Source organism: Streptomyces sp. NPDC090741, from assembly GCF_044769045.1.
Taxonomy (GTDB): Bacteria; Actinomycetota; Actinomycetes; order Streptomycetales; family Streptomycetaceae; genus Streptomyces.
In genome coordinates, this window is the sequence record NZ_JBIVXF010000009.1 from 225,178 (window position 1) to 282,195 (window position 57,018).

General features: G+C 71.7%; 49 protein-coding genes and 1 tRNA gene (2 of these 50 cut by a window edge). 26 read left to right on the forward strand and 24 right to left on the reverse strand.

Going from position 1 to position 57,018, the window contains the following annotated elements; genetic code table 11:
- On the forward strand, positions 1–610 hold the 3' end of the coding sequence (locus ACIQU4_RS24715) for a pyridoxal phosphate-dependent decarboxylase family protein (protein ID WP_403734540.1). It extends 803 nt beyond the left edge of the window; the window shows 610 of its 1,413 coding nt (coding positions 804–1,413); its start codon lies beyond the left edge, outside the window; its stop codon occupies positions 608–610.
- Entirely contained in the window at positions 607–2,016 is a 1,410-nt protein-coding gene (locus ACIQU4_RS24720; protein ID WP_403734543.1) for a lysine N(6)-hydroxylase/L-ornithine N(5)-oxygenase family protein, read from the forward strand. Before ACIQU4_RS24715 ends, ACIQU4_RS24720 begins: the two co-directional genes overlap by 4 nt.
- Before the next feature lie 24 nt (positions 2,017–2,040).
- Here the strand turns inward: ACIQU4_RS24720 and ACIQU4_RS24725 are convergent, their stop codons facing one another.
- The gene (locus ACIQU4_RS24725) at positions 2,041–3,849 is read right to left on the reverse strand and encodes a bifunctional metallophosphatase/5'-nucleotidase (RefSeq protein ID WP_403734545.1); all 1,809 of its coding nucleotides are present in this window, start codon (positions 3,847–3,849) and stop codon (positions 2,041–2,043) included.
- Positions 3,850–4,028: 179 nt separating this feature from the next.
- On the opposite strand from ACIQU4_RS24725, the gene ACIQU4_RS24730 reads away from it, so the two are divergent.
- A complete protein-coding gene (locus ACIQU4_RS24730; protein ID WP_403734958.1) occupies positions 4,029–5,288 on the forward strand; it encodes a ricin-type beta-trefoil lectin domain protein in 1,260 nt (419 codons plus the stop codon).
- 62 nt (positions 5,289–5,350) lie between these two features.
- On the opposite strand, the gene ACIQU4_RS24735 is transcribed toward ACIQU4_RS24730, so the two are convergent.
- Positions 5,351–6,043, reverse strand: a complete 693-nt coding sequence (locus ACIQU4_RS24735) for an alpha/beta fold hydrolase (protein ID WP_403734547.1) — start codon at positions 6,041–6,043, stop codon at positions 5,351–5,353.
- A gap of 146 nt (positions 6,044–6,189) precedes the next feature.
- On the opposite strand from ACIQU4_RS24735, the gene ACIQU4_RS24740 reads away from it, so the two are divergent.
- The 4 genes from ACIQU4_RS24740 (at position 6,190) to pyk (ending at position 11,858) form a co-directional block, all read left to right on the forward strand.
- A complete protein-coding gene (locus ACIQU4_RS24740) occupies positions 6,190–9,066 on the forward strand; it encodes an AAA family ATPase (protein ID WP_403734550.1) in 2,877 nt (958 codons plus the stop codon).
- Positions 9,063–9,767 (forward strand): SIMPL domain-containing protein, encoded by a 705-nt coding sequence (locus ACIQU4_RS24745; RefSeq protein ID WP_403734553.1) that lies wholly within the window; start codon positions 9,063–9,065, stop codon positions 9,765–9,767. The genes ACIQU4_RS24740 and ACIQU4_RS24745 overlap by 4 nt, the downstream gene beginning before the upstream one ends.
- Complete coding sequence (locus ACIQU4_RS24750; RefSeq protein ID WP_403734555.1) at positions 9,764–10,279, forward strand: GNAT family N-acetyltransferase; 516 nt, start codon at positions 9,764–9,766, stop codon at positions 10,277–10,279. The genes ACIQU4_RS24745 and ACIQU4_RS24750 overlap by 4 nt, the downstream gene beginning before the upstream one ends.
- Positions 10,280–10,430: 151 nt before the next feature.
- Complete coding sequence (pyk, locus tag ACIQU4_RS24755; RefSeq protein ID WP_403734558.1) at positions 10,431–11,858, forward strand: pyruvate kinase; 1,428 nt, start codon at positions 10,431–10,433, stop codon at positions 11,856–11,858.
- A gap of 65 nt (positions 11,859–11,923) precedes the next feature.
- Here the strand turns inward: pyk and ACIQU4_RS24760 are convergent, their stop codons facing one another.
- Positions 11,924–12,673 carry a transcriptional regulator gene (locus tag ACIQU4_RS24760; RefSeq protein WP_403734561.1) on the reverse strand — a complete coding sequence of 250 codons (750 nt, stop codon included), beginning with the start codon at positions 12,671–12,673 and terminating at the stop codon, positions 11,924–11,926.
- 109 nt (positions 12,674–12,782) lie between these two features.
- A tRNA-Leu gene (locus ACIQU4_RS24765) sits at positions 12,783–12,857 on the reverse strand.
- A gap of 98 nt (positions 12,858–12,955) precedes the next feature.
- Between ACIQU4_RS24765 and ACIQU4_RS24770 the strand changes: the two genes are divergently transcribed.
- Positions 12,956–13,606 (forward strand): ANTAR domain-containing response regulator, encoded by a 651-nt coding sequence (locus ACIQU4_RS24770; protein WP_030155829.1) that lies wholly within the window; start codon positions 12,956–12,958, stop codon positions 13,604–13,606.
- 65 nt (positions 13,607–13,671) lie between these two features.
- Here the strand turns inward: ACIQU4_RS24770 and ACIQU4_RS24775 are convergent, their stop codons facing one another.
- The 8 genes from ACIQU4_RS24775 to ACIQU4_RS24810 form a co-directional block, all read right to left on the reverse strand.
- Positions 13,672–14,388 carry an ABC transporter ATP-binding protein gene (locus ACIQU4_RS24775; protein WP_403734564.1) on the reverse strand — a complete coding sequence of 239 codons (717 nt, stop codon included), beginning with the start codon at positions 14,386–14,388 and terminating at the stop codon, positions 13,672–13,674.
- Entirely contained in the window at positions 14,385–15,389 is a 1,005-nt protein-coding gene (locus ACIQU4_RS24780; protein WP_403734568.1) for an ABC transporter ATP-binding protein, read from the reverse strand. Before ACIQU4_RS24780 ends, ACIQU4_RS24775 begins: the two co-directional genes overlap by 4 nt.
- Before the next feature lie 5 nt (positions 15,390–15,394).
- Positions 15,395–17,125 (reverse strand): branched-chain amino acid ABC transporter permease, encoded by a 1,731-nt coding sequence (locus tag ACIQU4_RS24785; protein ID WP_403734571.1) that lies wholly within the window; start codon positions 17,123–17,125, stop codon positions 15,395–15,397.
- Between the two features lie 5 nt (positions 17,126–17,130).
- Entirely contained in the window at positions 17,131–18,063 is a 933-nt protein-coding gene (locus ACIQU4_RS24790; protein WP_030155821.1) for a branched-chain amino acid ABC transporter permease, read from the reverse strand.
- A gap of 110 nt (positions 18,064–18,173) precedes the next feature.
- Positions 18,174–19,412, reverse strand: coding sequence for a branched-chain amino acid ABC transporter substrate-binding protein (locus tag ACIQU4_RS24795; protein WP_403734575.1), 1,239 nt, complete (start codon positions 19,410–19,412; stop codon positions 18,174–18,176).
- Between the two features lie 532 nt (positions 19,413–19,944).
- Positions 19,945–20,355, reverse strand: coding sequence for a hypothetical protein (locus tag ACIQU4_RS24800; RefSeq protein WP_403734578.1), 411 nt, complete (start codon positions 20,353–20,355; stop codon positions 19,945–19,947).
- 208 nt (positions 20,356–20,563) lie between these two features.
- Entirely contained in the window at positions 20,564–21,034 is a 471-nt protein-coding gene (locus ACIQU4_RS24805; protein ID WP_403734582.1) for a hotdog fold thioesterase, read from the reverse strand.
- Positions 21,035–21,092: 58 nt separating this feature from the next.
- The gene (locus ACIQU4_RS24810; RefSeq protein WP_403734584.1) at positions 21,093–23,363 is read right to left on the reverse strand and encodes an FdhF/YdeP family oxidoreductase; all 2,271 of its coding nucleotides are present in this window, start codon (positions 23,361–23,363) and stop codon (positions 21,093–21,095) included.
- A gap of 133 nt (positions 23,364–23,496) precedes the next feature.
- Here ACIQU4_RS24810 and polA point away from each other — a divergent pair, with 133 nt between their 5' ends.
- Entirely contained in the window at positions 23,497–26,217 is a 2,721-nt protein-coding gene (polA, locus tag ACIQU4_RS24815; protein WP_403734587.1) for a DNA polymerase I, read from the forward strand.
- 97 nt (positions 26,218–26,314) lie between these two features.
- On the opposite strand, the gene ACIQU4_RS24820 is transcribed toward polA, so the two are convergent.
- Positions 26,315–27,175 (reverse strand): DUF4184 family protein, encoded by an 861-nt coding sequence (locus ACIQU4_RS24820; protein ID WP_403734590.1) that lies wholly within the window; start codon positions 27,173–27,175, stop codon positions 26,315–26,317.
- Between the two features lie 165 nt (positions 27,176–27,340).
- Between ACIQU4_RS24820 and ACIQU4_RS24825 the strand changes: the two genes are divergently transcribed.
- The 3 genes from ACIQU4_RS24825 to ACIQU4_RS24835 all read left to right on the forward strand — a co-directional run bounded on the left by ACIQU4_RS24825 (position 27,341) and on the right by ACIQU4_RS24835 (position 29,881).
- Positions 27,341–28,564 carry a lytic transglycosylase domain-containing protein gene (locus ACIQU4_RS24825; protein WP_403734593.1) on the forward strand — a complete coding sequence of 408 codons (1,224 nt, stop codon included), beginning with the start codon at positions 27,341–27,343 and terminating at the stop codon, positions 28,562–28,564.
- Between the two features lie 161 nt (positions 28,565–28,725).
- Positions 28,726–28,866: an SPW_0924 family protein gene (locus ACIQU4_RS24830; protein WP_403734595.1), complete on the forward strand. Its 141-nt coding sequence runs from the start codon at positions 28,726–28,728 to the stop codon at positions 28,864–28,866.
- A gap of 13 nt (positions 28,867–28,879) precedes the next feature.
- Positions 28,880–29,881, forward strand: a complete 1,002-nt coding sequence (locus ACIQU4_RS24835; RefSeq protein ID WP_403734598.1) for a DUF3068 domain-containing protein — start codon at positions 28,880–28,882, stop codon at positions 29,879–29,881.
- Here the strand turns inward: ACIQU4_RS24835 and hrpB are convergent.
- Both hrpB and ACIQU4_RS24845 read right to left on the reverse strand, forming a co-directional pair.
- Complete coding sequence (gene hrpB / locus ACIQU4_RS24840; RefSeq protein WP_403734601.1) at positions 29,865–32,513, reverse strand: ATP-dependent helicase HrpB; 2,649 nt, start codon at positions 32,511–32,513, stop codon at positions 29,865–29,867. The two genes, ACIQU4_RS24835 and hrpB, sit on opposite strands and share 17 nt — an antisense overlap.
- Before the next feature lie 4 nt (positions 32,514–32,517).
- Positions 32,518–33,399: a class I SAM-dependent methyltransferase gene (locus ACIQU4_RS24845; RefSeq protein ID WP_403734604.1), complete on the reverse strand. Its 882-nt coding sequence runs from the start codon at positions 33,397–33,399 to the stop codon at positions 32,518–32,520.
- 367 nt (positions 33,400–33,766) lie between these two features.
- Here ACIQU4_RS24845 and rpsA point away from each other — a divergent pair, with 367 nt between their 5' ends.
- The 4 genes from rpsA (at position 33,767) to ACIQU4_RS24865 (ending at position 37,589) form a co-directional block, all read left to right on the forward strand.
- Entirely contained in the window at positions 33,767–35,275 is a 1,509-nt protein-coding gene (gene rpsA / locus ACIQU4_RS24850; RefSeq protein ID WP_385590844.1) for a 30S ribosomal protein S1, read from the forward strand.
- Between the two features lie 167 nt (positions 35,276–35,442).
- Entirely contained in the window at positions 35,443–36,381 is a 939-nt protein-coding gene (locus ACIQU4_RS24855) for a PAC2 family protein (protein ID WP_385590842.1), read from the forward strand.
- A gap of 116 nt (positions 36,382–36,497) precedes the next feature.
- The gene (gene coaE / locus ACIQU4_RS24860) at positions 36,498–37,115 is read left to right on the forward strand and encodes a dephospho-CoA kinase (protein ID WP_403734607.1); all 618 of its coding nucleotides are present in this window, start codon (positions 36,498–36,500) and stop codon (positions 37,113–37,115) included.
- A gap of 66 nt (positions 37,116–37,181) precedes the next feature.
- Entirely contained in the window at positions 37,182–37,589 is a 408-nt protein-coding gene (locus tag ACIQU4_RS24865; protein WP_403734611.1) for a tetratricopeptide repeat protein, read from the forward strand.
- Positions 37,590–37,598: 9 nt separating this feature from the next.
- Here the strand turns inward: ACIQU4_RS24865 and ACIQU4_RS24870 are convergent, their stop codons facing one another.
- The gene (locus ACIQU4_RS24870) at positions 37,599–37,859 is read right to left on the reverse strand and encodes a DUF6343 family protein (protein WP_385590836.1); all 261 of its coding nucleotides are present in this window, start codon (positions 37,857–37,859) and stop codon (positions 37,599–37,601) included.
- Between the two features lie 309 nt (positions 37,860–38,168).
- Between ACIQU4_RS24870 and ACIQU4_RS24875 the strand changes: the two genes are divergently transcribed.
- On the forward strand, positions 38,169–41,042 hold the full coding sequence (locus tag ACIQU4_RS24875; RefSeq protein ID WP_403734614.1) for a DEAD/DEAH box helicase: 2,874 nt from the start codon (positions 38,169–38,171) through the stop codon (positions 41,040–41,042).
- Positions 41,043–41,061: 19 nt separating this feature from the next.
- Positions 41,062–42,267: an SWIM zinc finger family protein gene (locus tag ACIQU4_RS24880; RefSeq protein WP_403734617.1), complete on the forward strand. Its 1,206-nt coding sequence runs from the start codon at positions 41,062–41,064 to the stop codon at positions 42,265–42,267.
- Here ACIQU4_RS24880 and ACIQU4_RS24885 read toward each other — a convergent pair.
- Positions 42,248–42,796, reverse strand: coding sequence for a hypothetical protein (locus ACIQU4_RS24885; protein ID WP_403734620.1), 549 nt, complete (start codon positions 42,794–42,796; stop codon positions 42,248–42,250). The genes ACIQU4_RS24880 and ACIQU4_RS24885 overlap by 20 nt on opposite strands.
- Before the next feature lie 163 nt (positions 42,797–42,959).
- Here ACIQU4_RS24885 and ACIQU4_RS24890 point away from each other — a divergent pair, with 163 nt between their 5' ends.
- A complete protein-coding gene (locus ACIQU4_RS24890; protein ID WP_403734622.1) occupies positions 42,960–43,604 on the forward strand; it encodes a chaplin in 645 nt (214 codons plus the stop codon).
- 25 nt (positions 43,605–43,629) lie between these two features.
- Here the strand turns inward: ACIQU4_RS24890 and ACIQU4_RS24895 are convergent, their stop codons facing one another.
- On the reverse strand, positions 43,630–44,322 hold the full coding sequence (locus tag ACIQU4_RS24895) for a DUF2293 domain-containing protein (protein WP_403734625.1): 693 nt from the start codon (positions 44,320–44,322) through the stop codon (positions 43,630–43,632).
- Between the two features lie 152 nt (positions 44,323–44,474).
- Between ACIQU4_RS24895 and ACIQU4_RS24900 the strand changes: the two genes are divergently transcribed.
- Complete coding sequence (locus ACIQU4_RS24900) at positions 44,475–44,849, forward strand: cupin domain-containing protein (RefSeq protein WP_403734628.1); 375 nt, start codon at positions 44,475–44,477, stop codon at positions 44,847–44,849.
- Between the two features lie 44 nt (positions 44,850–44,893).
- Here ACIQU4_RS24900 and ACIQU4_RS24905 read toward each other — a convergent pair whose 3' ends face one another.
- The gene (locus ACIQU4_RS24905) at positions 44,894–46,339 is read right to left on the reverse strand and encodes a WGR domain-containing protein (protein WP_403734631.1); all 1,446 of its coding nucleotides are present in this window, start codon (positions 46,337–46,339) and stop codon (positions 44,894–44,896) included.
- 91 nt (positions 46,340–46,430) lie between these two features.
- Here ACIQU4_RS24905 and ACIQU4_RS24910 point away from each other — a divergent pair, with 91 nt between their 5' ends.
- Both ACIQU4_RS24910 and ACIQU4_RS24915 read left to right on the forward strand, forming a co-directional pair.
- Positions 46,431–47,084: a uridine kinase gene (locus ACIQU4_RS24910; RefSeq protein ID WP_403734634.1), complete on the forward strand. Its 654-nt coding sequence runs from the start codon at positions 46,431–46,433 to the stop codon at positions 47,082–47,084.
- A 166-nt stretch (positions 47,085–47,250) separates the two neighbouring features.
- Complete coding sequence (locus ACIQU4_RS24915; protein WP_403734636.1) at positions 47,251–47,907, forward strand: hypothetical protein; 657 nt, start codon at positions 47,251–47,253, stop codon at positions 47,905–47,907.
- A gap of 24 nt (positions 47,908–47,931) precedes the next feature.
- On the opposite strand, the gene ACIQU4_RS24920 is transcribed toward ACIQU4_RS24915, so the two are convergent.
- Together ACIQU4_RS24920 and ACIQU4_RS24925 are read right to left on the reverse strand one after the other, a co-directional pair.
- Positions 47,932–48,873, reverse strand: coding sequence for a carbohydrate kinase family protein (locus tag ACIQU4_RS24920; protein WP_403734639.1), 942 nt, complete (start codon positions 48,871–48,873; stop codon positions 47,932–47,934).
- Positions 48,870–49,796: a pseudouridine-5'-phosphate glycosidase gene (locus ACIQU4_RS24925; protein ID WP_403734642.1), complete on the reverse strand. Its 927-nt coding sequence runs from the start codon at positions 49,794–49,796 to the stop codon at positions 48,870–48,872. The genes ACIQU4_RS24920 and ACIQU4_RS24925 overlap by 4 nt, the downstream gene beginning before the upstream one ends.
- 235 nt (positions 49,797–50,031) lie before the next feature.
- Between ACIQU4_RS24925 and ACIQU4_RS24930 the strand changes: the two genes are divergently transcribed.
- The gene (locus ACIQU4_RS24930) at positions 50,032–50,394 is read left to right on the forward strand and encodes a cupin domain-containing protein (protein WP_403734645.1); all 363 of its coding nucleotides are present in this window, start codon (positions 50,032–50,034) and stop codon (positions 50,392–50,394) included.
- On the opposite strand, the gene ACIQU4_RS24935 is transcribed toward ACIQU4_RS24930, so the two are convergent.
- The 3 genes from ACIQU4_RS24935 to ACIQU4_RS24945 all read right to left on the reverse strand — a co-directional run bounded on the left by ACIQU4_RS24935 (position 50,384) and on the right by ACIQU4_RS24945 (position 53,380).
- Positions 50,384–51,688, reverse strand: a complete 1,305-nt coding sequence (locus tag ACIQU4_RS24935; RefSeq protein ID WP_403734648.1) for an MFS transporter — start codon at positions 51,686–51,688, stop codon at positions 50,384–50,386. The two genes, ACIQU4_RS24930 and ACIQU4_RS24935, sit on opposite strands and share 11 nt — an antisense overlap.
- A 140-nt stretch (positions 51,689–51,828) precedes the next feature.
- Positions 51,829–52,392 (reverse strand): methylated-DNA--[protein]-cysteine S-methyltransferase, encoded by a 564-nt coding sequence (locus tag ACIQU4_RS24940; RefSeq protein ID WP_403734651.1) that lies wholly within the window; start codon positions 52,390–52,392, stop codon positions 51,829–51,831.
- A gap of 31 nt (positions 52,393–52,423) precedes the next feature.
- Positions 52,424–53,380 (reverse strand): glycerophosphodiester phosphodiesterase, encoded by a 957-nt coding sequence (locus tag ACIQU4_RS24945; RefSeq protein WP_403734653.1) that lies wholly within the window; start codon positions 53,378–53,380, stop codon positions 52,424–52,426.
- Positions 53,381–53,638: 258 nt separating this feature from the next.
- On the opposite strand from ACIQU4_RS24945, the gene uvrB reads away from it, so the two are divergent.
- From uvrB to ACIQU4_RS24960, 3 genes are all read left to right on the forward strand, one after another.
- Positions 53,639–55,807: an excinuclease ABC subunit UvrB gene (gene uvrB, locus ACIQU4_RS24950; RefSeq protein ID WP_403734656.1), complete on the forward strand. Its 2,169-nt coding sequence runs from the start codon at positions 53,639–53,641 to the stop codon at positions 55,805–55,807.
- An 86-nt stretch (positions 55,808–55,893) separates the two neighbouring features.
- Positions 55,894–56,472, forward strand: coding sequence for a TerD family protein (locus tag ACIQU4_RS24955; RefSeq protein WP_403734659.1), 579 nt, complete (start codon positions 55,894–55,896; stop codon positions 56,470–56,472).
- A 65-nt stretch (positions 56,473–56,537) separates the two neighbouring features.
- On the forward strand, positions 56,538–57,018 hold the 5' portion of the coding sequence (locus ACIQU4_RS24960; RefSeq protein WP_403734662.1) for a TerD family protein. Its footprint extends 1,475 nt past the window's final position; 481 of the gene's 1,956 nt are visible here — the first part of the coding sequence; it begins with the start codon at positions 56,538–56,540; its stop codon lies off the right edge, out of view.

The window sequence follows — 57,018 nt, forward strand, 5'->3', positions numbered from 1 at the left end:
CGCCGCATACGGCGGCCTCCTCGCCCTCAGCCCCCGCCACCGCCCCCGCGTCACAGGCCTGGCCCGCGCCCACTCCCTCACCATCGACCTGCACAAACTCGGCTGGCAGCCCGTCGCCGCAGGCCTCCTCGCCGTCCCCGACACCGCCCTGCTGGCCCCCCTCGCCCACCAGGCCGACTACCTCAACGCCACCGACGACACAGAAGCCGGCCTCCCCGACCTCCTCGGCCGCTCCCTGCGCACCACCCGCCGCCCCGACGCCCTCAAGATCGCCGCCACCCTGCGCTCACTCGGCCGCGACGGCCTCGCCCGCCTCATCGACCGCACCTGTGAACTCGCCCACCACCTCGCCCGCCTCCTCGACGCGCACCCCCGCTTCGAACTCCACGCACCCCCCACCATCAGCACCGTCCTCTTCCGCCCCACCCACACCGACGACACAGACCTCGCCGCCTTACGCCGCACCCTCCTCCTCGGCGGCCGCGCCGTACTCGGCCGCGCCACCGCCGACGGCCGCCTCTGGCTCAAGGCCACCCTGCTCAACCCCCACACCACCGAACGGGACCTGGACACCCTCGTCACCCTCCTGGAAGGCAGTACCCACCGATGACCGCCCAGCTCGACGCACCCCACGACCTCGTCGGAATCGGCGTCGGCCCCGCCAACCTGTCCCTCGCCGCCCTCGCCCACGGCCTCCCCCACCAAGGAGCCGGCGAACTCGCCACCGCCTTCTACGACCAGCGCCACGACTTCCGCTGGCACCCCGGGCTGCTCATCGACGGCACCACCCTCCAAGTCCCCTTCCTCGCCGACCTCGTCACCCTCGCCGACCCCTCCAGCCCCTGGACCTTCCTCAACTACCTCAAGCACAAGGAACGGCTCTTCCCCTTCTACTTCGCCGAGCAGTTCCACATCCAGCGCGCCGAGTACGACGCCTACTGCCGCTGGGTCGCCGGACGCCTGCCCGGACTCCACTTCGGCCACCAGGTCGACGCCGTCCGCTGGAACCCCGAACGCGACCTCTTCGAAGTCGACTACACCCAGCTCGACACCGACGGCGAAGCCGAAGCCCTCGGCCGGACCTACACCCGCAACCTCGCCCTCGGCATCGGCACCGCCCCCTACGTCCCCGAACCGCTGCGCCCGCTCGCCGAGGCACCGACCGTCCCCGTCATCCACTCCGCCGAGTACCTCGACAACCGGCAGCGCATCCTCGGCGCCGAGCACGTGACGGTGATCGGATCCGGGCAGTCCGGAGCCGAGGTCTTCCTCGACCTGCTCCGCTCCCGCCCCGCCGGCCGCGAACGCCTCACCTGGCTCGCCCGTACGCCGTCCTTCGCCCCCATGGAGTACTCGAAGCTCGGCCTCGAACACTTCACGCCCGACTACACCCGCTACTTCCACGCCCTGCCCGAGCCCGTACGCGACCAGCTCGTCCCCACGCAATGGCAGCTCCACAAGGGCATCGACGCCGGCACCATCGCCGCCATCCACGAGGAGCTCTACCGGCGCACCCTCCACGGAGGCTGGCCCGACGTGGTCCTGACCCCGGGAGTCAGCGTCCGTACCGCCGGCCGCGTCGCCACCACCAAGGTCGAACTCCACCTCGACCACGCCCAGCAGGGCACCCGCTCCCGCATCACCACCAACGCGGTCGTCCTCGCCACCGGCTACCGCGAGCGCCCGCTCACCGGCCTCCTCGCCGGCCTCGACCCGTACCTGCGCAAGGACTCCTCCGGACGGCCCCGGATCGACGAACACCACCGCATGATCCTCGACCCCAGCGTCACCGGCAGCATCTTCGTCCAGAACGGCGAACGCCACAGCCACGGCGTCGGAGCCCCGGACCTCGGACTCGCCGCCTGGCGCAGCGCCGCCATCCTGAACACCCTCACCGGCAAGGAGCCCTACCCGCAGCCCGCCCGCACGGCCTTCACCACCTTCGGCCTCGAACAGCGGGAGCACACCCGGCCCGCTCCCACGGTCGAGCTGCTCCCGCTGGTCGAACACCCGTAGGCGTACGGAAACCGGTCGGACCGGCTAGAACACCGGAACCCCGGCACGGGTCAGCCGCCAGTCCACGGACGCGAACCGGGCCGGGTCGATCGTGCCCTTCGCCTTCACCCACTGGATGATCGTGTTGCGGATCTCCTCCGAATTCGCCCACAGCTGCTTGGACTGCGGCACGTGCGGGAAGTTCCCGCCGCCCGACGCCCGGTAGTTGTTCACCGCCAGCACGAACCGCGCCGCCGGATCCACCGCCTTGCCCTGGAAGGACAGCCCCGAGATCCGCGAACCGGCCGGCTGCGCGACGTCGATGTCGTACGTCAGCCCGTACACGGCGTCGTAGTTGTAGTCCGGGATGTTCTCGGCGTTCGTCAGCTTCGCCGGGTCCACCGGAGCGCCCGCGGCCGTCTGCACGTAGTACCGCGCCGAGAACTCCAGGTAGTCCTTCAGCTGCGCACCCGTCAGCAGCCGCGCCTCAAGGGTGTTCTCGAACGGGTACAGGCCCGCCGCGTCCTTGATCGTCACCTGCCCGGCCGGGATCGCCGCGGTCCGGGAGAAGCACGACGCCTGCGACAGCACCGGCAGCGCCGCCCACTCCGTACCGGCCAGCGCACCCTTCACCGTCTCCGCCTGCACGTGGCTGATCAGGTCGATGATCGCGACGTCCTTGACCGGCCCGTCCGCCGAGGACATCGCCTGCGTCGACGTACCGATCACCTGGTTCACGTACGCCACCACCTTGCGGTGCTCGTCCGACAGCAGCCGGGTGATCTTCGGGTCCTCGGCGGCCGTGTTGGAATTCAGCACCTGCGCCGACACCTTCGCCACCGACCAGCAGCCCTTCGACCAGGTCAGCTCGAAGTCGAACAGCGTCAGGCGCTGCCCCCACTTCAGCGGCTCCGACAGGACCACGTCCTTGCCGGTCGCCTTGTTCTTCACCCGGTACTCCGGGATCTCCGTGTGCGCGTGCCCCACCAGGATCGCGTCGATCCCCGGCACCTGCTCGGCCACCAGGCCCGCCGCGTTCTCGACGTACGGCAGCTGGTCACCGTACGAGGACGTGCCGCTCGAACCGGAGTGCGCGGACACGATCACCACGTCCGCGCCCATCGAGCGGAGCTTGGGCACGTACTTCGCCGCCTGCTCCTCCAGACCGGGGAACGTCATCTTCCCCTGCACGTTGGCCTTGTCCCAGATCGCGATGCCCGGGTTCGTCAGCCCCAGCACCGCCACCTTCACGTCCCGCCCGTGCGGGGTCCGCAGCCGGTGGATGCTGTACGGCGCGAACGCCGGGCGCAGCGTCTTCGCGTCCAGCGCGTTCGCCCCCAGCAGCGGGAAGTCGCACTGCTCTTCGAACTTGCGGAGCACCGGAATGCCGTAGTTGAACTCGTGGTTCCCGAGCGCCGCCGCGTCGTAGCCGATCGCGTTCATCGCCTGCGCCATCGGGTGGACCGGCCCGCGCCGCGCGGTGATCGGGTCCACCTTCGCGTAGTAGTACGACAACTGCGTGCCCTGGATCGTGTCGCCGGCGTCTATCAGCAGGGTGTTGCGGCGCCCCTTCTGCGCCCGCACCTGATTCACGAGCGTCGAGATCTTCGCGAGGCCGACGTCGTTGTGCGCCTTGTCGTCGAACTCCTTGTCCGTGAAGTAGTCCCAGTTGAAAACGTTTCCGTGCAGGTCGGTCGTACCCATCACCGTGAACGAGTACGTCCGCTGCCGTGCGGTTGCCCCGGCTACGGCTGCCTCGGCTGCGGCGGCCGGAGAGCCCGCGGCCCCCGTCAGCGCGACGGCCGCACCCGTGGCGGCCGAAGTACCCAGAAACGTCCTACGGTCGAACGCCATGCCATCTCCCCTGATAAGCGTGAACAACGCGCGTAGATTCTGACCGATGGGCAACGAGGAGCAACACCCCTGCCGGGTGCGGATATCTTGACGTGGCACCGTCATGAGCCTTGAATCAAGTGTTGAACTAAGGCAGTTGAGGTGAGTCCCCCCACCTGAAGTGATGTGATGTCATGGTCATGCGCACCACCTGGCGCCACCGCACCGCGCTCGGCGCCCTCGCCCTGCTCTGCTGGAGCGGCCTCGCCGCCCCGCCCACCGGCGCCGCGGAACCCCCCACGGCCGCAGCCACCACGGCCGCCGCAGCCACCTTCGCCGACGAATTCGACGGGCCGGCCGGAGCCGCCGCCGACCCCGGCAAATGGCAGACCGAAACCGGCGACAACGTCAACAACCACGAACGGCAGTACTACACGGCGGGCAATCAGAACGCCGCCCTCGACGGCCAGGGCCACCTCGTCATCACCGCCCGCCGCGAAAACCCCGCCAACTACTCCTGCTGGTACGGGCGGTGCGAGTACACCTCCGCCCGGCTCAACACCGCCGGCCGCTTCACCCAGGCGTACGGACACGTCGAAGCCAGACTCAAAATCCCGCGCGGCCAGGGGATGTGGCCCGCGTTCTGGATGCTCGGCAACGACATCGGCCAAGTCGGATGGCCGAACTCCGGCGAGATCGACGTCATGGAAAACGTCGGATTCGAACCCTCCACCATCCACGGAACGATCCACGGACCCGGATACTCCGGCTCCGGCGGCATCGGCGCCGCCTACACCCTCCCCGGCGGCCAGGCCTTCGCCGACGCCTTCCACACCTTCGCCGTCGACTGGGCCCCCGACTCCATCAGCTGGTCCGTCGACGGCGCCGTCTACCAGCGCCGCACCCCCGCCGACCTCGGCGGCCGTACCTGGGCCTTCAACAAGCCGTTCTTCCTGATCCTCAACCTCGCCGTCGGCGGCTACTGGCCGGGCGACCCCGACGCCGGCACCGCCTTCCCCCAACAGCTCGTCGTCGACCACGTACGGGTCACCACCTCCGGCACCGGCACCGGCCGCACCGGCCCGATCACCGGCCTCGCGGGCAAATGCGTCGACGTCGCCGGCGCCAACCCCGCCAACGGCACCCCCGTCCAGCTCTACGACTGCAACGGCACCCCCGCCCAGCAGTGGACCCTCGCCGCCGACGGCACCCTGCGCGCCCTCGGCAAATGCCTCGACGTGACCGGCGGAGCCACCGCCGACGGCACCCCCGTCCAGCTCTACGACTGCAACGGCAGCCCCGCACAACGCTGGGCCCTGCCGGCCGCCCGCGACATCGTCAACCCGCAAGCCGACAAATGCCTCGACGTCACCGGCAACAACGCCGCCAACGGAACCCGCCTCCAGATCTGGACCTGCGGCGGCGCCCCCAACCAGAAATGGAACCTCCCGCCGGGCTAGCCGGCACTCCCGAGCCGTCGCCGCCGGGCCCACGCAGGTCGGCGTGGGCCCGGCGGCCGAGGCTACGCGCCGGCCGCCTGCCCGATCAGGCCGGCGACCGCATCAGGCCGGGACACGTACACGGAATGGCTCGCCGGAACCTCCACCACCGTCGCCCCGATCCGCTCGGCCATCGCCCGCTGCGCCGGCGGCGGGATCATCCGGTCCTCCGTGGACACCAGGTACCAGCTCGGCTTCGACCGCCACGCCGGCTCCGTGACCGCCCCCGTGAGCGCCTCCATACCCCACGGAAGCTGCGCATCGGCCATGAACCGGGCCTGCTCGGGCGGCAGATCACCCGCGAACGACTCCGCGAACCGCTCCCGGTCCAACAACAGGAAACCGTCCCGGGGAGGCAGGATCGGCGGCACCGGAGCACCCGGCGGCGGATCGGCGATCAGACTGTTCACCGACTCACCCTTGTCCGGAGCGAACGCGGCGACATAGACCAGGCGGGCGACCGCGTCGTGCCGGCCCGCCTCACTGATGATCACACCGCCGTAGGAGTGGCCGACGAGAACCACCGGACCGTCCTGCGCGTCGATGACCTGCCGGGTGGCCGCCACATCCCCCGCCAGCCCCAGCGTGGCGTGCTGAACCACGCTCACCCGGTAACCCTCGCCCACCAGACGGTCGTACACCCCCTGCCAGCCCGAACCGTCCACGAACCCGCCGTGGACGAGCACGACGTTTCGGATCGGCGCATCTGCGCTCATTTCCCTCACCTTCGCCTTTGCATGTCGTGGCCGTTGTCCCAAGCGGGTCGAGGCTAGGGGCGCCCGCATTCCAGCCGCTTCTGTCAAATGACGTAGAGGAACGCCGGAGCGACCTACAGTGACAGGGCCTTGGGGGAGGAGCACACATGCTCATCGGACGCGACGACGACCTCGAACTGATCCGCCGCTTCATCGACGATGCCAGAGCCTCCGGCGGCGCCCTCCTGCTGTCGGGAGAGGCCGGGGTCGGAAAGACCGAACTCCTCGACGCCGCCGCCGCGCACGCCCACGCCGCGGACACACGGCTCGTACGAGCGGCCGGCGTCGAGTTCGAAAGCACGGTCAGCTACGCCGGACTCCACCAGATCCTGCACCCGCTGCTCGGCACACTCGAAGAACTGAACACCCCCTACCGCAGCGCGCTCAGCGTGGCCCTCGGCCTCGAACACGGCGCGCCACCCCGGCAGCTGATCGTGTCGAACGCCGTATCGGCCCTGCTCGCCCACGCCGGGGCCACACGCCCGCTGCTCGTCATCGTCGACGACCTGCCCTGGCTGGACCGGGCCAGCGCCGTGGTGATGGGCCTCGTCGCCCGCCGCCTCGGCGCCGGCGCCGGCGCCAGCGGCGGCAGCAGCAGCAGCAGCAGCAGCGGCAGCAGCAGCAGCAGCAGCAGCGGCAGCAGCAGCAGCAGCGGCAGCGGCAGCAGCAGCGGCAGCCACGTCGGCTTCCTCGGCGCATACCGGTCCGACGACGGCAGCTTCTTCGACCGCGGAGGCGTCACCACCCACCACCTCAGCCCCCTCGCCCCCGCCGCGGCAGAAAAGCTCGTCAAAGACCGCTTCCCCGCCCTCACACCCCGCGTACGCACACGCCTCCTGTCAGAAGCCCAAGGCAACCCCCTCGCCCTGCTGGAACTGCCCATCGCCCTCGCCGGAACCCCACGCGCCAACGCCGCCATCCCCGACGTACTGCCCCTCGGCCGCCGCCTCCAGACACTCTTCGCAGCCCGCATCGAGGCACTCCCACCCACGACCCGGCTCCTGCTCCTGTGCGCCGTCCTCGACGGCACCGGCGACCTCCACACCCTCCAAGCCGCCACCGCAACCACCGACATCGACGACCTGGCCCCCGCCGAGCGCGCAGGACTCGTCCACGTCGACGACACCACCGGACGGCTCACCTTCCGCCACCCCCTCACCCGCTCCGCCGTCGTGGAACTCTCCACCAGCGACCAGCGCCGCCGCATCCACCGCGCCCTCGCCGAACACACCGCGGACCGGCCGGAACGCCGCGCCTGGCAACTCGCCCAAGCCACCGTCGACCCCGACGAACACGTCGCAGCCCTCCTCGAACAGACCGCACACGCCGTCCTGCGACGCGGCGACGCAAACGGCGCCATCGCCGCACTCCTGCGCGCCGCCGACCTGAGCCCCCACGGCCACGAACGCAGCCGCCGCACCGCCGAAGCCGCCTACCTCGGCGCCGACCTCACCGGCGACCTGCGCGACGTACCCAAACTCCTCGAAGACGCCCGCCGCGCCGACACCGGCCGCACCGGCCCCCTCGTCGCAGCCGTCGCCGCCGCACACCACCTCCTCCTCAGCGGCGAAGGCGACCTCGACACGGCCCACCGCCTCCTCACCGGCGCGATCGACATGCAACACCAGCCCTACGACGCCACCGACACCACCATGATCGACGCGCTCTACACCCTCGCCTGGGTCTGCCACGGCGCCGGGCGCCCCGAACTGTGGAAACCACTCCACCGGGCAGTCGCCCTCCTCACACCCCACGTCCCCGACCGGCTGGCCCTGACCCTCGCCACCATCGCCGACCCCGCCCGCACCGCACCCACCGCACTGCGCCTCCTGGACGACACCATCGCCACCCTCGACCAGGAAACCGACCCCGTCCGCATCATCCGGACCGCAATGGCCGCCGTATACGTCGACCGGCTCGCCGACTGCAGAACGGCACTACGGCGCATCCTGCGCGACGGCCGCGACACCAGCGCCGTCACCCTCGAACTCCAAGGCCTCGTCTTCCTGAGCCGCGACTGCTTCGCCGCCGGCGCATGGGACCAGCTCGACGAGCAGACCGAGCAAGGACGACGCCTCAGCGCCGCCCACAGCTACCAACTGCTCACCACCGACTACCTCTACCAGCGCGCACTCGTCGCCGCCGCACGCGGAGACACCGCCACCACCCAAACCCTCACCGACGAGATCACCCTCTGGGCCGCGCCCCGCCGCGTCGGCTCCGCCCTCTCCGGCGCCCACCACGCGCAAGCCCTCGCCGCACTCGGCCAAGGCCGCTACGAAGAGGCCTACCGCCACGCGACCGCGGTCAGCCCCGCCGGAGAACTGGCCTCCCACGTCCCCACGGCCCTCTTCCTCGTCATGGACCTCGTCGAAGCCGCCATCAGGACCGGCCGGCAGACCGAAGCCGCAGCCCACGTCGCCGCCGCACGGGAAGCAGGCATCGCCGCCGTCTCGGCCCGGCTCACGATGACCGTCGAAGCGTCGGCTGCACTCACCGCCCGCGCCCCCCAGGCAGGCGAACTGTTCCGCAGAGCGCTCTCCACCCCCGCCGCCGACCGCTGGCCCTTCGACCGCGCCCGCATCCAGCTCGCCTACGGAGAACACCTCCGACGGACACGAGCCACCACCGAAGCCCGCACCCACCTCGCCGACGCACACGACACCTTCCAACGCCTCGGCGCCCGCCCCTGGGCCGCCCGCGCCGCGGCCGAACTCCGGGCAACAGGACAGACCGCAGGCCACGCCGACACCACCGGCCCCGCCACACTCACCCCGCAACAACGCGAAATCGCCCACCTCGCCGCCGCCGGCCTCACCAACAAACAGATCGGCGAACGGCTCCACCTCTCCCCGCGCACCGTCTCCAGCCACCTCCACCAACTCTTCCCCAAACTCGGCATCACCTCCCGGGCCGCCCTCCGCGACGCGCTGGCAGAACCCACACGCCACACCCCCGACGACAATGCGACAGTGAAACCATGACCCAGGACTCCGCACCCCAGCCCTACGGAACCCCCGAAGTCCCCCGCGTCGCCGTCCGCGGCGAAGCCCGCCTCGAAGTCGACCCCGAAATCGCCCGCATCGGCATCACCGTCACCGCCCGCGGCACCGACCGACGCACCGCACTCGAAGACCTCACCCGCCGCAACAACACCGTCCTCGAACTCGTCAAGAGCTACGGCGACGCCGTCGAGAAGCTCGAAACCGGCGCCTTCTCCATCAACCCCGAACTCACCCGCCACGGCCGCGCCGAACGCATCCGCGCCTACCACGGCCGCGTCCACGTCACCGCCGAACTCAGCGACTTCACCGCCCTCGGCGAACTCACCACCCGCCTCGCCGACCTCGAACTCACCAGCGTCGACGGCCCCTGGTGGGCCCTGCGCCCCACCTCGCCCGCCCACGGCGAAGCCCGCCGCCAAGCCGTACTCGAAGCCGTCCAGCGCGCCCGCGAATACGCCGCCGCCCTCGGCGCCGACCTCGCCGCCCTCGTCGAACTCGCCGACCTCGGCGCCGAGAACGCCCTCCCGGCCTACCCGCCGACCGCCCCCGGCGGCGGCATGCGCACCATGGCCTTCAGCGCCTCCGAAGAAACCGCCCCGCCACTCGACCTCGAACCCCAGCGCCAAACCGTCCACGCCCAGGTGAACGCCCGCTTCACCATGACCCCGCCCCAGCTGTGAGCGTCCCCGCCCCGGCAGCCGCGTGGACCCTGGAGAGCCTGCGCGCCGACCACGCCCCCGCCATCCTCGACTTCGAACGGCAAAACCGGGCCTACTTCGCCCGCACCGTCCCCGACCGGGGCGACGCCTACTTCACCGGGTTCGCCGACCGCCACCGCGCCCTCCTCGCCGAGCAGGACACCGGGCTGTCCCGGTTCCACGTCCTCATCACCCGGCAGGGCGCCCTGGTCGGCCGCGTCAACCTCGTCGACATCGAGGACGGCAGCGCCGAACTCGGCTACCGCATCGGAGAACACGCCGCCGGCCGGGGCCTGGCCACCGCCGCCGTCGCGGAAATCTGCCGCATGGCGCAGGGCGCGTACGGGCTCTCCCGGCTCACCGCCGTCACCACCCTCGACAACCCGGGCTCCATGACCGTGCTCCGGCGCAACGGATTCACCCAGGTCGAGACCATGGCCGTCGACGGCCGACCGGGCGTCCGCTACGAGCGCCCGCCGGCCCCCGCCGACTGATCGAAGACGCGTACCCGCAGGCCCCCCGGGGGTGCTCATCAGAGCACCCCCATGCACATTCAACAATTGTCAACAACCTTTCGCCCAAAGGTTGTTGAGTGGACACCCGGAACCAATTTCCTACCGCCTGGTAGGGGCATACGCTCGCCCCATGCGCCGAGCAAAAATCGTATGTACCCTGGGCCCCGCCACCGACTCATACGACCAGATCAAAGCCCTGGTCGAAGCCGGAATGGACATCGCCCGCTTCAACCTCAGCCACGGCACCTACGCCGAACACGAGGAGCGTTACCAGCGCGTACGCAAAGCCTCCGACGAAACCGGCCGCAGCGTCGGCATCCTCGCAGACCTTCAAGGCCCGAAGATCCGCCTCGGCCGATTCGCCGAAGGCCCCGTACTCCTTGAACGCGGCGACGAATTCACCATCACCGTCGAAGACCTCGAAGGCGACCGCCACACCTGCGGCACCACCTACAAGGGACTCGCCACCGACGTCACCACCGGCGAACGCATCCTCGTCGACGACGGCCGCGTCACCCTCGAAGTCACCGGCATCGACGGCCCCCGCGTCCAGACCCTCGTCATCGAAGGCGGCATGGTCTCCGACCACAAGGGACTCAACCTCCCCGGCGTCGCCGTCTCCGTCCCCGCCCTCTCCGACAAGGACATCGACGACCTCCGCTGGGCCCTGCGCACCGGCGCCGACGTCATCGCCCTCTCCTTCGTCCGCAGCGGCCGCGACATCGAAGACGTCCACCGCGTCATGGACGAGGAAGGCCGCCGCCTCCCCGTCATCGCAAAGATCGAAAAGCCGCAGGCCGTCGAAAACATCGACGACATCGTCGCCGCCTTCGACGGCATCATGGTCGCCCGCGGCGACCTCGGTGTCGAAATGCCCCTCGAACAGGTCCCGATCGTCCAGAAGCGCGCCGTCAAACTCGCCAAGCGCAACGCCAAGCCCGTCATCGTCGCGACCCAGATGCTCGACTCGATGATCGACAACTCCCGCCCCACCCGCGCCGAAGCCTCCGACGTCGCCAACGCCATCATCGACGGCACCGACGCCGTCATGCTCAGCGGCGAAACCAGCGTCGGCAAGTACCCCGTCGAGACGGTCAAGACGATGTCCCGCATCGTCGAAGCCGCCGAAGAGGACATCCTCGCCAAGGGCCTGCCCCCGCTCACCGAACGCAGCAAGCCCCGCACCCAGGGCGGAGCCGTCGCCCGCGCAGCCGCCGAAATGGGCGACTTCCTCGGCGCCAAATTCCTCATCGCCTTCACCCAGAGCGGCGACACCGTCCGCCGCCTCTCCCGCTACCGCTCACCCATCCCCCTCCTCGCCTTCACCCCCGACCCCGCCACCCGCTCCCAGCTCAACCTCACCTGGGGCGTCGAAACCTTCCTCGGCCCCCACGTCGACTCCACCGACGCCATGGTCGCCCAGGTCGAAGAAGAACTCCTGCGCATCGGCCGCTGCGTACGCGGCGACGTCGTCGTCATCACCGCCGGCTCACCCCCCGGAGTCACCGGCTCCACCAACCTGGTCCGCGTCCACCACATCGGCGACCCCGTCCGCTGACGCCGCCAGGCAGCACCCCCGCGTCGGGCCCCGTCCCGCCCGACGCGGCCACGGCCGGCCGCCGGCTAGTACTTGGGCCCGATGTGCACGTCCATGAGCGCCACGGAGTCCTTCCGGGCGATGGAGACGTTGAAGGGATCGCTCCCACGGGCCAGGACCGTCCACTGGACCCCGACCTTGGTGAGCGTGTCCGTACACAGCTTCCGGATGTCGTCGGACTTGTTGGTGAAGAAGTACCGCGGATACTCGTACCGCTTGCCGTTCCGCACGGTCCAGTTGGTGATCCGGCACCCGTCGGAGTGGATCAGCCCCCGCACGAACTCCCACGGGTGAGCATCGACGATCTCCTGCTGCCACCCTTCGAGTACGATCCGCCGCTCATGCTTCTTGCCCGGCGCGTGCTGCGGGAACATGCACGTCCAGTGTCGTCCGTAGCTGGTGACGGCCACGCAGCCCTGCCTCTGCAGCAGGTAGACCTTGTCGTCAGGCCGGACGGCCTTGATCGCCGCGCGGCACAGTTCGATGAGCCCCGGCCATGCGTCGGCGCAGGCGATCCGGAGGTGGTGCCCTCCGCGAGGGTGCGGGCTGATGCAGCCGTCACCGAGATAGAGGCCCAGTAGGTACGCGTACGAGGCCTTGTCGGTAGGTGCTGCGCACGGGAGGGCGTGGGGGAGCAGGCGTGGAAGGGGTTCCAGGCGGGACTTCCACGCCCGGATCGCGGCCCGGGATATCCCGGTTTCCTTGCTGACGGAGTTCATGCTGCGCCCGTCGGTGAGCAAGTCCAGCGCGTGCCTGCGGGTGGCCATGTCATACATGTGGTCGACGCTGCCGTGCGACATTCGCTCACGTGGTGCATTTCGATGCGCTTCGCCGGAAAGAGTGATGGTCACGCGAAGATCGCGTGACCATGGAATCTAAGTAAAGTGCCCCAGGTGGGATTCGAACCCACACTGTCCGCTGTTTGAGAGCGGCCTCTCTGACCAGTTGGAGTACTGGGGCCTAAGAAACGAAGGCTCGGGGGAGCCCTACGCGAGACCACCTTACCGCAGCTAGGTAGGCTCAGGGGAGCTTGTTATGCCCCGCAAAGAGGAGCCATCGTGACCGCCGAGCACGAGTCGACGCCCACGCCCGACGCCGACCAGTCGCACGTTCCGCCGCTGACGACCCGCGTCGTCATCGCCGAGGACGAGGCGCTCATCCGTCTCGATCTGAAAGAGATGCTGGAGGAAGAGGGCTACTCCGTCGTCGGCGAGGCCGGGGACGGGCAGACGGCCGTCGAGCTGGCCCGCGAGCACCGGCCCGACCTGGTCATCCTCGATGTGAAGATGCCCGTCCTGGACGGGATCTCCGCGGCCGAGAAGATCGCGGAGGAGTCCATCGCCCCCGTACTGATGCTGACGGCGTTCTCGCAGCGCGACCTCGTCGAGCGGGCGCGGGACGCCGGGGCCATGGCGTACCTGGTGAAGCCGTTCAGCAAGAGCGACGTGGTGCCGGCCATCGAGATGGCGGTGTCGCGGTTCGCGGAGCTGAAGGCGCTGGAGAAGGAGGTCGCCGACCTCTCGCTCCGGCTGGAGACCCGCAAGCTCGTGGACCGTGCGAAGAGCATTCTGCAGACGCAGTACGGGCTGACCGAGCCGGCCGCGTTCCGGTGGATCCAGAAGACCTCCATGGACCGTCGTATGTCCATGCAGCAGGTTGCCGAGGCGGTCATCGAGGACGCCGAGGAGAAGAAGAACGCCGCGAAGTAGTACCGGGTATGCGTGAGGCCCGCCACCGGGGGAAGGTGGCGGGCCTCACGTGTGCAGCGAGGGGATCAGTCCTCGCCGAGGTAGGCCTTGCGGACGTCCTCGTTGTGCAGGAGCTCCTGGCCGGAGCCGCTGAGCACGATCTTGCCGATCTCCATCACGTGGGCCTGGTCGGCCAGCGAGAGGGCGGCCTGGGCGTTCTGCTCGACGAGCAGGATGGTGGTGCCGGTGGCCTTGAGTTCGGCGATGGTCGCCATGATCTTCTGCATCATCAGCGGGGAGAGGCCCATGGAGGGCTCGTCCAGCATGAGCAGCTTGGGTCGGGACATGAGGGCCCGGCCCATGGCGAGCATCTGCTGCTCACCGCCCGAGAGGGTGCCGGCGGCCTGCTTTCGGCGTTCGCCCAGGATGGGGAACATCTCGTAGGCGCGCTGGACGTCCTTCTCGATGCCCTCTTTGTCGGTGCGCAGGAAGGCGCCGAGCTGGAGGTTTTCGGCGATCGTCAGCCGGGGGAAGATGTGGCGTCCCTCGGGGGAGTGGGCGAGGCCCAGGGAGACGATCTTGTGGGCGGGGACCTGTGCGAGCGGCTTGCCGTCGAAGGTGACGGTGCCGCCGGCGGGTTTGAGCAGGCCGGAGAGGGTGCGCAGGGTGGTGGTCTTGCCGGCGCCGTTGGTGCCGACGAGGCAGACGATTTCGCCCTCGTTGACCTGGAAGGAGATGCCCTTGACGGCTTCGATCTTGCCGTAGGCGACCTTGAGGTCGTTGACCTCGAGCAGTGCGGTCACTTGGCTTCTCCGTCCGTGCTGGTGGTGCTGTCCGGGTCCGCGGCCGGCTCGGCGTCCGCGGTCGGCTCGGTGTCCGGCTCGGCGTCGGCTTCCGCCGGTGCCTCGGCTTCGGCTTCGGCGTCCGCTTCCGCCGGTGCCTCGGCTTCGGCCTCGGCCGCCGCGTGCTCCTCGGCGGCTTCGACCCCGGCGACCTCGGCCGCGCCCGGGTCGCCTTCGAAGGGCTCTCCGAGGTAGGCGGCGATGACGCGATCGTCGCCCTGGACTTCGGCCGCGGTGCCTTCGATGAGCTTTTCGCCCTGGACGAGGCAGGCGACGCGGTCGCAGAGGTTGAAGATGAAGCGCATGTCGTGCTCGATGACGAGTACGGCGATGCCCATGTCCCGGATGGCGAAGATGAGTTCTTCGGCCGCGCGGGTCTCCTGCGGGTTCATGCCGGCGGTCGGCTCGTCCAGGAGGATGAGGCCGGGGTCGCTGGCGAGGGCGCGGGCGATTTCGAGCTTGCGCTGCTCGCCGTAGGGGAGGTTCTTCGCGAGGTGCTGGGCCTTGTTCTGGAGGCCGATGAACTCCAGGAGCTCCATCGCCCGTGCCTCGCTGGCGGCTTCGGCCTTCTTGAAGCCGGGGCCGCGCAGGAGGGCGGACCAGAGGCCTTCCTTGGTGCGGGTGTGGCGTCCGACGAGGACGTTCTCCAGCACCGTCATGTTGTGGAAGAGCCGGATGTTCTGGAAGGTGCGGGCGATGCCGGCGCTGGTGACCAGGTGCGGCTTGGGCGGCAGGACCGTGCCCTTGTAGCTGACGGTTCCCTCGGTGGGGACGTACAGCCCGGTGAGGCAGTTGAAGAAGGTGGTCTTGCCGGCGCCGTTGGGGCCGATGAGGCCGACGATCTCGCCCGCGTTGACCTTGAGGTCCACGCCCTTGACGGCGGTGAGGCCGCCGAAGCGCATGGTGACGCCGCTGGCTTCGAGGACGGTGGTCGCCGTGGTGGTGGTGTCTGTGGTGGTCATGGTGTTCACGCACCCGCCTTGGCGGTGGCCAGGTCCGTGGGGGCCTGGTCAGCGGTGTCGTCGTGGTACTCGAGCTGCGCGCGCTTGTTGGCGATGAGGCCTTCGGGGCGGAAGCGCATGAGCAGGATGAGGGCGATGCCGAACGCGAGGAGCTGGTAGTCCTGGAGGAAGGCCAGCTTCGCCGGGATCAGGAAGAGCAGTGCGGCGCCGAGGATGGGGCCGCGGATGGTGCCCATGCCACCGAGGATGACGGCGGCGAGGAGGAACGCGGAGTTCGGCGGGACGGGCCCGGCGAAGACGTAGTTCTCGGGGACGACCGTGCTGTTGACGTGTGCCTGGACGGTGCCGGCGAGGCCGGCGAGGGTGGCGCCGAGGGCGAAGGCGATGAGCTTGACCTTGAAGCCGTTGATGCCCATGGCTTCGGCGGCGGTCTCGTCCTCGCGGATGGCGACCCAGGCGCGGCCGATGCGGCTGTTGCCGGCTCGGGCGAAGACCACGATGACCAGGGCCATCACGAGCAGCATCAGGAAGTAGTAGTTGGCGTAGGCGCCGAGGGTGATGCCGCCGACGTTGTGCGACTCCCCGAAGTTCCACCCGAAGAGTTCGAGGTGGGGGATGTTGGGGATGCCGTTGGGGCCGTTGGTGATGTCGGGGCCGGAGGTGCCGTCGAGGTTGCCCATGGCGATGCGGAAGATTTCTCCGAAGCCGAGGGTGACGATGGCGAGGTAGTCGCCGCGCAGGCGCAGGGTCGGGGCTCCGATGACCACGCCGAAGATCAGCGAGGCCAGGGCGCCGACGATGACCGCTGCCCAGAAGGGGAGCTGGAAGCCGAAGGCGGAGGCGGTGCTGCCGGAGACCAGGGCGGCGGCGTAGGCGCCGACGCCGAGGAAGGCGACGTAACCGAGGTCGAGCAGGCCCGCGAGGCCGACGACGACGTTGAGGCCGAGGGCGACGGTCGCGAAGATCAGGATGTTCACCGCGATGAGCGTGTACGTGTCGCCGCTCTGCTGGATGAACGGGAAGGCGATCGCGGCGGCCGCGGTGCCGATCAGGGTGACCTGGCGGTTCTTCGCGGTGATGGTGGTGAGCCGGTCGATGAGGCCGGACTTGAGCAGGGCCAGGGCTGCGGAGCCGACCGTGATCAGGTAGGCGACGAAGAGCTGGGGCTCCTTGTCGTCGGTGTCGATGCCGTAGGTGACGACGTAGAGGCCGATGGCGAAGACGCCGACGATGATGAGGATCTCGGCCCAGGAGGGCAGCTTCTTGGCGGGGGCCGCCTTGTGGCTGTCATCGGGGAGCTTGAGCGAGACGAGGGCCGGGATGAGGGAGCCGACGAAGGCGACGTAGGCGCCGGGTTCGAGGTGGACGACGCCGCCGAGGACGACGGTGATGGAGACGACCGTGAATCCGGTGGCCAGGAAGTTGCCGACGGCCAGGAACTGGATGGCCTTGCGGGAGCCGGTGGGGGCGAGCCAGCCGAGGCCCTTCACGCCGAGCGCGGAGAGCGCGTAGACGAGGGTGAGGACTGCTCCGGCGAGGGTGACGAACTGGATGGGGGCCGGGCTGCCGTAGTAGGTGAGGTCACCGGGGAACTCGGCGGTCCAGGTCCAGGCGAGGAAGGCGCTGACGATGGTCAGCAGGCTTCCGCCGATGACCGTGTAGAGCAGTGCGGTGCGGGAGACGTCACCGGTGCTCTCGGCTTCGGCTTCGAGCGGGAGGGTTGCTTCGTTGGTCATGGTTCTCACGCCCGATCCGCGACGCGCTCACCGAGCAGGCCTTGTGGCCGCACGAGGAGGACGACGATGAGGAGTACGAACGCCCAGACGTTGGACCAGGCTCCACCGCCGAGCTGCGACATGCCGGGGATGTCTTCGATGTAGGCGATCGACAGGGCTTCGGCGAGGCCGAGGACGACGCCGCCGACCATGGCTCCGTAGATGTTGCCGATGCCGCCGAGGACGGCTGCGGTGAAGGCCTTGAGGCCGAGGATGAAGCCCATCTCGAAGTTGATCTGGCCCTTGTCGAGGCCGTAGGCGACGGCTGCGACGGCGGCGAACGCGGCACCGATGGCGAAGGCCATGACGATGATGCGGTCGGTGTTGATGCCCATCAGCTTCGCGGTGTCGGGGTCCTGCGCGGTGGCCTGCATGGCGCGGCCGCTGCGGCTCTTCTGGACGAAGATGCCGAGGGCGAGCATGCAGAGCGGGGCGAGGATGAGGACGAAGAGGTCCGCGCGCTGGATGGCGAGGCTGTCGGTGATCTTGAAGGCTTCGCCCTTGAACTCGGGGAAGCTGACGGCCTTCTTGGCGTCCGGGTAGAACTGCCAGACGAGCTGCTGCAGCGCGATCGAGAGGCCGATTGCGGTGATGAGGGGGGCGAGCCGGGGAGCGCTGCGCAGGGGACGGTACGCGAAGCGTTCGGCTGCGGTGGCTACGGCGACGGAGGCGAGTGCGCCTCCGACGATCATGACGGGAATCGCGATCAGCAGGGAGGTGCCGGTCGGGAGGGCGGCGTAGGCGGTGAGCGCGCCGAAGCCGCCGATCATGAAGATCTCGCCGTGGGCGAAGTTGATGAGCTGGACGATGCCGTAGACCATGGTGTACCCGATGGCTATGAGGCCATAAAGGGCACCGAGGGCAAGGCCGTTGGCCAGCTGTTGCGGCAGTTCGTGCACCGCAGGGCCTCCGATGAGCGTGTCGGATAAGACTCCGCGCGAGGGCGCTGTTGCGCCCTCGCGCGGTGGGTGTGGTTCAGGTACGGCTGGTGGTGCGGGGTTTTACGGGATTACTGGTTGAACGTGTCGCTCTTGACGTCGATCCACTTGCCGCCCTCGACCTTGTAGACCGTGAGCTGCTTGTTGGTGGTGTCGCCGTACTCGTCGAAGGCGACCTTGCCGGTCACGCCTTCGAAGGACACCTTGCCGAGGGCCTCGACGACCTTGGCGCGGGCGTCGGTCGGCAGCTTGCCGCCGTTGCCGGCGACGACGTTCTTGACGGCCTGGACGACGGCCCAGCCGGCGTCGTAGGAGTAGCCGCCGTAGGCCGCGTAGGGGTCCTTGTAGCCGCCGGCCTGGTAGTCGGCGATGAAGGTCTTGGCGGTGGGCAGCTTCTCGACCGGGTAGCCGATCGAGGTGGAGAGGTCGCCCTCGTTGGCCTCGCCGGAGGCGGAGATGAAGGCGGGGTCCTGGATGCCGTCGCCGCCCATGAGCGGGATGTTGGCTCCGGCCTTCTTGATCTGGTCGGCGAGGAGGCCGCCCTCGGGGTACTGGCCGCCGAAGTAGACGGAGTCGGCGCCGGAGGTCTTGACCTTGTCGGCGGTGGAGGAGAAGTCGGTCTCCTTCACGGTGACGTGGTCGGTGCCGACGACCTCGCCGCCGAGCTTCTTGAACTCGTCGGAGAAGATCGAGGCGAGGCCGGCGCCGTAGGTCTGCTTGTCGTCGACGACGAAGACCTTCTTCTTGCCGGCGTCCTTGAAGAGGTACTGGGCGGCGAACTTGCCCTGGACCACGTCGGTGGCGGCGGTGCGGAAGTAGGTCTTGAAGGGGCGCTTGAACTCGCCCTTGCCCCAGTTGTCGCCCTGGCTGAGCGCGGGGTTGGTGTTGGCGGGGGAGACCTGCGCCAGGTTGGCGGAGGCGAAGACGCCCTGCATCTGCTGCGCGACGCCGGAGTTCAGCGGGCCGACGACGCCGACGACGTCCTTGTTGCCGACGAGCTTGGTGGCGTTGGCCTGGCCGGAGGCGGGGACCGCCTGGTCGTCGAGGGCTTCGACCTTGAACTCGATGCCGGGGACCTCGTTGTTCTTGTTGGCCGTCTTGGCCGCGAGGTCTACCGAGTTCTTGATGCCCTGGCCGAGCGCGGAGAGCGAGCCGGTGAGGGGGGCGTCCACGCCGATGACGACGACGGTCTTGCCGCCGTCGGACTTGTCCCCGCCGGTCTTGGCCTCATCGCGCGATCCGCAGGCGGTGAGGGTCAGTGCTCCCGTGGTGATCACGGTGGTGAGGACGAGCAAAGAACGGTGTCGCACGATTCTTCCTTTCCCTGGCGCGGCCCCCTCATATGAGGTGCCGTTGGGTCGCCGGGCCGCACTGGGATGTCCACGGCCGTGCTGGGTTGCGCCCTGCAGCGCGGTGACTGGCCGTGACTCTAGGCCGAGGTGGCGAGTGCGGGGAGCAGGGAAAGGATGATGTGACTGTCTTGTTATGCCGAGGCCAAGAATGTGTGGCGGGAGTGTGGACAATTCGGGCGTTTGGCCACTTCGGGGAATGTCCGCATGGTGAGAATTCCCCGTTCCCCTAAGGGGCTTGAGGGGTTCATGCTCCTGTCATTGATCAAAAGGCCCCGATTGTCGCTGACTGTGCCCGGAAGAATCCGGGGGGTGGCATTCCGCAGGGGAATAACGGGATTCTGTGGGGCGTCGGCATTACTGAGGGTAATTTTTGCTCTTGATCCACTTCGGGTGGATCGATCTTGATCCGGGGCTCGGAGGGCTTCCGACCTGCGGATCGGGTCCGCGCCCCCGTGCGCCCGGAAGTCGGACAGCGCGCACGGGATTCCGGTCACCCGGGCGGACTGGGGGGTCGCCAGTTCTCGGAGCTCCAGGTTGCCCCGTTCTGTTCGGCGCAGCGCTGCGCCGTGAACCGGTCGACGAGCTCAAGTGCCTTGTCCAGACCGGCAGTTCGCTCCTCGGCACGGCCTGCGGCGACGGCTTCCTCGTGGATCGTGTACTGGTCGTTCGACAGGCCCTTCTGCTCCCAGTCGAGCCCGGCCCATTTGCTGCCCTTGAGGGTCTCCTTCGCCCAGTAGGACACCAGACTTGTGCAGATCTGGGCGGGCGAGGAGGGGCTGGAAACGGGCGTTGGCTTGGGTCCTGGGGCGGGTGGGGCGGATGTGGAGCATCCGGACAGGGCGAGTGCCGCCAGGAGTGCGGCGGCACCGCAGCGGGCCGCGGTGCGTGGCTTGGTCCCCATGAAGGGAAGGTAGGCCGTCACCTTCGGTGACACAACAGTCGTCGCGGGGCCGGGCGCGGACTGGCGGATTCCGGGCGGTTGCCGGGTCCGTAGGGGCCGGGGCCCGGCTCGTGAGCGCCCTCGGGCCGGGTCCGTACGCGCCGCAGGCCCGGGTCCGGCCCCTCGGCGGGGCGGGATCCGGGCCTGCGGGGGGCTCGTCGCGGGCGGGTCAGGCCCCGGCGGCGGGGTCCGCGTCGCGCAGCAGGCAGGTCAGGCGGGCGGTGCACACCCGACGGTCCTGCTCGTCGCTGATGACGATCTCGTACGTGGCGGTGGAGCGGCCGCGGTGCACGGGGCTGGCGACGCCGGTGACCAGGCCGGAGCGCGCGCCGCGGTGGTGGGTGCAGTTCAGGTCCACACCGACGGCGATCTTGGTGATGCCGCCGTGCATCATGGCGCCGACCGAGCCGAGGGTCTCGGCGAGTACGGCCGAGGCGCCGCCGTGCAGCAGCCCGTACGGCTGGGTGTTGCCCTTGACCGGCATGGTGCCGACGACCCGCTCCGCCGAGGCTTCGAGGATGCGGATGTCCATCCGCTCGCCGAGGTCGCCCGCCGAGAACAGTGCGGGCAGGTCGATGCCCAGCGCCGTGTACTCGTCGAGTACCTCCTGCGGGAACTTCACAGCGTGCTGCTCGCCCATGGTCAGGCTCCGTTCGTGTGTCAACGCTCGTTAACCGTCTTGTCCTGAGGTCGTTCTATCAGGCCGGTTCGAAGCGCACGACGACGGACTTGCTCGCGGGGGTGTTGCTGGTGTCCGCGGTGGAGTCGAGCGGGACCAGCACGTTGGTCTCGGGGTAGTACGCGGCCGCGCAGCCGCGGGCGGTCGGGTAGTGCACGACGCGGAAGCCGGGCGCGCGCCGCTCGACGCCGTCCTTCCACTCGCTGACCAGGTCCGTGTACGAGCCGTCCGCGAGCCCCAGCTCCGCCGCGTCCTCGGGGTTGACCATGACGACGCGGCGGCCGCCGGTGATCCCGCGGTAGCGGTCGTCGAGGCCGTAGATGGTGGTGTTGTACTGGTCGTGGCTGCGCAGGGTCTGCAGGAGGAGCCGGCCCTCGGGGATCTTCGGGTACTCGACGGGTGCGGCGGTGAAGTTCGCCTTGCCGGTCTTGGTGGGGAAGCGGCGCTCGTCGCGCGGGGCGTGCGGGAGGCGGAAGCCCTCGGGGCGGGCCGCGCGGGCGTTGAAGTCCTCGAAGCCGGGGATCACCCGGGAGATCCGGTCGCGGATGGCCGCGTAGTCGCGCTCGAACTCCTCCCACGGGGTGGCGGAGGCGGCGCCGAGGACGGCGCGGGCCATGCGGGCCACGATGGCCGGTTCGGAGAGCAGGTGCGGGGAGGCCGGGGGGAGGTTGCCGCGGGAGGCGTGGACCATGCCCATGGAGTCCTCGACGGTGACGAATTGTTTGCCGCTCGCCTGGACGTCCTTGTCGGTACGGCCGAGGGTGGGCAGGATCAGGGCGCGCCGGCCGGTGACCGCGTGGGAGCGGTTGAGCTTGGTGGAGACGTGGACGGTCAGACGGGCGCGGCGGATCGCGGCCTCGGTGACGTCGGTGTCGGGGGTGGCGCCGACGAAGTTGCCGCCCATGGCGAAGAGGACCTTGGCCTTGCCGTCGCGCAGGGCCTGGATGGAGCGGACGACGTCGTAGCCGTGGCCGCGCGGCGAGGTGATGCCGAATTCCTTGTCGAGGGCGTCGAGGAAGGCGGGCGCGGGGCGTTCGAAGATCCCCATGGTGCGGTCGCCCTGGACGTTGGAGTGGCCGCGGACGGGGCAGACGCCGGCGCCCGGGCGGCCGATGTTGCCGCGCAGCAGGAGCAGGTTGACGACCTCGCGGATGGTGGCGACGGAGTGCTTGTGCTGGGTGAGGCCCATGGCCCAGCAGATGATGGTGCGCTTCGAGGCCAGGACCATGGCCAGCGCCCGCTCGATCTCGGGGCGGGTGAGGCCGGTGGCGGTGAGGGTCTCGGCCCAGTCGGCTTCCCCGGCGGCGGCCGCGAGCTCCTCGTAGCCGTGGGTGTGCTCGCGGATGAAGGCCTCGTCGGTGGCGCCCCCGGTCTCGATGACGAGCTTGTTGAGGAGTCGGAAGAGGGCCTGGTCGCCGCCGATGCGGATCTGGAGGAAGAGGTCGTTGAGTGCGGTGCCCTTGAGCATGCCGATCGGGGTCTGGGGGTTCTTGAACCGCTCCATGCCGGCCTCGGGCAGCGGGTTCACCGAGATGATCCTCGCGCCGGCGGACTTGGCCTTCTCCAGGGCGGAGAGCATGCGCGGGTGGTTGGTGCCCGGGTTCTGTCCGGCGACGATGATCAGGTCGGCCTGGTGGAGGTCTTCGAGGTTGACGCTGCCCTTGCCGATGCCGATGGTCTCGTTCAGCGCGGAGCCCGAGGACTCGTGGCACATGTTGGAGCAGTCGGGCAGGTTGTTGGTGCCGAACTCGCGGGCGAAGAGCTGGAAGAGGAACGCGGCCTCGTTGCTGGTGCGGCCCGAGGTGTAGAAGAGGGCCTCGTCGGGGGAGTCGAGGGCGGTCAGCTCCTCGGCGATGATCTCGAAGGCCCGCTCCCAGGGGACGGCCTGGTACCGGTCGGCGCCTTCGGGCAGGTACATCGGCTCGGTGATGCGGCCCTGCTGGCCCAGCCAGTACCCGGAGCGGCCGGCGAGGTCGGCCAGGGGGTGCTCGGCGAAGAAGTCCGGGGTGACCCGGCGCAGCGTGGCCTCCTCGGCGACGGCCTTGGCGCCGTTCTCGCAGAACTCGGCGGTGTGCCGCTTGTCTCCCTCGGGCCAGGCGCAGCCCGGGCAGTCGAAGCCGTCTTTCTGGTTGACCTTGAGCAGGGTGCGCGCGGTACGGGCGACGCCCATCTGCTGCTGCGCGATCCGCAGGGTGTGCCCGATCGCGGGCAGGCCGGCGGCGGCACGCTTGGGGGGCGCCACCTGCGGCGCGTGCTGTACGGGATCACCTGCGGGCGGCTTGGTGGCCATGTCGCTCCCCTTTGAGCAGTCGAGCATCGCAGCGTCGGCCGCTGCGGGTATTCGCGTAGACGTCCGATCCTGTCACGCCCGGCTGACATCGCCGACGCCGGAATTGTCAGCGGGGCCGCCTAGGATCGGGGGCGTGGCAGAGAACGCATCGAAGAAGACCGACCAGCCGACCGCAGCGGACCGCCCCCGCCTGATGCTCATGGACGGGCACTCCCTGGCGTACCGGGCGTTCTTCGCGCTGCCCGCGGAGAATTTCACGACGGCGACCGGGCAGCCGACGAACGCCATCTACGGCTTCGCGTCGATGCTGGCGAACACGCTGCGCGACGAGGCGCCCACGCACTTCGCGGTGGCGTTCGACGTCTCGCGCAAGACGTGGCGCTCGACGGAGTTCCCCGAGTACAAGGCGAACCGCTCCAAGACCCCTGATGAGTTCAAGGGGCAGGTCGAGCTGATCGGCGAGCTCCTGGACGCGATGAAGGTGCCGCGGTTCGCGGTCGACGGCTTCGAGGCCGACGACGTGATCGCCACGCTGGCGACGCAGGCGGAGGCCCTCGGCTTCGAGGTCCTGATCGTCACGGGCGACCGGGACTCCTTCCAGCTCGTCTCCGAGCACACCACCGTGCTGTACCCGACCAAGGGCGTCTCCGAGCTGACCCGGTTCACCCCGGAGAAGGTCGAGGAGAAGTACGGTCTCACCCCGCAGCAGTACCCGGACTTCGCGGCGCTGCGCGGCGATCCGTCGGACAACCTGCCCGGCATCCCGGGCGTGGGTGAGAAGACCGCCGCGAAGTGGATCACCCAGTTCGGGTCGTTCGCGGAGCTGGTCGAGCGCGCCGAGGAGGTCAAGGGCAAGGCCGGGCAGAACTTCCGGGACCACCTGGAGGCCGTGAAGCTCAACCGGGTCCTGACCGAGATGGTCAAGGACGTGGAGCTGCCCAAGGCCGCGGGCGACCTGGCCCGCCTGCCGTACGACCGCTCCGCCGTCACGGGCGTGCTGGACGTGCTGGAGATCCGCAACGCCTCGCTGCGCGAGCGGCTGCTGGCGGTGGACCCGGGCGCCGCCGAGGAGCCGGCCCCGGCTCCGGCCGCCGGTGTGGAGCTGGACGCGAGCGTGCTGGGCGCGGGCGAGCTGGCGCCGTGGCTGGCGGCCCGCGGGGGCGAACCGCTCGGCATCTCCACCGTGGACAGCTGGGCGCTGGGCCAGGGCAATGTCAGCGAGATCGCGATGGCCGCGGCCGGCGGGGCCGCCGCCTGGTTCGAGCCGTCCGCGCTGGACGAGGCCGACGAGCGGGCCTTCGCGGCCTGGGCCGCCGACCCGGCGCGCCCCAAGGTGGTGCACAACGCCAAGGGCCTGATGCGGGTCTTCCCCGAGCACGGCTGGAGCCTGGCCGGCGTCACCATGGACACCGCGCTCGCCGCGTACCTGGTCAAGCCGGGCCGCCGCTCCTTCGCGCTGGACGTGCTGTCCAACGAATACCTGCACCGCGAGCTCCAGCCCGCCGCGGCCGACGGCCAGCTCGCCTTCGGCGCCGACGAGACCGCCGAGGCGGAGGCGCTGATGGCGCAGGCCCGCGCCGTCCTCGACCTCGGCGAGGCCTTCACCGGCAAGCTCGCCGAGGTCGGCGCCGCCGAGCTGCTCCACGACATGGAGCTGCCCACCTCGGAGCTGCTGGCCCGGATGGAGCGGGCGGGCATCGCCGCCGACCGCGACCACCTGGAGGCCATGGAGCAGCAGTTCGCCGGAGCCGTGCAGCAGGCGGTGAAGGAGGCGCACGCGGCGGTCGGGCACGAGTTCAACCTCGGCTCGCCCAAGCAGCTCCAGGAGGTGTTCTTCGGCGAGCTGGACCTGCCGAAGACGAAGAAGACCAAGACCGGCTACACCACGGACGCGGACGCGCTGGCCTGGCTGGCCACGCAGACCGACCACGAACTGCCGGTGATCATGCTGCGCCACCGGGAGCAGGCCAAGCTGCGCGTCACCGTCGAGGGCCTCGTCAAGACGATCGCCGCCGACGGCCGGGTGCACACCAGCTTCAGCCAGACCGTCGCCGCGACCGGACGCCTGTCCTCCACCGACCCCAACCTGCAGAACGTGCCGGTGCGTACCGACGAGGGCCGGGCCATCCGCCGCGGCTTCGTCGTCGGCGAGGGCTTCGAATCCCTCATGACCGCCGACTACAGCCAGATCGAGCTGCGCGTCATGGCGCACCTCTCCGAGGACGAGGGCCTGATCGAGGCGTTCCTGTCCGGCGAGGACCTGCACACCACCGTCGCCTCCCAGGTGTTCGGAGTGGAGCGCTCCGGGGTCGACGCCGAGATGCGGCGCAAGATCAAGGCGATGTCGTACGGGCTCGCGTACGGGCTCTCCGCCTTCGGTCTGGCCCAGCAGCTGAACATCGAGCCCGCCGAGGCGCGCGGCCTGATGGAGACCTTCTTCGAGCGGTTCGGCGGCGTCCGGGACTACCTGGGCCGCGTGGTCGAGGAGGCCCGGGCCACCGGGTACACGGCGACGGTCTTCGGCCGCCGCCGCTACCTGCCCGACCTCAACAGCGACAACCGCCAGCGCCGCGAGGCCGCCGAGCGGATGGCGCTGAACGCCCCGATCCAGGGCACCGCGGCCGACATCGTCAAGGTCGCGATGCTGCGCGTGGACAAGGCGATCACCGAGGCCGGCCTGAAGTCGCGGATGCTGCTCCAGGTCCACGACGAAATCGTGCTGGAGATCGCCCCGGGCGAGCGGAAGAAGGTCGAGGAGCTGGTGCGCCGCGAAATGGGCGCCGCCGTGGAGCTCCGCGCCCCGCTGGACGTGTCGGTGGGCGTCGGCGCCGACTGGGAGTCGGCGGCACACTGAGGCACTTGGGCACTTGGGCACTTGGGCTCTGAGGCTCTGAGGGTCTGAGTGAGGTACTGAGAGAACGTTCGCCGGACGCCCGTCCCCGCAAAAGCCGCTACGCGGTGGGGACGGGCGTCCGCGCGTCCTCCTCCGTACGGGACGGCTCGCGCCGATGGGGGAGGAGTCGTACGAGGACCCCGTACAGCAGCAGGCCCACGGCGAGCCCGCCGCCCGCGCCGAAGCAGACGGTCGGGATGATGTCGAGCGGGGTGCGGATCCGGTCGAAGAACGTGAAGAAGCGCAGCACGCGCATCGTCACCCCGACGGCCACGCACACCGTGACCAGCGCGACCGCGCCCAGCAGCTCCGCCCGGCCGAGCACCGCCACGGCCGCGGGGGCGGCGCGGTCGGGCAGGCGGCGCACGGCGGTCACCGTGAACCAGAACAGGGCGCAGGCGGCGACCGCCGAAGTCCCGTACTGCACGTATGTATAGAGGGGGAGCCCGTTCGCGAACGGCTCGCCGAGCACGGGCAGCGCGTCCGTCCCCCACCGGTGCGGGTGCGTGAAGCTGTCCCAGACCACGTGCGTGAGCGAGCCGGCGACCGCCGAGAGGTAGAACCAGAGCGCGAGCGCGGGCAGTCCGCGGCCGCCGCCCCGCCAGTCCTCGCCGCGTACGAAGGCGTGTATCCGGCCCTGGCGGCGGCGTGGCAGGAGCGCGATCAGCGGTTCGCGCAGCAGAAGCCAGCAGGCCGCGAGCGCGGCGGTCAGCACGGCGTCCGCGGTGAACACCCCGGGCAGCGAGTGCGCGAACGCGCCGTACGGCCAGACGCCCGGGACGACGGCGTCCGCGAAGTAGAACGTGTCCGGCGCGAACGACCCGAGGACGAGCGCCGACGCGACCAGCGGTCCGCGGGCGCGGCCCGTCCGTCGGACGGCCGGCAGGACGGCGGCGGCGTGGCTGAGGGTGAACGGCATGGAGTCTCTTCCTTACTTCGGGTCAATGCGCCCCGAACGGTCCGGGTCAGTATGCGCGAGCTGCCCGGCAGGTGGGGAAGTGGTGAATTCCGGGCGCCGATCGGTGCAGGATGAAGGGAGTTGACGTAAGGTCACGCCGACGTCGAGGGGGAGGGGACCCGGCTCATGTCGGCTCGGATCGGAAGCAGGCTGCGCAGGGGAGGGGCCGCGGTCGTGGTCTGCGCACTCGTCGCAGCGGCGCTCACGGCATCCCAAGGCCCCGCGGAGGAGCGAATATCCGCGGCGGACACCGGGAACGCCCCGCCCGTGCAGCCGTCTCGGCCCTCCGATTCCGGCGGGGACTCCGACTACCTGACCGAACTCCCGCCCCTGGCGGCCGAGCCGTCGCAGCAGGCCCCGGTCGCGCAGCCGTCCCAGCCGGTCACCGAGGCGGTGGCGCCGCACAACGAACCCGTGGCCATGGGCGGCGGGGAGGGCGCACAGGGAATCCCGGCGACGGTCCTGGCGGCGTACCGGCTGGCCGAGCAGAAGGTGGGGCAGACCGACCCCGGCTGCGGACTGCGCTGGCAACTCCTCGCGGCGATCGGCAAGGTCGAGTCCGGGCAGGCCCGCGGCGGCCGCGTGGACACCGCCGGCACCACGCTGCGGCCGATCCTGGGCCCCGTACTCGACGGCAACGGCTTCGCGAACATCCGGGACACGGACGGCGGGGAGTACGACGGGGACGCCGCCTACGACCGGGCGGTCGGCCCGATGCAGTTCATCCCGTCCACCTGGGCGGCCTGGGGCCAGGACGCGGACGGCGACGGCCGCCGCAACCCGAACAACGTGTACGACGCCGCCCTGGCGGCCGGCCGCTACCTCTGCGCGGGCACCCGCGACCTGCGCGTACCCGCCGATCTGGACCGCGCGGTGCTCTCGTACAACCAGTCCGCGGAGTACCTGCGCACGGTGAAGTCCTGGTTCACGTACTACCTCCAGGGCACGCACGAGGTCCCGAACGCGGGTGCGGACCAGCCCCCGGCGCCGCCCAAGCCGAAGCCCAAGCCGACGCCGACGCCGTCCCCGAGCCCGACGCCGACCCCGGTGCCCACGCCGACCCCGAAGCCCACCCCGAAGCCCACCCCGACGCCGACCCCGACGCCGGACCCGAAGCCCACCCCGACGCCGACCCCGACGCCGGACCCGAAGCCCACCCCGACTCCGACTCCGAAGCCCACACCCACGCCGAGCCCGACGCCGACGCCGACGCCGACGCCGACTCCCACGCCGACGGCGAGCGCGCGGCCGACCCCGACGCCCACCCCGAGCCCCTCGGCCACGCGCAAGGAGTCCCCGTCCGCTTCCCCGTCCGCGTCCCCCTCCCCCACCGGGACCAAGGCCCCGTAGCGGGGGAGCCCATCGAGCAGCCCGACGGCCCGCCGGAGAACCGGCGGGCCGTCGTGGTCCCGCAGGCCGGTGGCACCGGCCCAGACGGTTCTCATCTGCGCCGCGCGTTGCTACGGTGCGGGCTCCGCCCTGACGTTCCATCAGATTTCGGAGGCCCCGGCATGCGCGCATTCGTCGCCGCCGCCATCGGGCTTGCCGCCGCGCTGGCCCTCGTGTTCGCCGTCACGGCGTTCGGGGCGCCCGAAGGCAAGACCTCGCCCAAGCCCCTGCTCACCACCGCGCCCAGCGCGCCCGGACAGTAGAGGAGGCCCGGCCTTGAGACGTACCGCCAGCCTCGTCCTGCTCGCCTTCGCCGTGTTCCTCGCCGCCCTCGCACCGCTGCTGCGCTGGTACGCGTACCCCAGGCTCGCCAAGATCCCGCCGAGCCAGTACCAGGAGATGGTGATGGAGGCGAAGGACGCGACCCTCCTCGACTACACCGCCGGCATGCAGCCCAAGAAGGTCGACAAGGTCACCATCGTCCAGACCCTGAAGGGCAACGTCGAGGCGTCGAACGAGATCGAGGCGAGCGCGGGCAAGGACGTCGTCGTCTGGGACACCCTCACGTACATCATGGGCCCGGACGGGAAGATGGTCTCCCAGATCCCCGAGCGCTACATCTTCGACGCCCACAGCCAGGACCCGGTGCACGCCACCGGCGAGATGGTCGACGGCGACCCGGTCAAACGCGAGGGCATCGAGTTCAAGTGGCCGTTCTTCACCGAGCCGCGCGACTACCTCTACTTCGACGCGCAGAGCCGCACCGCCTCGCCCATCCACTACGTCGGCCCGCGCACGTACCGCGGGATGGACGTCTACTACTACGAGCAGACCCTGCCCTGGACCAAGGTCGCCCTGCCGAAGAAGATGCCGATCGAGGGCATCGACCCGAAGACCTTCGAACAGAGCACCGGCACCAGCCTCTGGTACCAGGCCAAGGCGATGTTCTGGGTCGACCCCGTGACCGGGGCGCCCGTCAACGCCGAGCAGGTCATCGAGCAGGAGATGCGCGGCGGCATCGCGGCCGGCGCGCCCGACGGCAGGCTCACCGTCTTCGCCGGGCACGTGAAGATGCGCGAGGACTACGCCGCGTACACCGTCGATCTGGTCAAGTCGAACCGTACGAAGGTCCTCGCCCTGCACACGTACGGCCCGATCGGCCTGGCGGCCGGCGCCCTCGTCCTGCTCGGGCTGGCGCTGTGGCTGGAGGCCCGCGGCCGCCGCGGCGGGACGGAGGACGGGGAGGGGCTCACCACGAGGCTCACTGCTGTCGCCTGAGCCGGGCGTTGGTGTGCCGGGTGGGCTCGGCGGCCGCCGGATCCTCCGGCCAGGGGTGCTTGGGGTAGCGGCCGCGGAGCTCGGCGCGCACGGCGCGGTAGCCGCCCCGCCAGAAGGAGGCCAGGTCGGCGGTCACGGCGGCGGGCCGTCCGGCCGGGGACAGCAGGTGCACGAGTACGGGCACCCCGGCCACCTTCGGGGTCTCGGCCAGCCCGAACAGCTCCTGCAGCTTCACGGCGAGGACCGGCTGCCCGTGCCCGTGCTCGGCGGAGTAGTCCACCCGGATCCGGGAGCCGCTGGGCACCTCGATCCGCTCCGGGGCCAGCTCGTCGAGGCGGGCGGCCTCGCCGGTGGCCCAGGGCAGCAGCCGGTTCAGCGCCTGCCCGGCGTCGATCCGCCCGAGATCGGCGCGGCGGCGGGCCCGGGACAGCTCGGGCTCCAGCCAGTCGTCGGCGCGGTCCAGCAGGGCGTCGTCGTCCTGTACGTCGGGCCAGTCGCCGCCGAGCGTGCGGTGCAGGAAGCCGAGCCGGGCCCGGAGCATCTGCGCGTCCGGGGACCAGCGCAGCAGGCCGAGGCCCTCGCCGCGCAGGCCGTCGAGGAGGGCGGCCCGGACGAGGTCCGGGTCGGGGTTCCTCAGCGGCCGCGCAGCGAGCTCGATGGCGCCGAGCCGTTCCACGGAGCGGGCGACGAGGTCGCCGTCCTCCCAGCGGACCTCCTCGCCGGAGGCGAGCAGGTGCCGGGCCGCGGCGCGGGCGGTGTCCTCGTCGATGACGGCGGCCAGCCGGACCCGGGCGGAGGCGGAATGCGGCCCCCGGTCGGCGACCGCGACGGCCACCCACGGCGCACTGCGCAGCCCCGAGCCCTCCCCGAGCTCGGCCGCCGTCCCGGAGGCCATCAGGAACGCCCCCTCCCCCTTCGCCTTGGCGACGCGCTCCGGGAACGCGAGGGCCGCGACGAGCCCGGCGGCGTCGTCGGAAAGCGCTTCTTCCCCCACCCCGCCCCTTCCCGAAACCGGGCTCTGCCCGGACCCGGCCCTCAAACGCCGGGCGGGCTGCACAGCAGGCGCGGCCCCCGAAGGGGTCCGGGGCGAAGCCCCGGTTTCGGCGGCACCCGCGGCGCGTTCCAGCCGCTTGGCCTCCGCTCGCCAGCGCGCCGCGTAGCCGTCGCCGCCGGCGCGGGCCCGGCGCCAGGCGGCGGCGAGGTCGTCCCCGTACTCCCGCGGCGGCTCCTCGCTCAGCAGGGCGACGATCTCCGCCGCGCGGCGGGGTCCCAGCGCGGCGGAGCCGTCCAGCAGGGCGCGGGCCATGCGCGGGTGCAGTCCGAGCCGGGCCATCCGCTGCCCCCGCGCGGTGACCCGGCCCGCCGGGTCCACCGCGCCCACCGCGACCAGCACCTCCCGCGCCGCGGCCATCGCCCCGGCCGGCGGCGGGTCCAGCAGCGCCAGCCCGGACGCGTCCGGATCGCCCCAGCACGCCGCCTGGAGTGCGAACTGTGCCAGGTCCGCGATCCGGATCTCGGGGGAGGGGAACGCCGAGAGGCGGCCGTCCTCCGCTTCCGGCCAGCAGCGGTACACCGCCCCCGGCGCCTCGCGTCCGGCCCGGCCCGCCCGCTGGCGCCCGGCCGCGCGCGACGCCCGTACGGTCGCCAGCGCGCCCAGCCCCCGTGCGTGGTCCACCCGGGGTTCGCGGGCCAGTCCGGAGTCCACGACCACCCGTACGCCCGGCACGGTCAGGCTGGACTCCGCCACCGCGGTGGACAGGATCACCCGGCGGTGCGGCCGGGCGGACAGCGCCGCGTCCTGCACCGCCGCCGGGGCGCGCCCGTGGAGCTGGAGCACCTCCGCCTCCACCCCGCCCAGCTGCCCCGCGACCCGGGCGATCTCCCCGACGCCGGGCAGGAAGCACAGCACGTCGCCGGAACGTTCCGCCAGCGCCCGCCGCACCACCGAGGCCACGTGCGCCAGCTGCGCCGGGTCCACCCGCATGCCGTGCGGGGGCCGCACCGGCCGGGCCGGCGGGGCCCAGACCGTCTCCACCGGGTACGAGACCCCCGCGGCCTCCACCACCGGCGCGTGCCCCAGCAGCCGGGCCCAGCCGGCCGCGTCGGTCGTCGCGGAGGCCGCGACCAGCCGCAGCTCCGGGCGCAGGGTTTCCCGTACGTCCAGGAGGAAAGCGGCGACCGTGTCGGCGTCGAGGTGCCGCTCGTGGCACTCGTCCAGCATCACCACGTCGACCCTCCCCCCGCCTCCGGCGGGGGAACCCCCGGCGAGCTCCTGGTCCCGCTGGAGCCTCTGGAGCAGTACGCCGGTGGTCACGACCTCGACCACCGTGCCCGGTCCCGCCACCCGCTCGCCGCGCACCGTGAAGCCCACGGAGCCGCCGACCGGCTCGCCCAGCAGCCAGGCCATTCGGCGCGCCGCCGCCCGGGCCGCGATCCGCCGGGGCTCGGCGACGATCACCTTGCGGCGCGGTCCGCCCCCCACCAGCCCTGCCAGCACCAGCGGCACCAGCGTGGTCTTGCCGGTGCCGGGCGGCGCGCAGAGCACCGCCGTGCCGTGGGCGTCCAGCGCGGAGACCAGCGCGGGCAGGGCCTCGCGTACGGGAAGGGCGTCGAGGTCGGCCTGGCGGATCAAGGCGTCAGTCCCTCTCGCAGACGAAGATCGCGGTGCCCGGGATCAGGTTGCCGCGCAGCGGGGACCAGCCGCCCCACTCCTGGGTGTTCCACGCGGGCCACTCCGGCTCCACGAGGTCGACCAGGCGGAACCCGCCCGCCACCACGTCCCGGACGCGGTCGCCGAGGGTGCGGTGGTGCTCCACGTAGACGGCGCGGCCCTGCTCGTCCTGCTCGACGTACGGGGTCCGGTCGAAGTAGGAGGCGGCGATCGAGAGCCCCTCCGGGCCGGCCTCGTCGGGGAAGGCCCAGCGGATGGGGTGGGTGACGGAGAAGACCCAGCGGCCGCCGGGGCGCAGCACGCGGTGGACCTCGCGCATGACGTTGACGGGGTCGGCGACGAAGGGGACGGCTCCGTACGCGGAACAGGCCAGGTCGAAGGAGCCGTCGCGGAAGGGGAGCCGGCCGGCGTCGGCCTGGACCAGCCGGGCCATCGGCACATCGCTGCCGCCGATGCGCAGGGCGTGCTGGAGCTGGCGGTGGGAGAGGTCGAGGGCGACGGGGCGGGCGCCCTGGGCGGCCAGCCAGCGCGAGCACTGGGCGGCGCCGGCGCCGATCTCCAGGACGTCCTTGTCCTTCAGGGAGTCCGCGGGGCCGAGCAGCGCCGCGTCCGCTTCGTCGAGGCCCTCCGGCCCCCAGACGAAGCGGTCGTCGCCGAGGAAGGCCCCGTGCTCGTTCTGGTACTCGTCGGCGTTGCGGTCCCACCAGCTCCGGCTGGCCCGGCTGCTCTCCGCGTCGTCGGCCTCACGCCGGGTGGCCTCCGCGTCGTCGCCGGTGTCCTCGCCGCCGCCGTGGCCGGGGCCATCGGCTTCGTACGCTTCTTCGGGGGCGTAGTCCTCTTGGTTCATGGGGCCCGTCGTCGTAGTCTGCGGAAAGAGTCGGAAAGAGTCGTAACAAGGCAGGGAAGGGCCATCAGCGCCCGCCCGCCCACGAATTGTGCCGGTTATGCGGTGATCCGCCCGGGGTGTGCGCCTTCGCGCATTGACCCTGCCCGGCTGCCCCCGTATGCTACAAGTTGCGCTGCGAGCCTGTGCTCCTCAGACCTAGCAGGCTGCGCTTGTATCTGTTGATGACCCCTCGGTTTTCGAGGCCCGGTCCGCTTCACGGCGGAGCATGGGCTTCCTTGGCTGTCCGGCTTCTTCGGCAGATGCCGATAAGGGCTCCCGGCGTAGCAGTACCTACGACTTTCTGTCCGTAACCGGAGCCCTTACCCACATGACGAGCAGCACCGAGACCACCGCCACCACCCCGCAGGTTGCGGTCAACGACATCGGTGACGAGGAAGCATTCCTCGCCGCGATCGACGAGACGATCAAGTACTTCAACGACGGCGACATCGTCGACGGCGTCATCGTGAAGGTCGACCGGGACGAGGTCCTGCTCGACATCGGTTACAAGACCGAAGGCGTGATCCCGAGCCGTGAGCTCTCGATCAAGCACGATGTCGACCCGAACGAGGTCGTCAAGGTTGGCGACGAGATCGAGGCCCTGGTTCTCCAGAAGGAGGACAAGGAAGGCCGTCTGATCCTGTCCAAGAAGCGCGCCCAGTACGAGCGCGCCTGGGGCACGATCGAGAAGATCAAGGAAGAAGACGGCATCGTCACCGGTACCGTCATCGAGGTCGTCAAGGGTGGTCTCATCCTCGACATCGGCCTCCGCGGCTTCCTGCCGGCCTCTCTCGTCGAGATGCGTCGTGTCCGCGACCTCCAGCCCTACGTGGGCAAGGAGCTCGAGGCGAAGATCATCGAGCTGGACAAGAACCGCAACAACGTGGTCCTGTCCCGCCGCGCCTGGCTGGAGCAGACCCAGTCCGAGGTTCGCCAGACGTTCCTCACCACCCTGCAGAAGGGTCAGGTCCGCTCCGGCGTCGTTTCCTCGATCGTCAACTTCGGTGCCTTCGTGGACCTGGGTGGCGTCGACGGTCTCGTCCACGTCTCCGAGCTGTCCTGGAAGCACATCGACCACCCGTCCGAGGTTGTCGAGGTCGGCCAGGAAGTCACCGTCGAGGTCCTCGACGTGGACATGGACCGCGAGCGTGTCTCCCTGTCGCTGAAGGCGACGCAGGAGGACCCGTGGCAGCAGTTCGCCCGTACGCACCAGATCGGTCAGGTCGTCCCGGGTAAGGTCACCAAGCTGGTTCCGTTCGGTGCGTTCGTCCGCGTGGACGAGGGCATCGAGGGTCTGGTCCACATCTCCGAGCTGGCCGAGCGCCACGTGGAGATCCCGGAGCAGGTCGTCCAGGTCAACGACGAGATCTTCGTCAAGGTCATCGACATCGACCTCGAGCGTCGCCGGATCTCGCTGTCCCTGAAGCAGGCCAACGAGTCCTTCGGTGCCGACCCGGCGTCGGTCGAGTTCGACCCGACCCTGTACGGCATGGCCGCGTCTTACGACGACCAGGGCAACTACATCTACCCCGAGGGCTTCGACCCCGAGACCAACGACTGGCTCGAGGGCTTCGACACCCAGCGCGAGACGTGGGAGCGCCAGTACGCCGAGGCGCAGGTCCGCTTCGAGCAGCACCAGGCGCAGGTCATCAAGAGCCGCGAGGCCGACGAGGCCGCCGCTGCCGAGGGCGCTGCCGCCCCGGCCGCCGGTGGCAACGCCGGTGCGGGCATCTCGGGTGGTTCCTACTCCTCGGAGTCGGACGAGACCTCGGGCGCCCTGGCCTCCGACGAGGCCCTGGCCGCGCTCCGCGAGAAGCTGGCCGGCGGCCAGAGCTGATCGCAGCGCATCGCACCTCGGTGTGAGCTGTAGCTGAGCTGAACGACAAGGCCCGTCCCCTCAGGGGGGCGGGCCTTGTTGCATTCCTGTGAAAGGCGCCAACTGGGGAATGGAGCAGCCACCTTGGACGTTGTGCGCAACGTAGACGGCGAGGAGGAGTGGTGACGGTGCTTGATCCACAGGGTTTGTACGAGTGGGATGCCAAGGGCCTGGCAGTGGCGGATCTGGCGCTTGCCCAGGACTCGGCCGGGCTGGTCATGCTCTACCACTTCGAGGGGTACATCGACGCGGGTGAGGCCGGGGAGCAGATCGTGGAGCGGCTGCTCGACACGCTGCCCCACCAGGTCGTGGCCCGGTTCGACGCGGACCGCCTGGTCGACTACCGCGCCCGGCGCCCGCTGCTGACGTTCCAGCGCGACCACTGGGCCGAGTTCGAGGAGCCGCGCCTTGAGGTGCGCCTCGTCCAGGACGCCACGGGCGCCCCGTTCCTGCTGCTCTCCGGCCCCGAGCCGGACGTAGAGTGGGAGCGCTTCGCCGTCGCCGTCCGGCAGATCGTCGAGCGCCTCGGCGTCCGGCTCTCGGTCAACTTCCACGGCATCCCCATGGGCGTCCCGCACACCCGGCCCGTCGGGATCACCCCGCACGGCAACCGGACCGACCTCATGCCGGGCCACCGCAGCCCGTTCGACGAGGCGCAGGTGCCGGGCAGCGCGGAGTCCCTCGTGGAGTTCCGCCTCGGCCAGGCCGGGCACGACGTGCTGGGCGTCGCCGCGCACGTACCGCACTACGTGGCGCGTTCCGCGTACCCGGACGCCGCGCTGACGGCGCTGGAGGCGATCACGGCGGCGACCGGGCTGGTCCTGCCGGCAGTGGCGCACGCGCTGCGCACGGAGGCGCACCGGACGCAGACGGAGATCGACCGGCAGATCCGCGAGGGCGACGAGGAGCTGGTCGCCCTGGTCCAGGGGCTGGAGCACCAGTACGACGCGGCGGCCGGCGCCGAGACGCGGGGCAACATGATCGCGGAGCCGCAGGAGATCCCGTCGGCGGACGAGATCGGCCGCGAGTTCGAGCGGTTCCTGGCGGAGCGTGAGGGCGAGGGCTGACGGGCTGACGGCGCTGACTGCGCTGACGGGTCCCCTGGGCGCCTGGGCGCCTGGTCACCGGGTCGGGAAGCAGGGGGCTGTACGGGGGCCGGGGCGCGGGGTCTAGTCTGCTGGGCATGTTGAAGGTTGGCCTGACAGGCGGAATCGGTGCCGGCAAGAGCGAGGTCTCGCGGCTGCTGGCGGGGTACGGGGCGGTCGTCGTGGACGCCGACCGCATCGCGCGGGAGGTCGTGGAGCCGGGTACGCCGGGGCTCGCGGCCGTCGTGGCGGCTTTCGGGGAGTCCGTGCTGACCGGTGAGGGGACGCTGGACCGGCCGAAGCTGGGCTCGATCGTGTTCGCCGACCCGGCGAAGCTGCAGACCCTCAATGCGATCGTGCACCCGCTGGTCGGGGCCCGGTCGGCCGAGCTGGAGGCCGCTGCCGGGCCCGACGCGATCGTGGTGCACGACGTACCGCTGCTCGCGGAGAACGCTCTGGCGCCGCTGTACGACCTGGTGGTCGTGGTGGACGCGGCCCCCGGGACGCAGCTGGCCCGGCTGACCGCGCTGCGCGGGATGGCCGAGGAGGAGGCGCGGGCCCGGATGGCCGCGCAGGCCACGCGGGAGCAGCGGCTGGCCGTGGCCACGCTCGTGATCGACAACGACGGGCCGCTGGAGGCGCTGGAGCCGCAGGTGCGCAAGGTGTGGGCGGAGCTCAGGGAGCGGGAGGCGGCGGCCGGCGCTGCCGGTGCCTGACGTGCGCATGGAATAGCAGGCGGGGCGCGGGGCGTTGAACGCGCCCGCAGAGGGAAGGAACAGACCGTGTCCGACACCACGCCGCCGTCCATACCGGCGCAGCCGCCTTCGCCGTCCGGCTCATCGCCCGAGACGCACGTCATCGACTACCGGGCCGCCGAGCAGCTGCTGGCCGCGCGCGACCCGCGGGGCGCCGTCAAGCTGCTCGACTCGGTCATCGCCGCGCACCCGGAGAACACGGCGGCCCGGCTGCTGCGGGCCCGCGCGTTCTTCGCCGCCGCCCAACTGCGTCCGGCGGCGCTGGAGTTCGAGCTGGTGCTGGAGCGGGAGCCGGACAACGCGTTCGCGCACTTCGCCCTGGCCCGTACCCACGAGCGCTCCGGGCGTCCCCAGCAGGCGCGCAAGCACTTCCGCCTGGCGGCCGCCCTGGACCCCCGGCCCGACTACCTGGCGGCGGCCCGCTTCGAGGAGTAGCGGGCCGCGTCAGCGCTGGTGCGGGGGCTCGTACGGGGGCACGTCCGGGCCCGGCTGGTAGTGCGGGCCCTGGTGGATGTGGTGGAGGACCACGCCCAGGTCGACGAGCGCGAGTACCGCGACCACCCCGCAGGCGGCCGCCCACCCGGGACGGCCGACCAGGGAGAACGCGGCGGTCCCGGCGGCGGCCCAGACGAACCCCCACAGACTCAGCCAGAACCGCAGCCGCAGCGGACTGCGGGCGGTCACCGGCTCGTTTCCGGAACGCATGAGCATCGCCTCAGCACCATGGTATGTCAGCTGATGTCATCGCATGTCATGGATTGAGGCGGTTCACGGCGATCGTGGTCGTCCGCCTGAAGGCGGGTAGCGCGGTGCTGTGAGCCGTCCCCACCCCGTGCCACCGCAAAACGCCCTCCGCGCGCAGCGGGTCGGGAGCCGGCATGTGCCCAGCTCAGCGGCGTTGTCAGTGCCCGCACCTAGACTCGACGGCAGACGGGATCCGTCTGATGTGGCCAGACCTGTGACCACAGCTGTGACCACGCCTGTGAGCACACCGAGGGGAGAGGAGGCGACACCGTGACACCGCAGCCGCACCAGCCCGCGCAGGCCGCCGGCCTCCTGCGCCACGCCGCCGTCTTCCTCCCCGCCGCCGTCCCCCGCGAGGCCCGCATCGCCTTCTGGGCCCCCGACGGGGACGTACTCCCCGAGCTCCCGGCCGGGACCCCGGGCCCGCTCGCCGTCGTGCGCCCCCACGGCCAGGGGATCCGCACCCGTACCGTGCCCTCCCTCACCCTCTCCGTCACCGACGCCCTCCCCCTCCTCGCCCGCGCCCCCCGCAGCCCCGCCACGCACCCCGCCACCCGCGCCTGGGGTACCGCCGCCCTCCACGCCCTCGCGCTCGCCGCCCGCGGCCGCCTCCTCCCCGGCGTCACCCCCGACGGGGTCGACGCCTGGCGGGCCGGCCCGCTCGACGCCGAGGACGTGGGCCACCTCCGCGCGGTGGCCGCCGCCCTCCCGTACGAGGGGTACGCCACCCCCCTGACCGGCCGCCGCCCCCTCCAGCTGCCCGAACCGGAGGCGCTGGTCCGGGCGTTCCTCGATGCCGTCGCCGACAGCCTGCCGCGCACCCCGGCCGCGCCGCTGGCCGCCGGACGGCCCTTCGCCGCGCAGGAGCCGCAGCGGGTGTCCGGGATACAGGACTGGGCCGCGCAGGTCTCGGCCGGCGCCGATGCCGGCGTGGGGATCTCGCTGCGGCTCGACCTGTCCTCGTTCCGCCTCTTCGACCCGGCGCAGGACACGGAGGGCACGGGAGGAGCGGAGGGCGCGGAGACCGCGGAGACCCGCCGCGCCGGCGCCGCCGTCGTGCAGGTGCACAGCCTCGCCGATCCCACGCTCGTCACCGACGCCGGACTGCTGTGGGCCGGTGCGGCCGCCGCCGGGTTCGGGCCGCGCGCCCGGATCGACGCCGTACTGGCGCTGCGCCGGGCCGCCCGGGTGTGGCCGCCGCTGCTGCGGCTGCTGGACCAGCCGGTCCCCGATGTCCTCGCCCTCTCCGACCCGGAGCTCGAAGACCTCCTCGGCAGGGCCGCGATCCGGCTGGCGGACGCCGGGGTCCTGGTCCACTGGCCGCGCGAGCTGGCTCGTACGCTGTCCGCGACCGCGGTCGTACGGTCCACCGCGCCCGGCTCCGCCACCGACGGGACCGCCTTCTTCGACGCGGACCACCTCTTCGCCTTCTCCTGGGAGCTCGCGCTGGGCGGCGACCGGCTCACCCCGGGGGAGATGGACGCGCTGGCGCAGGCGCACCGGCCCGTGGTGCGGCTGCGGGACCAGTGGGTGCGGGTCGATCCCGAGCTGGTGCGCAAGGCGCGCAAGCGGGAGCTGGGCCTGCTGGACCCGGTGGATGCGCTGGCCGCCGTACTGACGGGGACGGCTGAGGTGGACGGGGAGCCGGTGGCGGCGGTTCCGGTGGGCGCGCTGGCCGCTCTGCGGAAGCGGCTGACCGGCGAGCTGGCCCCGCTGCCGCAGCCCGTCGGGCTGAAGGCCACCCTGCGCGACTACCAGGCCCGCGGCCTGGCGTGGCTGGACCTCATGACCTCGCTCGGCCTCGGCGGCTGCCTCGCCGACGACATGGGCCTGGGCAAGACGGTCACGCTGATCGCGCTGCACCTGCACCGGGACCGCCCCGAGCCGACGCTCGTCGTCTGCCCGGCGTCGCTGCTGGGCAACTGGCAGCGGGAGATCGAGAAGTTCGCGCCCGGGGTCGCCGTGCGCCGTTTCCACGGCGGCAGCCGCAGCCTCGACGGGCTGGCCGGCGGATTCGTCCTCACCACGTACGGGACCATGCGCGCGAGCGCGGCCCGGCTGGCCGAGCAGCCCTGGGGCATGGTCGTCGCCGACGAGGCGCAGCACGTGAAGAACCCGCATTCGGCGACCGCGAAGGCGCTGCGCACGATCCCGGCGCCGGCCCGGGTGGCGCTGACCGGCACCCCGGTCGAGAACAACCTCTCCGAGCTGTGGGCGCTGCTCGACTGGACCACGCCCGGGCTGCTGGGCCCGCTGACGGCGTTCCGGGCCCGGCACGCCCGCCCGGTGGAGCACCAGCAGGAGGAGGACGGGGGCAACGAGGCGGCGGTGGCCCGGCTGGCCGCGCTCGTACGGCCGTTCCTGCTGCGGCGCAAGAAGTCCGACCCGGGGATCGCCCCCGAGCTGCCGCCGAAGACGGAGACCGACCATCCGGTCTCCCTCACGCGCGAGCAGGCCTCGCTCTACCAGGCCGCGGTGGAGGAGTCGATGGCCGTGATCGGGGCGAGCGAGGGCATCGAGCGGCGCGGCATGATCATGAAGCTGCTGGCCTCGCTCAAGCAGATCTGCAACCACCCCGCGCAGTACCTGAAGGAGGATCCGCCCAGGATCCCGCACCGCTCGGGCAAGCTGGCCCTGCTGGACGAGCTGCTGGACACGATCCTCGCGGAGGACGGCTCGGTGCTGGTCTTCACCCAGTACGTGACGATGGCCCGGATCATCGAGCGGCATCTGGCGGCCCGGGGGATCTCCCACCAGCTCCTGCACGGCGGGACGCCGGTGGCGCGCCGCGAGGAGCTCGTGGACCGCTTCCAGTCCGGCGAAGTCCCGGTCTTCCTGCTCTCGTTGAAGGCGGCGGGCACCGGGCTGAACCTCACGCGGGCCGGCCATGTGATCCACTTCGACCGCTGGTGGAACCCGGCGGTGGAGGAGCAGGCCACCGACCGCGCGTACCGGATCGGCCAGACGCAGCCCGTCCAGGTCCACCGGATCATCGCCGAGGGCACCGTGGAGGACCGGATCGCCGAGATGCTGGAGGCCAAGCGGGCCTTGGCCGATGCCGTGCTCGGCTCGGGGGAGTCGGCGCTCACGGAGCTGACCGACCGCGAGCTGGCCGACCTCGTCTCCCTGCGGAGGCCCGCATGACCAGGGTGAGGAGGCCGGAATGATCACCGCACGGGACGACCGCCGGCGCACCTTCGAGACCGTGCCCGCCGGGGCGGAGGCCGTCAGCTGGTGGGGCCGGGCCTGGGTGTCCGCGCTCGAAGAGGCGTCCGGCGACCCGGCCCGCCTGGCCCGGGGCCATGCGTACGCGGCCGAGGGGCATGTCGACGCGGTCACGGTCACCCCGGGCCGGATCGTGGCCTACGTACGGGGCAGCCGGGCCCGCCCGTACCGCACCGAACTGGCCCTGAGCCCCTTCCCGGACGCCGAGTGGAGCGAGCTCCTGGAGACGGTGGCCGCAGACCCCACGGCCCTCGCGAGCCTGCTGGAGCGGGAGGTTCCGCAGTCCCTGGCGGGGACGGTCCTGCCCGGCGCGGGTGAGCTCGCTGCGCGCTGCTCCTGCCCGGACACCGCTCGTCCGCCCTGCAAGCACGCCGCGGCCCTCTGTTACCGGGCGGCCCGCCTCCTCGACGAGGACCCGTTCGTCCTGCTGCTCCTGCGCGGCCGGGGCGAGCGGGAGCTCCTCGACGAGCTGACCCGCCGCAATGCGGCCCACGCCGCCCGCGAACGGCCCGACGCCGCACCGGACTTCCCCGGGGTCCCGGCCCGCGCCGCGCTGGTCCGCGCCGGCCTGCCGCCGCTGCCGGCCCCGCTGCCCGCGCCCGCAGCGGTGGGGCTCCCGCCCGCGTACCCGGCGGACCCGGCGGCCCCCGACCCGCTGGCCCTGGACCAGCTCGCCACGGACGCCGCCGCCCGCGCCTTCGCCCTGCTCACCACCGCCGAGGACCCGATCGCCGGGCTCACGCTCTGGCAGGACGCCGTCCGCCTGGCCTCCGCGCACCACACGGCCGGCCTCACCGGCGCGGCCCGCACCCTCTACCGGGACCTGGCCCGAGCCACCGGCCGCACCACCACCGACCTGGCCCGCGCCGCCGCGGCCTGGCGCCAGGGCGGCCGGCCCGCGCTCGCCGCCCTCGAAGAGCCCTGGGACCCCCCGGCCGGCCCCTTCGACCGGGCCCGCCCGGCCCTCCTCGCCGCCTCCCGCGGTGCCTTCCGCCCCGAGCGCAACCGCCTCACCGCGCGCACCCGCCAGCTCCGCCTGGGCCGCGACGGCCTCTGGTACGCCTACGAGTCCCGCCCGGACACCGAGGACTGGTGGCCCACGGGCACCCCCTCCCCGGACCCCCTCACCGCCCTGCGCCCCTGACCTCCGCCGCCCAGCGCGTCAACATGGTGAAGTCGCGGTCGCGCAGGCCGTGGCGGGCGTGGATGGTGAGGAGGAGGGCCGGGGCCGGGTGGTGGGCCGCGATCCAGTCGCGGTCCTGCGGGGTGATCATGTCGTCGACCCAGGCGAAGGGACGGCCCGCCGCCCAGTCGAGGAGCGGGCGGGTCTTCCAGAAGAGGCCGTCGGGGTCGTCGGCGAAGAGTTCCGGCCATTCGATGACGGGAAGATCGCCCGGCAGTCCGATGCGTGGGGCGATCATCGTGTTGGCCTGGTGCATCCAGGCCGTGGCCCACGTGAGTTCGAACGGCAGGGCCTGCAGACGGGCCCCGTGCGCGGGGTGCAGGCGGACCCGCAGCCCGCGCCGGGCGCTGCGGGACCCGGGGTCCCGGTGGGACATCCAGTCCGCCGGACTCATCCGGTGACTCGTGTACCCGCGGAGCCCGGCGAGGCGGGACCGGAACGGGTTGAGGGGGCCGTCCACGTCGAGGAGCAGGAGCGGGCGTTCAGTCATGAAGTAGGCATTACCCAGTACACGATGGAGTGAAATACCTACCGGCTCTATAACCCGAACGGGTTTGCCGCGTTGTTTCCGGTGCGGGTGCAGCGCCCGTGAACTCCTCCGGAAGGCAGGGAAACTGATGCGTCACAGTCGTCGGAATGGCTTGATCGCGGCGGTGGTTGCGGGAGGTGGACTGGCGGTCGCGGGTGTCAGCGGATTCGCCTACGCCGATGCGGACGCGGGCGGGAAGGCCGAGGGTTCGCCGGGGCTGCTGTCCGGGAATCTGGTGCAGCTGCCGGTGCACACCCCGGTGAACGTGTGCGGCGACACCGTGAGCGTCGTCGGCCTGCTCAACTCGGCCGCGGGCAACCGCTGTGCCAACACGGGGGGCGGTGGCGACGGGCGTCCAGGGTCGGGGCCCTCGCACCCTTCGAAACCCGGGACCGCGGCCGGTACGGGGTCCCACACGGGCGGGGGAGCCCACGCCGACGGGCGAGGAAAGGATTCGCCTGGACTGCTGTCCGGCAACGGGATCCAGCTTCCGGTCGATGTCCCGGTCAACATCAGCGGCAACTCGGTGAGCGTCGTCGGGGTCGGCAACGGCTCCACCGGCAACACCTCCGTCAACGGCGACGAGCCCAGCGGCGGCAAGCCGCCGCAGCAGCCCGTCGTCGCGCGGCCCGTCACCCCGCCCGCGCCGCCGCAGCACGGCCCGGCGCTCGCCCACACCGGAGCCGACGGAGTCGGCTACCTGCTGCCCGGCGGCGGAGCGCTGCTGCTGGGCGGGGTGCTGCTCTACCGCCGCTTCCGCCTCGGCTAGAGCCGGAGGGCGTCCGGCCGCGGGACTACGCCTCTCCGGCCGAAGCCAGCCGCGGCGACGGCGGCGACGGGGGCGTGCGCCAGGCGTCCAGGATCGCGTCGATCCGGGGTGCCAGCCGGGCCCGGGCCGCGAACCGCGGGACGCCCGCCATCAGCAGGGCGTCGTACTCGGTGTCGATGTGCCGCACCGCCGCCCGGACCGCCACCGACACCGCCTGCTCGTCGAGGGCCCGGCCGGCCGCCGTACGGCCCACCCGGCCGCTCCCGCGCAGCGAGGCATGGGTGGCCATCGCCACCGCCCGGTCGGCCGGGCACCCCGGGAACAGCCGCACGATCTCGGCGGCGAAGGCCGCCGTGAACCGGATGTCCTGGGCGGCGCGGCGCAGCCGGTCGCGCTCCCGGCGGCGGGCCCGCGCCTCGGCGTCCGCGAGGCAGGCGCGCTCGGCGCGGGCCAGGGCGGGCTCCTCGACCAGAAGCCCCTGGCGCTCGTAGCGGCGACGCCGCTTGTTGAAGCGGACGACGACGGCCGAGAGTGAACTCGCCTCGCGGGCCCGCCGGGTGAGGGCGGCATCCCCGCGCGGCAGGTGGACCAGGTGCCCGAGGTCGGCGCAGTCCAGGCAGCGGGGCACGCCGGCCTCGCGGACGAGATGCCGGAGCGGCCCCTGGCGGCACTCCGCGCAGTGGATCTGCTTCAGCGACTCGAACACCACGAGGCTCATGACGATGTGATACCGCTGTCCGGTCCGCTTATCACCTTGCCGAAAATGACGGTTGAGGTTTCGCCACCTTTTCCGGTTGTCCGGATGTCCCTCTACCGTGGGGCGTTGGGGCTGCGGTAAGGCCGTGATGCCCATGGGGGAGGAGCACGTACATGGGTGGATGGCAGCCGACGGCGCGGCTCATACGAGCCGTGGAAGGCGGTGCGGAGGACCTCGCGGGCCGGGAGGTCGTCATAGAGCCCGGCGGCTGCACCGGCTGGCACTTCCACCGCGTTCCGCTGATCGCGCTCGTCAAGTCCGGGACGCTGACCCGGATCCTGCACGACAACTCGGTCGTCGTGCACCGCCCCGGCACCAGCTTCGTCGAACCGCCCGGCGCCGAGTACCTCCACTTGGGCCGCAACCTGGGCACCGTACCGGTCGTGCTGTACGTGACCTGCACGCTCGCCGAGGACGAGGCCTTCTCCATACCCGCGGACGCCCCGCCCGGCGCCGAACCGTGCACCTGCCCGGGCCGCCTTCCGTGACCCGGGCCGCCTTCCGTGACCCGGCCCGCCGGGGACCCTCCCGCTCAGACCAGGCGGCGTATCTCCCCGCGCACCCGGTAGAACCCACCCGAGGCCGCGTGCAGCCCGTCGACCACGTACCGGGCACCCGGCTCCCGGATCCCGCGCGGGAACTGCACGTTCCACGAGGGCTCGAAGCCGCCCGACACCACCTGCACGCGCATCCGGCCGCCCTGCTGCACGCACTCCACCACCACACCGCCCGCCGGGGCCGCCGCCACCGAGACGGTCGCGACCGCCGAGGCGGAGGCCGCCGGGGTGAACACGGGCAGCGCGGCAGCCGACTTCACATCCACGGCCGTCGGGACCGAGCCCCGCTGGGCCGCGAGGATCGCCGCCTCGCTCGCGTCCATGCAGATCAGGGACCCGTCCGTGGTGACCAGGTACAGCCGCTCGTCCAGATACTGCATGGACAGGGCCGAACCACCGCCGGTGCCCAGCTTCCACAGCCGCTGCCCGTCGGCGTCGAAGCAGTACACCGAGGAGGCGTAGTCGGCGGCGAACACATGCCGGCCGTCCGGCGAGGTCGCGCACGCGTACACGGCGGCATCGCACCGGTACGAGGCCTCCACGGCGCCCGTCGCCTTCGCCAGCCGCTGCACGGTGTGGCGCCCGGTCGCGGCATAGACCGTCCGGTCCTCCTGCCAGCCGAACAGCACCGAGCCGTTGGTCGGCGTGTGCCACAACTGCGCCCCGCCGTCGGCCGCGTACGCCGTCACACCGCTGCTGTGCCCGTGGTAGACCGACCGCTCATCCGCCCGGACCATCCACGCGTTCGAGCCCGGCGACCGCCGCGACCACTGGAACTCGTCCTCGTGGTCGATGACCGTCAGCCCGCCGCTGCGGTCGGACACGCTCAGCACACCCTCGTGGATGTCGAGCCAGAAGATGTCCACGTCCGCCGCGATGTCGTAGGCCCCGAACGGCACCTTCGACGACAGGTCGTACACCGTGCCGTCGTCACAGCCCGCGTATATCCAGAACTCGTCCGCCACCAGGCATTTCACACCGTCCGGCAGCGAGTACCGGGCCAGCACCTCGCCCCCGTGGCTCAGCGTGTAGACGTCCCCCGCCTGGTTCCCCACCCAGCAGCGGTCCTCGTCCACATGGATCCCGAACGCCGAGGAGCCCGTACGGAACCGCCACAGCACCGGGGCCACCGCACGTGCCGTCGACGGCGCCGACGTGACCTGCCGGCGCGACACCGCCCGGGCCGCGCGCGCTCCCGCCACCGCCGGCGCGTACCCCTTGCGGACCTTCTCCCCGATCTTCTTGGCGGCCGCGGCCCGGGCCCTCTCGACGGTCGGGAACGAGGAGCTCTGCAACTGGCCGTCCGCGCCGATGCGCCCGTACCGCACCGAGACGGCCGTGCCGTCCACGGTCACCTCGTAGAACTTGTGCGCGCCGCCGCCATCCTGCGACAGCTCCAGATACGTCGTCTCGCGAGCCATGACAGACCCCTCCCCAAGGCCGGGCCAACGGCTCTTTCCCGCCGGTGATCCCTCGTGAAAAACGCTACGGCCCACCACTGACAATGGGCCTGTGCAGCTGGAAGCGATCACATGGCAGCGGATGGCCGAGCGGCTCGCCGGCCACCTCGACGAACACGAGTCACCGGCAGGGCAGGGGACGTGGCAGCGGGTCGGCGTCGACGGCGCGCCCGCCGCCGGCACCGGCGTACTCGCCGACCACCTCGCCGACGCGCTGCGCCTGCGCGGCCGCCCGGTCCTGGTGGTCCCGGCCGGGGGATTCCTGCGCCCGGCCTCCCTCCGCTTCGAGTTCGGCCGCGAGGACGTGGACTCCTACCTCGGCGGCTGGTACGACACCGCCGCCCTGTGGCGCGAGGTGTTCGGCCCGACCGACCCCGGAGGCACCGGCCGCGTGCTGCCCGACCTCTGGGACCCGGCGACCGACCGGGCGACCCGCAGCCCGTACGCCGAACTCCCGCCGGGCGGCGTCGTGATCGTGCACGGCCCGCTGCTGCTGGGCCACTGGTTCCCCTTCGACCTCAGCGTGCACATCCACCTCTCCCCGGGGGCGCTGGCCCGCCGCACCGATGAGTCCGCCCGCTGGACCCTGCCCGCGTTCGCCCGTTACGAGGCGGAGACCGATCCCGCGGCCCGGGCCGACGCGGTGGTCCGGGCCGACGACCCCCGACACCCGGCCTGGACCGGTCTCACCGGCCCCACCGGCTGACCTCCGCGCCCCCGTCCCGTCACGGACGTCCGGGATCCGCAACAACGCCATCGCGGGCGGGTGACGATCGAGATCCGGCCATCGCCCCCGGCCGCAGCCGCGCACTACGTTGACGCCACGCTTCGACGGCGGCCACCCGGTGGCGCCTTGGCAGAGGGAGACGGCAATGGGCGGACGTGGTACGGCGGTTCAGGGTCCGAGACGGCTGCGGCGGCACGCGGCCGCCGCGCTGCTGCTCTGCGGAGCCCTGACCCTCACGGCCTGCAACGGCGACGGCAACGGCAACGCCAACGGTGGTGACGCCGGCGCCGCCGGTACGAGCCCCGGCGCGAGCCCGGCCGGCCCGTCGGCCACGGCCTCCTCCTCCACCACGCCCGGCGGAGCGGCACCGTCCGCCTCCCCGGCGTCCTCGAAGAAGCCGGCCCCCGCCACGACCCCTCCGGCCAAGCCGAAGCCGCCCGCACCCGGGCCCGCCTGCGCATCCAAGGACGCAGTGTCGCCGGACGAGATCGCCGTCCACCGCTACACCCCCGAGGGCGGCCAATACAGCCTGATCGTCAGGCACGGCCACTGGGGCTGCCCCGTCGCGGGCGGTGCCACCCCCTTCGTGACCGTCGGCGAGGAGACCTACATCCCGATCGCCGAGGACGCCAAGATCGGCGCCCACGCCCCGATCCTCTCCGGCTCCGTGAACAAGCCGATCACCACGCACGAGCTCACCTCGTGGCTGGAAACCCACCCGAACAAGGGGCTGGTGTTCCACTACAACGTGAACAAGGCGGGCGTGATCGACACCCTCGGCCAGGAGGAGTACACCTCGTAGCCCCTGGTACGGACATGGCCGCCGCTACGGGCGCCCGCCCAGCCGGGTCACCGCCCGGGCGGCCGCGCGGCACCCGGCGCGGGCCGCGTCCGCCGGGGCCGCGCCCGCGAGCCGCGCCGCCAGGAACCCGCCGGTGAACGCGTCCCCGGCACCCGTCGAGTCCACCGCCTCCGCCGACTGCGCGGACACCTCGGCGGTCACCCGGCCCCCCTCCGCCACCAGCGCCCCGGCCGCACCCCGGGTGACCACCACCAGCGGTACCCGCAGGCTCAGTTCCGCCGCAGCCCGGTCCGCCCCGGCCGGCTCCGGCAGCCCGGCCAGCATCCGCGCCTCGTCCTCGTTGGGCAGCAGTACGCCGATCCCCGCCACGGCTTCGAGGAAGCGCTCCGGCCCCAGCCCGGCCAGGAACCCCGCCGAGGCCGGGTCCACGCTCACCGGCACCCCCCGGGCCCGGGCCGCCCGCAGCGCGACCAGGGCCAGCTCGCGGCTGCTGTCGGCGAAGAAGAGGTAGCCGGACAGGTGCAGATGGGCGGCCCCCTCCAGCAGGGCCGGAGCCCAGTCCTCCGGGGTGAGCCGCAGGGCGGCGCCGCTGTCGGTGAGGAAGGTGCGCTCCGCGTCCTTGCCGACCAGCGCCACGACCGTCCCGGTCGGTTCGGCCGGATCGATCACCAGCCGCGGCCGCACCCCCGAGTCCCGCAGGCACTGCTCGTGCCATCGGGCCGATTCGGTGCCGACCCGCGCCAGGAGGCGTACCTCCGCCACCCCCGAGTGGGCCGCCCAGCAGGCCGCGTTGGCACCGGCGCCGCCCGGCAGGGTCCGGATCCGCGCGGCCGTGTCCGTGGCCGGAGTCAGCGGCTCCGGATGCACCGCCACGATGTCCGTCACCACGTCCCCGACGACCAGCAGCGCCCCGGGCGCGGTGACGGACCCCGCCGCGCCCGGGGCGGCGGATGCGGGCCCCGTCACGGACGCGCCGCCCAGGCCCCCGCGATCCTGGCCCCGAGCGCCACGTTGCCCCGTACCGCCGCCAGGTTGGCCTCCAGCGAGGCCCCGCCCGTCGCCCGTACCAGGAACCCCAGCAGGAACGGGGTCACCGCCTGCCCCGTGATCCCGCGCGCGTGGCACTCCTCCAGGGCCTCGGCCAGGACCCGGTCGTGCAGTTCCGGATCCAACTGCTCGGCCTCCGCCACCGGATTGGCCACCAGCAGCGCCGATTCCGGGCCGCCGAGCGCGTCCTGAGCGGCCATCACCGCCGCCACTTCCTCCGGCCGGTGGACGGTCCAGTCGACCGGCTCGCCGGAACTGGCCAGGTAGAACCCGGGGAAACGTTCCGTCTCGTACCCCAGCACCCCCACCCCGAGCGTCTCCAGCCGCTGGAGCGTGGCCGGCACGTCCAGGATCGACTTCACCCCCGCGCACACCACCGTGATCCGGGTCCGCGCCAGCAGTGCCAGGTCCGCCGACTCGTCCTGCGTCTGCGCGTACTCGCGGTGTACGCCGCCCAGCCCGCCCGTGGCGAACACCCGCAGCCCGGCCCGCGCGGCCAGGAACGCCGTCGCGGACACCGTCGTCGCACCGGTCGCGCCCGTCGCGAGTGCGGGCGCCAGATCCCGGTGGCCGAGCTTGCGCACCCCCTCGCCGCCGGCGATCCGCTCCAGCTGCGCCTTGTCGAGGCCGGCGTACGCCACACCGTCGACGACGGCGATCGTGGCCGGAACCGCACCCTCGGCGCGCACCAGCGCCTCAAGTTCCGCGCCCACGGCGAGATTGCGGGGGCGGGGCAGACCGTGCGCGATGATCGTCGACTCCAGGGCCACGACGGGACGGCGCCGGTCGAGTGCCTCGCGGACCTCTTCGGACAGGACGGGGACCTCGGGTGATGTGTGCATGTCCCATCCATGGCACGGGATCCCCGCCCCCAAACGCCCGCCCGCCCACCGTTGCCGAACGTGTCCGAGTCGCGTTCCCCCGTGAACTCCCGGGACGCGCGCGCCTTCCGCGAAGAACTCGCCGAGGCCGGGTCGGAGCCGGGGGCCGGCTGGACAGGTTGACCTGTCCGGCGGGCGGAGCGTGGACGTTGTGGTCAGCGCGCCGCGCCGGAAGGGCGGATTAGGGTGACTCGGCATGAGCACCAGTGAGCACGGTCCCGCCTCGTTCGCCGTATCCGTACCGGACGCCGAACTCGAGGTCGAGGAGCTCGATCCCGGCCAGATCCTCTCCGGCGAGCCCGTCGTGACGGGCAAGGTGCTGTGGGAGTCCCCCGACGGCACTCAGGTGCGCGGCATCTGGCAGATCACCCCGGGTGTGGTCACCGACACCGAGGCCGACGAGCTGTTCGTCGTGGTCAGCGGCCGCGCCACCATCGAGGTCGAGGGCGGCGAGACCCTGGAGGTGGGCCCCGGCTCCGCCTGCGTGCTCCGGGAGGGCGACAAGACCACCTGGACCGTCCACGAGACGCTGCGCAAGGCGTACCACATCAGCTACTAGCGGCAGGGGCGGCCGGCGAGGGGGCGGGGTGGCGGCGCGCGGTGAACAGGGCCAGCGCCGCCATCGGCAGCAGCAGGGCCGCGCCGATCGCGTTCAGCCAGCCGTAGCCGGCGTGGGACATGACCAGGCCGGCGGCCGCGCCGCCCACGCCCGCGCAGGTGTTCATCGTGAGGTCGCTCAGGCCCTGTACGGCGGCCCGCGCGGCCTGCGGGACCGAGTCGGTGAGCAGGGCCGAGCCGGAGACCATGCCGGCGGACCAGCCGAGACCCAGGAGGAACAGGCCGATCGCACTCTGTGCGTGGCTCGGCCCGGCGGTGCCGGCGAGCAGGGCGGCCACCGACAGCAGGCCGGCCGCCAGGCCGATCACGGCGAGCCGGCCGACCCGGTCCGCGAGCCAGCCCATGACCGGCGAGAAGGCGAACATGCCGGCGATGTGACCGCTGATCACCAGGCCGACGAGCTCCAGGTTGGCGCCGTGGTGGCCCAGGTCGACCGGGGTCATCACCATGATCGAGACCATGGCGGTGTGTGACACCGCGACGGTGACCAGGGCCAGCCGCGCCCGCGGGGAGGCCTTGACGGCCGCGAACCCGGCGCGCAGCGAGCGGCCGCCCTTCGCCTGCTCCGCGGGCGAGGCCAGCGCCCGGGCCGTCAGCAGCGGGTCCGGCCGCAGGAACAGGCCGATCATCGTGCCGGTGAGGACGAAGACGGCGCCGGCCCAGACGAAGGGGCCCGCCGTCTCGGGTATGGAGGTACCGGCGAAACTGCGGCCGGCCGGGGCGGAGAGGTTGGGGCCGAGCACCGCGCCGAGGGTCGACGCCCAGACGACGACGGCGACGGCCCGGGCCCGGCGGTCCGGGGCCGCGAGGTCGGCGGCCGCGAAGCGGGCCTGGAGGTTGGCGGAGGAGGCGGCTCCGAAGGCGGCCATGCCGAGCATCAGTAGCGGGAAGCTCTTGATCGCGGCGGCGAGGACCACCAGGCCCGCGCCGACGGCGCCGATCCCGTACCCGAGGACCAGTCCCGGCCGCCGGCCACGCGCGGTCATCAGGGCGGCGAGCGGGAGCGAGACCGCAGCGGTGCCGATCACGGCGGCGGTGGAGGCGAAGCCGGACAGCGATTCGGTGCCGCTGACCTGCGTCGCGAGGACGGGGGCCAGGGCGATGCTGATCGGCACGCCGAGGCCGCCCAGCATCTGGCTCGCGATCAGCACCCCGGAGACACGGCGCTGGAGCCGGGGCAGGTCGGCCGGGCTCACGGGCGGGGCGGGGCGGTCGGTTCCGGGTATCGCGGTCATGCCGTCCACCCCCGTCGCGGCGGCGCGGGGCGGTGTACGGGCGCGGTGCGGCCGCAGGCGGTGGCAGTAGTCACCGCGGCAGTCTCCCACCCCTTACCGCCGGACGGAACGGGGGATGCACCCCCGCCCCCTGACACTCCCTAGAACAGGGGTTGCGGCAGGACGCCCTCCAGGGCCAGCAGGGTGCGCTTGGTCTCCACCCCGCCGCCGAAGCCGCCGATTCCGCCGTCGTTCTCCACGACCCGGTGGCAGGCCACCACCAGCGGCAGCGGGTTCGACCCCATGGCGTTGCCCACGGCCTGGGCCGCGCCCGGCTGGCCGACCCGGGCCGCGAGCTCCCCGTACCCGACGACCGCCCCGTAGGGCACCGAGCGGTCCAGCTCCTGGAGCACCTGCCGGTTGAAGCCGGAGCTGAGCCGCCAGTCCAGCGGCAGCTCGAAGCGCTTGAGCGCGCCCCCGAAGTACGCCTTCAGCTGGCGTATCGGCTCGGCCAGCAGCACCTCCTGGCCCGGTGCCGGGCGCCAGGCGTCGGCGCCGAGCCGGGATACGAGGGAGCCGATCATCTTGTCGACCCGGTCCGGCCCGGCATGGAACTCGACCCGGACCAGACCCTCCGGGGTCGCGGCCAGGAGCAGGGGGCCGATGTCGCTGGGGACGACGGCCCATTCGAGGTGCGGCCCGCGGGGCCGCTCGGTGCTGTCCACCCCTCCACCGTACGGGGAGGGTCCGACACCTTTAGTACGCGAGGTTCCCGAGCACCGCCTGGTGCACGACGTCCGGGGCGTTGGTGATGATCCCGTCCACGCCCATCCCCTGCACCTTCCGGGCCGTCGCCGCGTCGTCGACGATCCAGGTGTCCACCTCCATCGCCTTGCCGTGGGCGCCCGGCAGGCGGTGCACCGCAGCCACCCAGTCGGCCGAGATGGTGGTGTGCCACGGGTTGATCCGGTCCGTGAACTGGGCGTACTTCGGCAGGTCGGCGACGGTCGGGGTGCCCAGGAAGGCCGTCACGAGGTCCGGGCGCATGCTGTGCACGAGCCGTACGGAGTCGGCGCTGAAGCTCTGTACGACCAGGCGGCGCTGCGCGTGGTCCGTGTCGAGCCAGCCGGCCTCGTCCAGCACCTGGAGGGTCTGCTTCTCGATGCCGGGGTAGAGCTCGGGCTTCTTGATCTCCAGCAGCAGCCGCTGCCGGTTGCGCTGTACCCGGTCGAGGTACTCCCGCAGGGTCGGCACGCGCTCGCCCGCGAACTCCTCGCCGAACCAGCTGCCCGCGTCGAGCGTGGCGATCTCCGCCGCCGTGAAGTCCTTGACCCGCCAGGGCCCCCGGTCCGGGAATGCCTGCTCGACGTCGGTGGTCCGGGCCAGGGTGTCGTCGTGGACCACGACCAGCTCGCCGTCCTTGGTGCGCTGGACGTCGTTCTCGACCCAGTCGAAGCCCAGCCGCATCGCGAGGTCGATCGCCGCGAGCGTGTTCTCGGGGGCGTACGCGGAGGCCCCCCGGTGGGCGTACACGACAGGGCCCAGCAGCCCCGGGGCGCCGGCGGAGCCCGCAGGGCCGGCGGGACCCGCGGAGCCGGAGGGGGAGGAGGGGACGGAGGGGCCGGTGGCGGCGGACGAGGCCGTTCCGCCCAGCAGGGTCAGGGTGAAGCCCAGGAATGCGGCGGCGGCCGCGGCGGCGGGTCGGACGTACATGTGCGTTCTCCTCGTTTCGGGAGCCCTGTTCCTGCGTCAGACGCGTGCGGACTGACAGACGTTGCGGCGATGCACCACACGGGGGACCTCTACGGCGATCATGCGGTTGAAGATCACCGGGCCGCCACCGAACTACGACAAACGGACCAGAAAGGAGGACTTCCGCCCCGTCCGCCGGACGCGCCCGGCCGGACCTGCCGCAGCGCCCCGGACCGGCGCGGCTGCGTGAGTGTCAGTGGGGGGTCGTACGGTGGACTCATGCGGCCCGTATCGAAGATCGAACGCACGGTGGCGCCTTTCGAGGTCGTCAGCTCCTACCAGCCCAGCGGCGACCAGCCGGCGGCCATCGCCGAGCTGGAGAAGCGCATCCGTGCAGGTGAGAAGGATGTCGTCCTGCTGGGTGCGACCGGCACCGGCAAGTCGGCGACCACGGCCTGGATGATCGAGAAGCTCCAGCGCCCGACCTTGGTGATGGCGCCGAACAAGACGCTCGCCGCCCAGCTGGCGAACGAGTTCCGCGAGCTCCTGCCGAACAACGCCGTCGAGTACTTCGTCTCGTACTACGACTACTACCAGCCCGAGGCGTACGTACCGCAGTCGGACACCTACATCGAGAAGGACTCCTCGATCAACGAGGAGGTGGAGCGGCTGCGCCACTCCGCGACCAACTCGCTCCTCACCCGGCGCGACGTGATCGTCGTCGCCTCCGTGTCCTGCATCTACGGCCTCGGCACCCCGCAGGAGTACGTCGACCGGATGGTCCCCCTCAAGGTCGGCGAGGAGATGGACCGGGACCAGCTGCTGCGCCGCTTCGTCGACATCCAGTACACGCGCAACGACGTGGCCTTCACCCGCGGCACCTTCCGCGTGCGCGGCGACACCATCGAGATCTTCCCGGTCTACGAGGAACTGGCCGTCCGTATCGAGATGTTCGGCGACGAGATCGAGGCCCTGTCCACCCTGCACCCGCTGACCGGCGAGGTCATCAGCGAGGACCGCGAGCTGTACGTCTTCCCCGCCAGCCACTACGTCGCCGGCCCCGAGCGCATGGAGAAGGCGGTCCGCGGGATCGAGGCGGAGCTGGCCGAGCGCCTTGACGAGCTGGAGAAGCAGGGCAAGATGCTGGAGGCCCAGCGGCTGCGCATGCGCACCACGTACGACCTGGAGATGATGCGCCAGATCGGGTCCTGCTCCGGCATCGAGAACTACTCGCTGCACATGGACGACCGCGAGCGCGGCTCCGCGCCCAACACCCTCATCGACTACTTCCCCGAGGACTTCCTCCTCGTCATCGACGAGTCGCACGTCACCGTGCCGCAGATCGGCGCGATGTACGAGGGCGACGCCTCGCGCAAGCGGACCCTGGTCGACCACGGCTTCCGGCTGCCCTCCGCGCTCGACAACCGGCCGCTGAAGTGGGAGGAGTTCCAGGAGCGGATCGGCCAGACGGTCTACCTGTCGGCGACCCCCGGCAAGTACGAGCTCTCCCGCGGCGACGGCTTCGTCGAGCAGATCATCCGCCCCACCGGCCTCATCGACCCCGAGGTCGTGGTCAAGCCCACCGAGGGGCAGATCGACGACCTGGTCCACGAGATCCGGCAGCGGGTGGAGAAGGACGAGCGCGTCCTGGTCACCACCCTCACCAAGAAGATGGCCGAGGACCTCACGGACTACTTCCTGGAGCTCGGCATCCAGGTGCGCTACCTGCACAGCGACGTCGACACGCTGCGCCGCATCGAGCTGCTGCGCGAGCTGCGAGCCGGCGAGTACGACGTCCTGGTCGGCATCAACCTGCTGCGCGAGGGCCTCGACCTGCCCGAGGTGTCCCTGGTGGCGATCCTGGACGCCGACAAACAGGGCTTCCTGCGCTCCGGCACCTCGCTGATCCAGACCATCGGCCGCGCGGCGCGCAACGTCTCCGGCCAGGTCCACATGTACGCGGACAGCATCACCCCGGCCATGGCCCAGGCGATCGACGAGACGAACCGCCGCCGGGAGAAGCAGGTCGCGTACAACACGGCGAACGGGATCGACCCGCAGCCGCTGCGCAAGAAGATCAACGACATCGTCGCCACCATCGCCCGCGAGGAGCTGGACACCGAACAGCTGCTCGGCACCGGGTACCGCCAGGGGAAGGACGGCAAGGGCGCCAAGGCTCCCGTGCCCGCGCTCGGCGTGGTCAAGGCGGGCCAGGTCACGGTGGGCGGCAAGGCGGTCAAGGGCGCCAAGGCGGCCAGGGCGGCCAAGGAAGCCGCCGTGCTGACGGACCGTCCGGCCGAGGAACTCGCGGCGCTCATCGAGCAGATGACCGAGCGCATGCGCGGAGCGGCCGCCGAGCTCCAGTTCGAGGTCGCGGCCCGGATCCGCGACGAGGTGGGCGAGCTGAAGAAGGAGCTGCGACAGATGAGGGAAGCGGGCCTCGCCTGACCCGGAGCCGGTCAGTAGGGTTGGCAACAGCCGCAGGTACACATGCGCACCCACATCGGGGGCGGGCTAGGGAGAGGGGACAGCGCGTGACGGTCAACATGACCAAGGGTCAGGCCATCAGTCTGCAGAAGCAGGACGGGGGCACGCTGACCGCGGTCCGGATGGGCCTCGGCTGGCAGGCCGCCAAGCGCCGCGGACTGTTCGGCTCGCGGACCCGGGAGATCGACCTGGACGCGTCGGCGGTCCTCTTCGCCGACAAGCAGCCGGTGGACGTGGTGTTCTTCCGCCACCTGCAGAGCGACGACGGCTCGGTCCGGCACACCGGTGACAACCTCGTCGGCGGCGCCGGCCAGGGCGGGGACGACGAGTCGATCCTCGTCGACCTCCAGCGTGTGCCGGTGCACATCGACCAGATCGTCTTCACGGTGAACTCGTTCACCGGCCAGACGTTCCAGGAGGTGCAGAACGCGTTCTGCCGCATCGTCGACGAGACCAACGGCCAGGAGCTGGCGCGCTACACGCTGGACGGCGGCGGCCAGTACACCGCGCAGATCATGGCGAAGGTGTCGCGCGCCGGCAGCGGCTGGCAGATGACGGCCCTCGGCAACCCGGCCAACGGCCGGACCTTCCAGGACCTGATGCCGTCGATCCTGCCGCACCTGTAAGCGGCACCGGAACAGAGCAGAACAGAACAGAACAGACGAGCAAGGGCACGGGGGAGGGCTGCACGATGACGGCCGAACTGGTCCGGGGGCAGAACCGCCCCCTGTCCCGGACGCGGGTGGAGATCAGGGTCTCGGCGGGCACGCCCGTGCTGGCCCTGGCCTCGGCCTGCGATGACGCCGGCCGGCTGGCCGGCCCCGAATCGGTGGCCCACCCCGGCGCCCGGAGCCTGCCCGGACTTCAGGTGCCGGGGGCGGTGGCGGGCGAGCACCGCTTCGCCGTCGACCTCGATGCCGTCGCGCCCTCCGTGCACCGGCTCGGGGTGGTCCTCGTCCTGCCGCCCGGCGGGCCGGCGCGGTTCGGCGCGGCCCCCGCGTCGTACGTGGCCGTGGCCGACCCGGAGGGCGCCGAGCTCGCCGGGTACACGCTGACCGGGCTGGACGCCGAGACCGCCGTCGTGGCCCTGGAGCTCTACCGGCGCCAGGGCGCCTGGAAGGTCCGCGCGGTGGGCCAGGGGTATGCCGACGGGCTCGGCGCGCTGCTGGCCG

What these genes read in the sequence shown, in the direction of transcription:
- ACIQU4_RS24730 (WP_403734958.1), top strand. Translation starts at nt 4,029, where the DNA reads ATGCGCACCACCTGGCGCCACCGCACCGCGCTCGGCGCCCTCGCCCTG.
- ACIQU4_RS24740 (WP_403734550.1), top strand. Translation starts at nt 6,190, where the DNA reads ATGCTCATCGGACGCGACGACGACCTCGAACTGATCCGCCGCTTCATC.
- coaE (WP_403734607.1), top strand. Translation starts at nt 36,498, where the DNA reads ATGTTGAAGGTTGGCCTGACAGGCGGAATCGGTGCCGGCAAGAGCGAG.
- ACIQU4_RS24735 (WP_403734547.1), bottom strand. Translation starts at nt 6,043, where the DNA reads ATGAGCGCAGATGCGCCGATCCGAAACGTCGTGCTCGTCCACGGCGGG.
- ACIQU4_RS24925 (WP_403734642.1), bottom strand. Translation starts at nt 49,796, where the DNA reads ATGCACACATCACCCGAGGTCCCCGTCCTGTCCGAAGAGGTCCGCGAG.
- ACIQU4_RS24745 (WP_403734553.1), top strand. Translation starts at nt 9,063, where the DNA reads ATGACCCAGGACTCCGCACCCCAGCCCTACGGAACCCCCGAAGTCCCC.
- ACIQU4_RS24805 (WP_403734582.1), bottom strand. Translation starts at nt 21,034, where the DNA reads ATGGGCGAGCAGCACGCTGTGAAGTTCCCGCAGGAGGTACTCGACGAG.
- ACIQU4_RS24810 (WP_403734584.1), bottom strand. Translation starts at nt 23,363, where the DNA reads ATGGCCACCAAGCCGCCCGCAGGTGATCCCGTACAGCACGCGCCGCAG.
- ACIQU4_RS24885 (WP_403734620.1), bottom strand. Translation starts at nt 42,796, where the DNA reads ATGACTGAACGCCCGCTCCTGCTCCTCGACGTGGACGGCCCCCTCAAC.
- ACIQU4_RS24780 (WP_403734568.1), bottom strand. Translation starts at nt 15,389, where the DNA reads ATGACCACCACAGACACCACCACCACGGCGACCACCGTCCTCGAAGCC.
- ACIQU4_RS24845 (WP_403734604.1), bottom strand. Translation starts at nt 33,399, where the DNA reads ATGAACCAAGAGGACTACGCCCCCGAAGAAGCGTACGAAGCCGATGGC.
- ACIQU4_RS24785 (WP_403734571.1), bottom strand. Translation starts at nt 17,125, where the DNA reads ATGACCAACGAAGCAACCCTCCCGCTCGAAGCCGAAGCCGAGAGCACC.
- ACIQU4_RS24945 (WP_403734653.1), bottom strand. Translation starts at nt 53,380, where the DNA reads ATGTACGTCCGACCCGCCGCCGCGGCCGCCGCCGCATTCCTGGGCTTC.
- ACIQU4_RS24760 (WP_403734561.1), bottom strand. Translation starts at nt 12,673, where the DNA reads ATGTATGACATGGCCACCCGCAGGCACGCGCTGGACTTGCTCACCGAC.
- ACIQU4_RS24895 (WP_403734625.1), bottom strand. Translation starts at nt 44,322, where the DNA reads ATGAGCCTCGTGGTGTTCGAGTCGCTGAAGCAGATCCACTGCGCGGAG.
- uvrB (WP_403734656.1), top strand. Translation starts at nt 53,639, where the DNA reads ATGCGGCCCGTATCGAAGATCGAACGCACGGTGGCGCCTTTCGAGGTC.
- ACIQU4_RS24720 (WP_403734543.1), top strand. Translation starts at nt 607, where the DNA reads ATGACCGCCCAGCTCGACGCACCCCACGACCTCGTCGGAATCGGCGTC.
- ACIQU4_RS24905 (WP_403734631.1), bottom strand. Translation starts at nt 46,339, where the DNA reads ATGGCTCGCGAGACGACGTATCTGGAGCTGTCGCAGGATGGCGGCGGC.
- rpsA (WP_385590844.1), top strand. Translation starts at nt 33,767, where the DNA reads ATGACGAGCAGCACCGAGACCACCGCCACCACCCCGCAGGTTGCGGTC.
- pyk (WP_403734558.1), top strand. Translation starts at nt 10,431, where the DNA reads ATGCGCCGAGCAAAAATCGTATGTACCCTGGGCCCCGCCACCGACTCA.
- ACIQU4_RS24930 (WP_403734645.1), top strand. Translation starts at nt 50,032, where the DNA reads ATGAGCACCAGTGAGCACGGTCCCGCCTCGTTCGCCGTATCCGTACCG.
- ACIQU4_RS24880 (WP_403734617.1), top strand. Translation starts at nt 41,062, where the DNA reads ATGATCACCGCACGGGACGACCGCCGGCGCACCTTCGAGACCGTGCCC.
- ACIQU4_RS24800 (WP_403734578.1), bottom strand. Translation starts at nt 20,355, where the DNA reads ATGGGGACCAAGCCACGCACCGCGGCCCGCTGCGGTGCCGCCGCACTC.
- ACIQU4_RS24830 (WP_403734595.1), top strand. Translation starts at nt 28,726, where the DNA reads ATGCGCGCATTCGTCGCCGCCGCCATCGGGCTTGCCGCCGCGCTGGCC.
- ACIQU4_RS24825 (WP_403734593.1), top strand. Translation starts at nt 27,341, where the DNA reads ATGTCGGCTCGGATCGGAAGCAGGCTGCGCAGGGGAGGGGCCGCGGTC.
- ACIQU4_RS24900 (WP_403734628.1), top strand. Translation starts at nt 44,475, where the DNA reads ATGGGTGGATGGCAGCCGACGGCGCGGCTCATACGAGCCGTGGAAGGC.
- ACIQU4_RS24870 (WP_385590836.1), bottom strand. Translation starts at nt 37,859, where the DNA reads ATGCGTTCCGGAAACGAGCCGGTGACCGCCCGCAGTCCGCTGCGGCTG.
- ACIQU4_RS24935 (WP_403734648.1), bottom strand. Translation starts at nt 51,688, where the DNA reads ATGACCGCGATACCCGGAACCGACCGCCCCGCCCCGCCCGTGAGCCCG.
- ACIQU4_RS24820 (WP_403734590.1), bottom strand. Translation starts at nt 27,175, where the DNA reads ATGCCGTTCACCCTCAGCCACGCCGCCGCCGTCCTGCCGGCCGTCCGA.
- ACIQU4_RS24725 (WP_403734545.1), bottom strand. Translation starts at nt 3,849, where the DNA reads ATGGCGTTCGACCGTAGGACGTTTCTGGGTACTTCGGCCGCCACGGGT.
- ACIQU4_RS24915 (WP_403734636.1), top strand. Translation starts at nt 47,251, where the DNA reads ATGGGCGGACGTGGTACGGCGGTTCAGGGTCCGAGACGGCTGCGGCGG.